57 protein-coding genes, 1 tRNA gene, 1 rRNA gene and 1 riboswitch (1 of these 60 running past the window's edge) are annotated in these 57209 nt (G+C 56.8%); of the genes, 24 read left to right on the top strand and 35 right to left on the bottom strand.

The annotated features are described in order from the left end of the window. The 7 genes from WG938_RS06865 to WG938_RS06835 form a co-directional block, all read right to left on the bottom strand. On the bottom strand, positions 1-1251 hold the 5' portion of the coding sequence (locus WG938_RS06865) for a phage portal protein (RefSeq protein WP_339979026.1). Its footprint begins 144 nt before the window's first position; only the first 1251 of its 1395 coding nucleotides appear in the window; it begins with the start codon at positions 1249-1251; its stop codon lies beyond the left edge, outside the window. Beyond that, entirely contained in the window at positions 1251-2819 is a 1569-nt protein-coding gene (locus WG938_RS06860; RefSeq protein WP_339979024.1) for a hypothetical protein, read from the bottom strand. The genes WG938_RS06865 and WG938_RS06860 overlap by 1 nt, the downstream gene beginning before the upstream one ends. Before the next feature lie 25 nt (positions 2820-2844). Next, positions 2845-3291 carry a phage terminase small subunit gene (locus WG938_RS06855; RefSeq protein ID WP_339979022.1) on the bottom strand — a complete coding sequence of 149 codons (447 nt, stop codon included), beginning with the start codon at positions 3289-3291 and terminating at the stop codon, positions 2845-2847. Positions 3292-3775: 484 nt separating this feature from the next. Further along, a complete protein-coding gene (locus WG938_RS06850) occupies positions 3776-3943 on the bottom strand; it encodes a hypothetical protein (RefSeq protein WP_339979020.1) in 168 nt (55 codons plus the stop codon). A gap of 213 nt (positions 3944-4156) precedes the next feature. Continuing rightward, complete coding sequence (locus tag WG938_RS06845) at positions 4157-4768, bottom strand: helix-turn-helix domain-containing protein (RefSeq protein WP_339979018.1); 612 nt, start codon at positions 4766-4768, stop codon at positions 4157-4159. Further along, positions 4755-6131, bottom strand: coding sequence for a DEAD/DEAH box helicase (locus tag WG938_RS06840; protein ID WP_339979016.1), 1377 nt, complete (start codon positions 6129-6131; stop codon positions 4755-4757). The genes WG938_RS06845 and WG938_RS06840 overlap by 14 nt, the downstream gene beginning before the upstream one ends. A gap of 600 nt (positions 6132-6731) precedes the next feature. Then, complete coding sequence (locus tag WG938_RS06835) at positions 6732-9158, bottom strand: virulence-associated E family protein (protein WP_339979014.1); 2427 nt, start codon at positions 9156-9158, stop codon at positions 6732-6734. 112 nt (positions 9159-9270) lie between these two features. Here WG938_RS06835 and WG938_RS06830 point away from each other — a divergent pair, with 112 nt between their 5' ends. Further along, the gene (locus WG938_RS06830) at positions 9271-9963 is read left to right on the top strand and encodes a DUF3800 domain-containing protein (RefSeq protein WP_339979011.1); all 693 of its coding nucleotides are present in this window, start codon (positions 9271-9273) and stop codon (positions 9961-9963) included. Between the two features lie 241 nt (positions 9964-10204). Here WG938_RS06830 and WG938_RS06825 read toward each other — a convergent pair whose 3' ends face one another. Together WG938_RS06825 and WG938_RS06820 are read right to left on the bottom strand one after the other, a co-directional pair. Continuing rightward, positions 10205-12172, bottom strand: a complete 1968-nt coding sequence (locus WG938_RS06825; protein ID WP_339979008.1) for a DNA polymerase — start codon at positions 12170-12172, stop codon at positions 10205-10207. A 107-nt stretch (positions 12173-12279) separates the two neighbouring features. Continuing rightward, entirely contained in the window at positions 12280-12819 is a 540-nt protein-coding gene (locus tag WG938_RS06820; protein WP_339979006.1) for a DUF2815 family protein, read from the bottom strand. 20 nt (positions 12820-12839) lie between these two features. Between WG938_RS06820 and WG938_RS06815 the strand changes: the two genes are divergently transcribed. Then, positions 12840-13139: a hypothetical protein gene (locus WG938_RS06815; protein ID WP_339979004.1), complete on the top strand. Its 300-nt coding sequence runs from the start codon at positions 12840-12842 to the stop codon at positions 13137-13139. Between the two features lie 135 nt (positions 13140-13274). Here the strand turns inward: WG938_RS06815 and WG938_RS06810 are convergent, their stop codons facing one another. From WG938_RS06810 to WG938_RS06775, 8 genes are all read right to left on the bottom strand, one after another. Continuing rightward, complete coding sequence (locus WG938_RS06810; protein ID WP_339979001.1) at positions 13275-13628, bottom strand: hypothetical protein; 354 nt, start codon at positions 13626-13628, stop codon at positions 13275-13277. A gap of 39 nt (positions 13629-13667) precedes the next feature. Further along, entirely contained in the window at positions 13668-15212 is a 1545-nt protein-coding gene (locus WG938_RS06805; protein WP_339978999.1) for a DUF2800 domain-containing protein, read from the bottom strand. Beyond that, complete coding sequence (locus tag WG938_RS06800) at positions 15209-15673, bottom strand: hypothetical protein (protein ID WP_339978997.1); 465 nt, start codon at positions 15671-15673, stop codon at positions 15209-15211. Before WG938_RS06800 ends, WG938_RS06805 begins: the two co-directional genes overlap by 4 nt. Positions 15674-15682: 9 nt before the next feature. Beyond that, on the bottom strand, positions 15683-15826 hold the full coding sequence (locus WG938_RS06795) for a hypothetical protein (protein WP_339978995.1): 144 nt from the start codon (positions 15824-15826) through the stop codon (positions 15683-15685). Continuing rightward, positions 15813-16004: a hypothetical protein gene (locus tag WG938_RS06790; protein ID WP_339978993.1), complete on the bottom strand. Its 192-nt coding sequence runs from the start codon at positions 16002-16004 to the stop codon at positions 15813-15815. The genes WG938_RS06795 and WG938_RS06790 overlap by 14 nt, the downstream gene beginning before the upstream one ends. Then, on the bottom strand, positions 16001-16210 hold the full coding sequence (locus WG938_RS06785) for a hypothetical protein (RefSeq protein ID WP_339978991.1): 210 nt from the start codon (positions 16208-16210) through the stop codon (positions 16001-16003). The genes WG938_RS06790 and WG938_RS06785 overlap by 4 nt, the downstream gene beginning before the upstream one ends. Positions 16211-16402: 192 nt before the next feature. Continuing rightward, positions 16403-16591 carry a hypothetical protein gene (locus WG938_RS06780; RefSeq protein ID WP_339978989.1) on the bottom strand — a complete coding sequence of 63 codons (189 nt, stop codon included), beginning with the start codon at positions 16589-16591 and terminating at the stop codon, positions 16403-16405. Positions 16592-16784: 193 nt separating this feature from the next. Continuing rightward, a complete protein-coding gene (locus WG938_RS06775) occupies positions 16785-16991 on the bottom strand; it encodes a helix-turn-helix domain-containing protein (protein ID WP_339978987.1) in 207 nt (68 codons plus the stop codon). Between the two features lie 101 nt (positions 16992-17092). Here WG938_RS06775 and WG938_RS06770 point away from each other — a divergent pair, with 101 nt between their 5' ends. Beyond that, entirely contained in the window at positions 17093-17743 is a 651-nt protein-coding gene (locus WG938_RS06770) for a hypothetical protein (protein ID WP_339978985.1), read from the top strand. Positions 17744-17987: 244 nt separating this feature from the next. On the opposite strand, the gene WG938_RS06765 is transcribed toward WG938_RS06770, so the two are convergent. Both WG938_RS06765 and WG938_RS06760 read right to left on the bottom strand, forming a co-directional pair. After that, positions 17988-18064 (bottom strand) — tRNA-Arg (locus WG938_RS06765). Between the two features lie 332 nt (positions 18065-18396). Then, the gene (locus WG938_RS06760) at positions 18397-18636 is read right to left on the bottom strand and encodes a hypothetical protein (RefSeq protein WP_339978982.1); all 240 of its coding nucleotides are present in this window, start codon (positions 18634-18636) and stop codon (positions 18397-18399) included. Between the two features lie 154 nt (positions 18637-18790). Between WG938_RS06760 and WG938_RS06755 the strand changes: the two genes are divergently transcribed. The 6 genes from WG938_RS06755 to WG938_RS06730 all read left to right on the top strand — a co-directional run bounded on the left by WG938_RS06755 (position 18791) and on the right by WG938_RS06730 (position 23819). Further along, complete coding sequence (locus tag WG938_RS06755) at positions 18791-19222, top strand: hypothetical protein (RefSeq protein ID WP_339978980.1); 432 nt, start codon at positions 18791-18793, stop codon at positions 19220-19222. After that, positions 19212-19598 carry an ImmA/IrrE family metallo-endopeptidase gene (locus WG938_RS06750; protein WP_339978978.1) on the top strand — a complete coding sequence of 129 codons (387 nt, stop codon included), beginning with the start codon at positions 19212-19214 and terminating at the stop codon, positions 19596-19598. The genes WG938_RS06755 and WG938_RS06750 overlap by 11 nt, the downstream gene beginning before the upstream one ends. A gap of 454 nt (positions 19599-20052) precedes the next feature. Continuing rightward, a complete protein-coding gene (locus tag WG938_RS06745) occupies positions 20053-21129 on the top strand; it encodes a tyrosine-type recombinase/integrase (protein WP_339978975.1) in 1077 nt (358 codons plus the stop codon). Between the two features lie 326 nt (positions 21130-21455). Beyond that, positions 21456-22319, top strand: a complete 864-nt coding sequence (ygiD, locus tag WG938_RS06740; protein WP_339978972.1) for a 4,5-DOPA dioxygenase extradiol — start codon at positions 21456-21458, stop codon at positions 22317-22319. A gap of 199 nt (positions 22320-22518) precedes the next feature. Beyond that, positions 22519-22854 (top strand): hypothetical protein, encoded by a 336-nt coding sequence (locus WG938_RS06735; protein WP_339978970.1) that lies wholly within the window; start codon positions 22519-22521, stop codon positions 22852-22854. 203 nt (positions 22855-23057) lie between these two features. Beyond that, a complete protein-coding gene (locus WG938_RS06730) occupies positions 23058-23819 on the top strand; it encodes a hypothetical protein (RefSeq protein WP_339978967.1) in 762 nt (253 codons plus the stop codon). A 74-nt stretch (positions 23820-23893) separates the two neighbouring features. Here WG938_RS06730 and gcvT read toward each other — a convergent pair whose 3' ends face one another. Continuing rightward, the gene (gene gcvT / locus WG938_RS06725) at positions 23894-25072 is read right to left on the bottom strand and encodes a glycine cleavage system aminomethyltransferase GcvT (RefSeq protein ID WP_339978965.1); all 1179 of its coding nucleotides are present in this window, start codon (positions 25070-25072) and stop codon (positions 23894-23896) included. A 57-nt stretch (positions 25073-25129) separates the two neighbouring features. Here gcvT and WG938_RS06720 point away from each other — a divergent pair, with 57 nt between their 5' ends. Continuing rightward, entirely contained in the window at positions 25130-25273 is a 144-nt protein-coding gene (locus tag WG938_RS06720; protein WP_339978963.1) for a hypothetical protein, read from the top strand. Positions 25274-25286: 13 nt separating this feature from the next. On the opposite strand, the gene WG938_RS06715 is transcribed toward WG938_RS06720, so the two are convergent. The 4 genes from WG938_RS06715 to WG938_RS06700 form a co-directional block, all read right to left on the bottom strand. After that, positions 25287-26939 (bottom strand): solute symporter family protein, encoded by a 1653-nt coding sequence (locus tag WG938_RS06715; RefSeq protein ID WP_339978961.1) that lies wholly within the window; start codon positions 26937-26939, stop codon positions 25287-25289. Between the two features lie 2 nt (positions 26940-26941). Beyond that, on the bottom strand, positions 26942-27319 hold the full coding sequence (locus tag WG938_RS06710) for a DUF485 domain-containing protein (RefSeq protein ID WP_339978959.1): 378 nt from the start codon (positions 27317-27319) through the stop codon (positions 26942-26944). Positions 27320-27629: 310 nt separating this feature from the next. Next, on the bottom strand, positions 27630-30122 hold the full coding sequence (locus WG938_RS06705) for an HAD-IC family P-type ATPase (RefSeq protein ID WP_339978957.1): 2493 nt from the start codon (positions 30120-30122) through the stop codon (positions 27630-27632). A gap of 17 nt (positions 30123-30139) precedes the next feature. After that, positions 30140-30913, bottom strand: a complete 774-nt coding sequence (locus tag WG938_RS06700) for an enoyl-CoA hydratase (RefSeq protein ID WP_339978954.1) — start codon at positions 30911-30913, stop codon at positions 30140-30142. Between the two features lie 166 nt (positions 30914-31079). Here WG938_RS06700 and WG938_RS06695 point away from each other — a divergent pair, with 166 nt between their 5' ends. From WG938_RS06695 to WG938_RS06680, 4 genes are read left to right on the top strand one after another with little or no spacing between them, the layout of a single operon-like run. Next, positions 31080-31361 (top strand): helix-turn-helix transcriptional regulator, encoded by a 282-nt coding sequence (locus WG938_RS06695; RefSeq protein ID WP_339978952.1) that lies wholly within the window; start codon positions 31080-31082, stop codon positions 31359-31361. 3 nt (positions 31362-31364) lie between these two features. Next, complete coding sequence (locus WG938_RS06690) at positions 31365-31934, top strand: hypothetical protein (RefSeq protein WP_339978950.1); 570 nt, start codon at positions 31365-31367, stop codon at positions 31932-31934. A gap of 34 nt (positions 31935-31968) precedes the next feature. After that, the gene (locus tag WG938_RS06685) at positions 31969-32892 is read left to right on the top strand and encodes an ABC transporter ATP-binding protein (RefSeq protein WP_339978947.1); all 924 of its coding nucleotides are present in this window, start codon (positions 31969-31971) and stop codon (positions 32890-32892) included. Further along, positions 32889-34220, top strand: coding sequence for an ABC transporter permease (locus WG938_RS06680; protein WP_339978944.1), 1332 nt, complete (start codon positions 32889-32891; stop codon positions 34218-34220). The genes WG938_RS06685 and WG938_RS06680 overlap by 4 nt, the downstream gene beginning before the upstream one ends. Positions 34221-34235: 15 nt before the next feature. On the opposite strand, the gene WG938_RS06675 is transcribed toward WG938_RS06680, so the two are convergent. Continuing rightward, positions 34236-35240 (bottom strand): ribokinase, encoded by a 1005-nt coding sequence (locus tag WG938_RS06675; RefSeq protein ID WP_339978943.1) that lies wholly within the window; start codon positions 35238-35240, stop codon positions 34236-34238. Next, positions 35241-36188 (bottom strand): nucleoside hydrolase, encoded by a 948-nt coding sequence (locus WG938_RS06670; RefSeq protein WP_339978942.1) that lies wholly within the window; start codon positions 36186-36188, stop codon positions 35241-35243. Between the two features lie 108 nt (positions 36189-36296). On the opposite strand from WG938_RS06670, the gene WG938_RS06665 reads away from it, so the two are divergent. After that, positions 36297-37787, top strand: a complete 1491-nt coding sequence (locus WG938_RS06665) for a carboxyl transferase domain-containing protein (RefSeq protein ID WP_339978940.1) — start codon at positions 36297-36299, stop codon at positions 37785-37787. 96 nt (positions 37788-37883) lie between these two features. On the opposite strand, the gene WG938_RS06660 is transcribed toward WG938_RS06665, so the two are convergent. Both WG938_RS06660 and WG938_RS06655 read right to left on the bottom strand, forming a co-directional pair. Further along, complete coding sequence (locus WG938_RS06660; RefSeq protein WP_339978937.1) at positions 37884-38243, bottom strand: FKBP-type peptidyl-prolyl cis-trans isomerase; 360 nt, start codon at positions 38241-38243, stop codon at positions 37884-37886. Positions 38244-38459: 216 nt separating this feature from the next. Further along, entirely contained in the window at positions 38460-39755 is a 1296-nt protein-coding gene (locus WG938_RS06655) for a citrate synthase (RefSeq protein WP_339978935.1), read from the bottom strand. Positions 39756-40424: 669 nt separating this feature from the next. On the opposite strand from WG938_RS06655, the gene serC reads away from it, so the two are divergent. From serC to WG938_RS06640, 3 genes are all read left to right on the top strand, one after another. After that, positions 40425-41561, top strand: a complete 1137-nt coding sequence (serC, locus tag WG938_RS06650) for a phosphoserine transaminase (RefSeq protein WP_339978932.1) — start codon at positions 40425-40427, stop codon at positions 41559-41561. Positions 41562-41699: 138 nt separating this feature from the next. Then, a complete protein-coding gene (gene sepH / locus WG938_RS06645) occupies positions 41700-42893 on the top strand; it encodes a septation protein SepH (protein ID WP_339978930.1) in 1194 nt (397 codons plus the stop codon). A 14-nt stretch (positions 42894-42907) separates the two neighbouring features. After that, positions 42908-43798: a DUF6928 family protein gene (locus WG938_RS06640; RefSeq protein ID WP_339978927.1), complete on the top strand. Its 891-nt coding sequence runs from the start codon at positions 42908-42910 to the stop codon at positions 43796-43798. A 3-nt stretch (positions 43799-43801) separates the two neighbouring features. Here the strand turns inward: WG938_RS06640 and WG938_RS06635 are convergent, their stop codons facing one another. From WG938_RS06635 to WG938_RS06625, 3 genes are all read right to left on the bottom strand, one after another. After that, the gene (locus WG938_RS06635) at positions 43802-44653 is read right to left on the bottom strand and encodes a TrmH family RNA methyltransferase (protein WP_339978925.1); all 852 of its coding nucleotides are present in this window, start codon (positions 44651-44653) and stop codon (positions 43802-43804) included. 9 nt (positions 44654-44662) lie between these two features. Further along, a complete protein-coding gene (locus tag WG938_RS06630) occupies positions 44663-46132 on the bottom strand; it encodes an NCS2 family permease (RefSeq protein ID WP_445292908.1) in 1470 nt (489 codons plus the stop codon). A gap of 211 nt (positions 46133-46343) precedes the next feature. Next, complete coding sequence (locus tag WG938_RS06625) at positions 46344-47072, bottom strand: DUF3027 domain-containing protein (protein WP_339978921.1); 729 nt, start codon at positions 47070-47072, stop codon at positions 46344-46346. A 23-nt stretch (positions 47073-47095) separates the two neighbouring features. Here WG938_RS06625 and WG938_RS06620 point away from each other — a divergent pair, with 23 nt between their 5' ends. After that, complete coding sequence (locus WG938_RS06620; RefSeq protein ID WP_339978919.1) at positions 47096-48004, top strand: glutaminyl-peptide cyclotransferase; 909 nt, start codon at positions 47096-47098, stop codon at positions 48002-48004. A gap of 68 nt (positions 48005-48072) precedes the next feature. Next, complete coding sequence (locus WG938_RS06615) at positions 48073-48603, top strand: DUF2771 family protein (RefSeq protein WP_339978917.1); 531 nt, start codon at positions 48073-48075, stop codon at positions 48601-48603. A 75-nt stretch (positions 48604-48678) separates the two neighbouring features. On the opposite strand, the gene WG938_RS06610 is transcribed toward WG938_RS06615, so the two are convergent. Next, the gene (locus WG938_RS06610; protein WP_339978914.1) at positions 48679-49113 is read right to left on the bottom strand and encodes a cold-shock protein; all 435 of its coding nucleotides are present in this window, start codon (positions 49111-49113) and stop codon (positions 48679-48681) included. 490 nt (positions 49114-49603) lie between these two features. Further along, a riboswitch (cyclic di-AMP (ydaO/yuaA leader) is annotated at positions 49604-49799 on the top strand. 18 nt (positions 49800-49817) lie between these two features. Between WG938_RS06610 and WG938_RS06605 the strand changes: the two genes are divergently transcribed. Beyond that, positions 49818-50522: a resuscitation-promoting factor Rpf1 domain-containing protein gene (locus WG938_RS06605; protein ID WP_339978911.1), complete on the top strand. Its 705-nt coding sequence runs from the start codon at positions 49818-49820 to the stop codon at positions 50520-50522. A 234-nt stretch (positions 50523-50756) separates the two neighbouring features. Here WG938_RS06605 and WG938_RS06600 read toward each other — a convergent pair whose 3' ends face one another. Further along, positions 50757-50948, bottom strand: coding sequence for a hypothetical protein (locus WG938_RS06600; protein ID WP_339978909.1), 192 nt, complete (start codon positions 50946-50948; stop codon positions 50757-50759). A 65-nt stretch (positions 50949-51013) separates the two neighbouring features. On the opposite strand from WG938_RS06600, the gene WG938_RS06595 reads away from it, so the two are divergent. The 3 genes from WG938_RS06595 to WG938_RS06585 are packed head-to-tail and all read left to right on the top strand — an operon-like array spanning position 51014 to position 55825. Further along, complete coding sequence (locus WG938_RS06595) at positions 51014-53410, top strand: helicase-associated domain-containing protein (protein ID WP_339978907.1); 2397 nt, start codon at positions 51014-51016, stop codon at positions 53408-53410. A 53-nt stretch (positions 53411-53463) separates the two neighbouring features. Beyond that, positions 53464-55143, top strand: coding sequence for a DNA repair helicase XPB (locus WG938_RS06590; RefSeq protein WP_339978905.1), 1680 nt, complete (start codon positions 53464-53466; stop codon positions 55141-55143). Between the two features lie 43 nt (positions 55144-55186). After that, positions 55187-55825 (top strand): DUF3239 domain-containing protein, encoded by a 639-nt coding sequence (locus WG938_RS06585; RefSeq protein WP_339978903.1) that lies wholly within the window; start codon positions 55187-55189, stop codon positions 55823-55825. A 12-nt stretch (positions 55826-55837) separates the two neighbouring features. On the opposite strand, the gene WG938_RS06580 is transcribed toward WG938_RS06585, so the two are convergent. Further along, on the bottom strand, positions 55838-56971 hold the full coding sequence (locus WG938_RS06580) for an alpha/beta hydrolase (RefSeq protein WP_339978900.1): 1134 nt from the start codon (positions 56969-56971) through the stop codon (positions 55838-55840). 158 nt (positions 56972-57129) lie between these two features. Continuing rightward, positions 57130-57209 (bottom strand): 5S ribosomal RNA (rrf, locus tag WG938_RS06575); the annotation flags it as partial.

Raw genomic sequence — 57209 nt, 5'->3', positions numbered from 1 at the left:
CGTCGGGGCCCCACCGGTCTGCTTCTGAATAGCGTCCGCCATCTCAGACATCGTAGGCGTCGCAGGATTGCGGAACTCAACCTGAATCGGCGACCCCTCCGGCCACACACCCGTACGAATACGCTCCGAAATCCCCAACACCCACGACCAAAACACGCCAGCAACAGAATTCACGCGCTCAACGGTCTTCACCAAGCGCGCCTCATCCGCTTTAATGCCACCCTCGGAAGCCGGGTTCACCGTCGAATGCCCCAACATCCGCAAAGGCAGTCCAGTCAACGCAGCAACCTGCTTTGTAATCAACTCCATCAAGTCGATAAAACCCGACAGCTCACCAGCTGGAAGCTGCTTAATATCCACCCCATCCCCAGATGAACGCGAAATAGCCCAAATCGCGCCGAGATACGTCTCCCAAGGATCCAGCTCCTCCCCAGTATCCGGGTCAATGAAATCCTTCTGCGACACACCAATCGCGACCTTCTGCGGGGTTGCAATAGTCTCCATCGCAAGCTGCATATTCAAAACCACACGAGCTGCCATCGCTACCCAAGGTTTCACATCATCCATCTGCGACTCGCCATCGAAACGACCAGATTCCCGGCGATTCCATTGACACACAATCGGAACCCGCCCCAAACCATGACGATCACGCTGAGAAACTCGATACACTCCAGTGTCCTGAGAAATATGCACCGTCTCATCCGGCAAATACAACGTCATGAACTGACGCAGCCCAGTGTCATCGGTATACACACGCAACGCACCGGTCATAGCCCGCGTCACCGGATTAACCTCCACAGAAATATCCTGCGGATTCTCCACCCGAATAACCGGCCGCGTCTGCCCCGTAGCTCGATCAGGCCACGACACTGACGCCACACACCGCCCGTACTTCAGCAGATCCGTCTGCGCCAAGTGATGCTCAAGCTCCAGACTGTTAGCTTCCCAATCCGCACGCAGTTCCTCATCTTCTTCAGCATCACCACTACGCAGCAACAATCGAACATCCATCCGCTGCTCAAGCGTTTCAACATACATTCGACACCAGTTCATCGGGAACGCAAAAGGCTCCATCTCCGGCGGTATCGCAATACCAAGCTGAGCAATATTCTGCAGCCCCTTGAAGTACTTCTTATTCTCCTCATCCTGCTTCCGCTGCTGCATCCACTTCACATGAAGTCTGGAAAGCAACGCTTGCTCATCCTTCGACAAACCAATACCAGTGTCGTGACCTGGAATCGCTACCGTCATCATCGCCTCCTTCGGCCAAACACCAGCACACGAGCCGCCGACCGCGGCTCCCAACCAGCAGCCATCGCATTCACCCACGCCTCATGCGCAAGCACCATCGCCATAGCAATATCGATCTTTTGATTCTCCGTCGCCTTACCGAGAATGTATTTCTGACCAGGCCGAGAGACCTTCCTGGCATTAGCAGCAGCAATACCCAGCGCCTTACCGCCGTCCTGCCCCGCACGACCCGTAGCAATATTCGTCTCGAAAGTCTTCAGCGCCTCATACATCTGATTGATGCGGTTCGTCGCCCACTCAAACACATGCTCATCGCCATGCCGGACAGCCCAGTCACCGATCTCAGAACGCCAATCCTGCGGATCGCAGTACATACGAACCACCTGGTAACGCTCAAACAACTCATCAACAGCAGCATCAACCTCATCACGAGGTATACGCCCACCATGCTCATCCGGATTCCAATACGTCGGCTCCTCATCAGGACCAAACGTCGGAACAAACACCGTGCCATCCATCGTGATAGCCGTAATTGCGGTCCAGTCATTGTTCTCAGAACCGTCGAAGCCGAGGCAAATAGCTGCCCCATCCTCCGGAACGTCCTCCCTGACGGCACCATCCCACGTCTCCGGAGGGATCCACGCGCCACGGCCATACACAATACGGTTACCGAAAAACCGCTCAGCCTCAGCCGGGTCAGTCTCCAACAACTCCGCAGCCTCAGACTCGATATTCTCCAAGTCAACCCACCACGAATCTCCGTACACATGACGGTGAATCCTCGCCCGCTCACGCTTATTCCGGTACGACAAGTTCGCCGGCGCCTGACGAAAATCGCGGTAAATATCCAGCGCCTTCGACTCAAACGTCTGCTGAGCCACACTGTTTTCGGCAGGGTCCCACGCATTCGTCGTCTCCACAGAACGACCACCCATACCGGCAAGACCGCGGCGCTGCGTCGTCGCCAACAACACACCGCCGTTAGACTGCGTCCACATCTGCGTCTCATCCTGCACAACGAACGTCACACGCTGCCCCAGTCGGGACCGTGCTTTAGACGTCACCGGGTCAATACGGCCACCACCAGGAAGATTGATACGAGTATCACCAGTATCCGGAATCAACTCCGACAACGGGCCCTCTTCAATCATCGGCTGCAACGCCGCATACACATTCGCCGTCTGATCTTCCGACGATGCCGTCACCTGAATCAACGGAGTCGGCCATGGTCTACCAACAGGCTCACCAGAAGCATCCCAACCAGCGAACACAACAGGCCCCACAGACTCCGCGCAAATCATCGCAGCAGTCAACGGGCCCTTGCCCCACTTCTGAGGACGCACCAGCTGCGAACGACGATAATTCCACGCCCGACGCGGCCTATCCTCCGTGGCCTCCGGCTTCAACCGGTAGTGATGCACTAAGAACTCAACCATCTCATCAGTCAGAATGTATGGCTCGCCCTTATGGTCACCATCAGGAATCACACAATTGGCTTCAATCCAATCCGCAACCGACCATCCAAGCGACGGGAATTCGCCTTCATACTCGGGGCCACGCCATGGCATCACCCATCACGCTCCCTTCGCACTGCTAAGCCTCGTCGGCTACTACCTTCAACCGAGCACGTCGATTCGCCGGGTTCGAAGCACGCTTGTGCTGCCGTTGTTCTTCTACCTCGTCCAACCTCACGCGCCAACGCAAAGTCTGCATTCCCTTCGGAGACAGCCCCAGCGCATCCTCGCTCTGGCGAATCTCTGAAAACACCGCGGACTTAACTTCCTTTTTCTCCGCCATCGCGTCTTCCATGTCGACGCGAAGCAACAAATACCGTGCCACTGCAAGTTCGGAGTGCATCTTCTCCCACATCACCGCCTGTGGCAGCCTCCATAGTGCAGCCCACCCTCGCGGCGCCCTACCAGCAAGTGGCCACGCAGGTGCTCGCCCTTTTCGCCCCTCCGATGGCAACTCGGCAAGGACATACGGCAAAGCGCCCTTCGTACGACGGGTTCCGTCATTCTTTGGCGGTGGTCCAGGCACGCCACATCACCCCGATTTCTGAAAGTTCGTAACCCCTAGACACCTTTTTTCACCTCACGCGCGGTGCAGGCGCGTTGGCGCGTCGGTCTATCCCCCTGGGGTCTATCTAAATTTATTTCTTGTTTCCGCTCCGTGGCGACTGTTGCACGACCTACACAGCACGCTCAATTCTCCCTGACCATCGAGATTGTCTGCCACTGGGTAGATGTGCTCTGCGGTCAGGTCCGTCGCCGGGTGTGGGGGTCGTTTATAGCCGGGGCAGATGTTGCCCTGTGATACTCGCCATTGGGCGACAGCTCGTCGCCTGCGGTTGTATTCCGTCCAGTCGCGTGTGCGCTTAGTTGGTGTGGTTCGCCGTTGGGTGGCGTCACGTTCCGCAGCGTGTTTCCTGCACAGCCCGCTGCCTAATGTTGCGGTGTGTCCGCATGATGGGTGGGAGCAGATGCGCTTGGCTCGCGCCATCGTCACCTGCTCCCTGCTTGGCCTACTTTTTATGTAGGTTCTTTGCTAAGTCTCGGATGCCTTTGCTGTTGGTCTCGAGTCCCGCCTTCTTGAAGTGCTTCTCAAGGTTGCGTTCCGTTTCGCGTTGCGTCTTACCAACTGGCACGTCGCCTCCGAGCTTCTTGATGAAGTTCTTATCTACCGTTGCCATGTCTCACCTCCTTCGTCTCGGCTTGGAGACTATCGGAGGTTGTGGATCACCCGGCCTGCGTCTAGCACAGTTGTTCTATGAACTAACGCTGGACGGGTTTTGAATCTGTTGGTGCGAGCGCATAACAAAACCCCCAGCACCAGATAGTGGTGTGGGGGTTTACTTATCGCCTGCGTCTAGCTTACTACATGACCAGGTTCACGTGTCAAGCGTTTACGCCTTGCCTTGTCGTGTCTTCTCTATGTCTGACCTGCGGTAGTACCAGCGGTTACCGATACGGAAACCCGGGATGTCACCGCGCTTACGCCAGGTCTTGATTGTCTCCACCGGAACCCCCGTCGCCACACTCATCTGTATCGCGCTGCCAGCTGGTGGGTGCTTGATCGGCGGGTCTAGCGCATCCTCCAGGTATCGGGCGTACTGCACTGTCTGCGAGAACAAAGTGTCCGTGCCCGTTGACTCTCGGTCACCGAGTTGAATTGCCCACCAGGTTGGTGAGTCCACCCACATGGTGGAGGATATGTGTTCAACCTGGTGGGATAGCCAACCAGCGTGCCCGGCTAGTCCCGGCACTGGTCTGCCATGCAACCCCATCGTGTCTGCCGTGACTTGGCGTGCTGTGCGCTGCAGTAGGTCGAGGGCGTCGATCTCTGCGCTGACCCACGCCAGGTTGCATGGTGGCTTGGGCCCTGGGTGCGCGGGTGGCCGGTAGGCATCACTGGGTGCTCCACCAACGGGGATCTTCAGGTTCTCTATCCGCGGGGCAAGCCTGCGCAGCGTGTCGTAGGCGCGGGCAAGCCGGGCGGTGTCATCAGGCGACAGCATGGGCGGTTTCCTTTCCAAGCTCTGTGGCTACTGCGTGGACGAGTGCATCCTGGGTTGTTGCTTTACGGCCGAGCGCTGCACCGATTTGGGTGTCGATGGTGCCGTCAGTCACCAGGTGAATGATCGATACAGGCTCGGTCTGGCCCTGGCGGTGGAGCCGGGCGTTGGTCTGCTCGTACAACTCGAGAGACCACGGGGTGGTGACCCACACGAGAATGTGGCCACCGGCCTGGAGGTTCAAGCCGTGCCCAGCACTAGCTGGGTGCAGTAGGCCGATCGGTACCCGTCCTTTGTTCCAGTCGGTGAAATCTCGGCTGGTGGTGAGCAATCTGGCTTGGGGAAAGCGGTGGAGGATGCGGGCTTCCTCGTGTTGGAACCAGTAGGCCAACAGCACTGGCTGCCCGTTGGCGGCGTCCACAATGTCGTCGAGCGCATCGAGCTTCCTGTCATGCACTACGGTGACGTCACGCTCCTCCCCGGTGTAGATCGCACCGGAGGCGAGCTGTTGGAGTTTGCCGGACAGTCCGGCTGCGTTGGCCGCGTCGATCGTCTCATCACCGAGGGTGATGACCATGTCTCTCTTGAACCGGTCGTAGAGCTTCTTCTCCGCTGGGTTCATGTGGACTGGGCGATTCGTGTAGGTCACGGGTGGTAGGTCGAGGTAGTCGGTGGTGCGCATGGACACGGTGATGCCGCTGATGGCGTTGTAGATTTGTTGCTCTGCCCCGTCCTTTGGTTTGTAGGAGAAGATCTGCATACCGTTGCGTTTGTCCGGGTCGAAGTAGGTGTTGCGGTAGTGAGTGATGAATCTGCCGAGGCGCTGCCCACCATCGAGTAAGGCGAACTGTGCCCATAGGTCGAGGAGGCTATTGGGCGCTGGGGTTCCCGTGAGCCCGATGATGCGGTTGATGCGGGGCCTACATTTGCGCAGTGCCTTGAACCTCTTGGCCTGGTGATTTTTGAAGCTGGATAGCTCGTCGATGATGACCATGTCGAAAGGCCAATTGGCGGGGCCAATGTGGTCGACAAGCCACGGTATGTTCTCCCGGTTAGTGATGTACACGTCGGCATCCGCAGCGAGTGCTGCTTCCCTGGTGGGTTTGTCGCCTACTACGACCGAGTAGCGGAGCCGCCTTAGGTGTTCCCACTTCTGGATTTCTTGTGGCCACGTGTCGCGGGCTACTCGCAAGGGGGCGATGATGAGCGCCCGGTGAACGGTGAAGTGGTCGTAGATCAGGTTGTTGATAGCCGTGAGGGTGATGATGGTCTTGCCAAGGCCCATTCCCAAAAGTATTGCTGCTTCAGGGTGCGTCTCAATGTAGTTGGTCGTGAATTCCTGGTACGGGTGTGGCGAGTATTTCACTGAGTGCTCCTGGTATTTGGTTGGGGTTGTCGATGACAAAGACGGGGAAGCCGAGTTGTCGGAGTTGGTTGATCCGGTGGGTTTGGATGGGGCGTGGTTTTTTGCCGGGTGCTTTTATTTCGGCGAAGGCGGCTCGTCCTCCGGGGGCGAGGATGAGTCGGTCTGGCACTCCGACGAGTCCTGGGCTGGTGAATTTGAGTGCGTAGCATCCCGCTTGTTGTGCGGCGTGTGTGAGCTTTTTTTCGATGGCGTTTTCTCGCATTGTTGGGTGGCTTTCGTCTCGGGTGTTTTTGGTCGTGGTGGAACAAGTGGAACAAGGAACAACAAACTTTGGATAGATCGTTGGATTTAAGGATTTATGGCGTATTTGGCGTATATGGGGCGTTTTTCCCCTTTAATCCCCTATTTCTCTTTTCTTCTCTATTTCTTGTTCCAGTTGTTCCAGTAGAGGGAAAGATAGAGGTAGGAGGGGGTTTTAGGGGTGGAACAACTTATGGAACAAGTGGAACAAGCGGAACAACTGATTTTGTGATCCAGCTCGCTACCGACCGCCCCGCGCTGGGGTGGAACAAGTTGTTCCGGGAGGTTGTTCCACCCTTTTTAGAACGGTGGCTGCTCAACTTTTCGGCGGTAAATTCGCTGCTTTCCGTAGGGGAAAACCCGCTTGGATCCGCCTCGTTTTTGGGGCTTTTCCCACCCGTCGAGTTTCTTCATAATCGCGCTAATCGCATACGAGTCCTTGGGCTGCATATCCCCCGGCTCGTTGCCGAAGCACTCCGACCAGATTTCGGCGTTCGACACTTCCATCCGGCGAGTCAACGGCTCCGGGGTGCCGCCGAACTCCGTTGTCGGGGCGTGCCCGGCGAGGAACCCGCGACGCTGCTGCACCGACATGGACTCCCACCCGGCGGGTAAATCCGTGTCCAAATACTCCTGAACGACGCCGACACGTTCGTCTGTTTCGATCGCGGCGTCCTGTGCCCTCGTAGCCTCCACAGCGAGCTCACCCGACAGGTGCAGCGGCTCGCCAGCCCGGTGCGCTGCCAGGGCTTCCGCCCATATCTGCGCAACGGTCTCGTGGGTGATGTTCCACGTCTTATGCTCGGACTCTCCCGTGATCGCCACCGGCCAGAACCTACGGTTACCCGTGACGTCACGGAGGAACCCGTTCTCCGCGTTGGTGGAGCCAACGATGATGCACTGCCGTGGGTGCGACTCCACAGTCCTCGCATAGGCAGCCCGGTACTTATCGTCAGTGCGGGAAATGAAACCCTTGACAACTTCGACCTCCATCTTCCGCATACCGGCGAGCTCACCGAGCTCGTGGATCCAGTAGCCCTGCAGCTTCTCCGACCCTGTCTTGTCCTTCATGTCGGTCAGCGACAGTGCGTCAGAGAACCAATCCCCCGCCAGGCGGGAGAACAGGGTGGATTTGCCGGTGCCCTGTGGGCCGGAGAGGATCAGCACGGTGTCGAACTTGGTGCCGGGCCGGTAGATACGACGCACAGCAGCGACCAGTGTTTTACGGGTTACTGCACGGGTGTATGCAGTGTCCGGGGCGCCCAGGTAGTCCACCAGCAGGGTGTCGATACGCTCCACACCGTCCCACGCTGGCAGCGAGTTCAGGTAGTCGCGGATCGGGTGATACGCCCTCGTGCCTGCAGCGATATCCAGGGCCTCCATCGTCTTGGTGCTGCTGTAGAGCTGGTAGCGGTTTTCGAGGTACAGCTTCAGCTGCGCGATGTCGGTTTCTCCCCACCCGGCGCGTGTCTGTTTCCACGGCAGTTTGCTGGGGTTGCGGACGTCGATGGTTTCCGAAAGTTGGTTGTATCGGATCTCCTGTAGGCCGGGGTCGTGGGTGAGGATCAGGGCAAGGTTGCCCAAGGATTCTTCGATCGCACCGTTGTTCTTCCTCGCGATCCTTTCCATCCACGTGGTGTCTGGTGCGTCGCCGTGTTCGGTGGTGAAGTCGGCGATGACTTGTTGTCGAAGCTCGTCGGCGAGTTGCTTGTTGGTTGCCGTGTCGTTTTTCGCCAGCTCCACCATCCGTTTGAACGATGGCAGCTTGGATGTTGGGGTGCCTGGTTTGGCGTCTGTGTCTTCGGTGCCGAATTTGTGGATGCGCACGAGGTCGAATGCGTTGGTGAGTTGACCGCCTGCTGGGTCGGTGCCGTGGTGTGAGAACGCGAACTTGTCGTCGTAGGTGACGACACCATTGGTGGATTCTCCTCGCGTGTATGTGTACCTGCCGCCCGTGGTGGGTTGGTACACGTCGGTGAGGAACGTGTCGATGGTGTGGTGTATGTCGTGGGCTCGGCAGAATGCGCCGACCAGGCCGGGTTTGGTGAGTGGGTCGGCTTGTGAGTCGGCTGCGTGTTGCAGTCGTTCTTTTTGTCGACTGGAGACGGGCCAGGTGGTGACGTCACGCCAGTTGTCGTATTCCGCCAGAACATCGTCGGGGTTGATCCACGTGGTGTCAAGATCTCGGTAGACAAATTCAGCGTCGATGGGTCGGCTTGGCCAGTACATGAGCCGGTGTGGCTCGTAGGTGGTGTCGTCGAAGATGTCGATGCCGATGTCGGCGGCGACTTTGCGGGCTACTGCTTCGTATTCTTCGGCGGTGACGTCTCGGGTGAGTGGGAGGACGAGGCGGTAGCGTTCATGCCCTGGGGCGTGAGAGTGCGTGGAGTACAGGCACCCGCCGATGCCCATGGTGTAGTCATCGAGGTTGGTGAGGAAGTCTTCTGGTGGGAAGTCGACGTCGAGGGTGATGATGGAGCGGGCGAGGATGTGGCCGTTTTTGCGTCTGCCGTCTGCGAGGTGTCCGCCGACGAATCCGCCGACGTCTTTGGCGTCGGCTTGTTTGCCTTTGGGGAGGGCTTGGTATTGCTCTACTGTGTTGGGGCTGATGACGGCGTCTTGTAGTCGTGCGGTGAGGGCTTGCCAGGTGGTTTTGTGGTTTGTCCAGGTTTTGGCGAGCCGAGTTGGTGCCTCGGCTATTTTCAGCTCTCGGCTCGTTGTGGTCATGGTGGGTGTTAGTCCTTTCAAACGAAAAAGCCCCTGCGCGGGCAGGGGATTCGAACTATTAGGTGGGTAATATCTAATGGACGGATTAATGAACTCTTAATGGCGGAAATAAATGCTGGTCGCGTATTTGGACGAAACCTATTTAAAAGGCGTTGAACACGCCCTAATTGCGCTGGTTTTACCGGCGAGCAAAATTAGTCAACTCGAGCGAGACTTAAACGCCGTCGTCGAGAAGGCCTGCGCTCAGCACTCAGGAATAGAGGAATCAGCGGAGCTTCATGGCTATGAACTCTCTAGCGGCGAGCAGAGCTGGGAGTCTCTTAAATCACCGAGGACGCGTGCGCGTATCTACAAGGAAGCGGTAACCGTAATATCGTCTGTAGAAGGAGCGGCTTTCTGCAGAGGTAGCGTAGATCTCGCTTCGAAAAAACCTGACGATCCGCACAAGTGGGCGCTGACTATCGCGCTTGAATGCGTCGATAACTATGCCAGCCGCACTGGTGATGCAGTCATCGGCATCTGCGATGATGTGGGAAACAAATCCATTTACCAAGCGATGTATGCTGACGCACGCAAGAACGGTACTGGCGGGCACTACCCAAAAAACCTAGATGCTTTTACGGATGGCCTGCACTTCACGCCTTCTTGCCATAGCCGACCAATTCAGGCAGTTGACATGCTGGCCTATGTCTATCGACGTACGCACATCAAAAAGTTCGGCGATGAGAGGGCGGCAAAAGTAATGAACGAATGTTGGGATATCATGCAGCCATTAAGGGATGCAGGTTTCTACAGAACCTGGTAGATGCACGTCAACCCCGCATTTCTGCGGGGCTGCGGCGGGGTTGGTTCACGTCTTAAACGTGAGATCCTACATCCAATTGTATTCTTCAAAAGCCTTTAGACAAGTGGCGTGCCAGCGACGGGGGTAAAGTGTTCAGCTTCTGCTCGTATATCAATGAAGGTCACGCTAGTGCTCGTTTTGTCTAGCTACATTGTGCGACCTCCGGCCGTCATGTCTAGAACGCACAAGGTGGTTCCTTTCATCAGTCTTTTCGGTAGCTGGCGCATTCGTACCCATCCGCGGTCAATGGGATATCGAGTGCCCAGGTGGGGTTGTTCGACATGAGGTCGCAAATCGTGTCAACACTCGTGGCCGCTGGGGAATCAACAACGACTTCGTCGTGGACGTGCATCACAATCTCGTGGCCTGCTTGCTCGAGTAGGCCGATGGCGTGGGCTAGTAGATCGCGGGCAACAGCTTGGGTGATGTTCTCGACCAACTTCCCGCCGTAGGTTTCCTGCTGGGCAAACTTGCCGCCAAGCCCGGGGCCGTAGAAGGTGATGGATTCTCCGCCGAAGCGGTTGGCTCCGATCGCAGCCCCTGGGTATGCGAGACGTCTGCCTGACGGCAGGGTGATGAAGAGGATGCCGGCATCCACCTGCAGGTGAATACTGCGCACGCGTTGGGGCTGCCCAGTGGTGATAGCCTGCTTGGCTGCCTGATCAACCGCCCACCAGTAGTCAACGACGTGAGGGTTGGCGTCACGCCACTTGGTGACCGTGTCCTGCATTTCCTGCTCGGACATGCCCATGCGCTGCCCACCCATCGTTTTGATGGCCCCTACCCCGCCTTGGTATCCACACGCCAAAACAGCGACTTTGCCGAGTTGGCGCATCTCTGCGTTGGGGCCGTGCTTCTCCACTGGTACGCCGAACATTTTTGATGCGGTGACACAGTAAAGGTCTTTGCCCTGCTCGAACGCGTCCAGGGTGTCTGTCTGCCCAGCGAGCCAGGCCAGCACGCGGGCTTCGATAGCTGAGTAGTCAGCGACGATGAAGCGGCGTCCGGGTGTGGGAACAAACGCCGTGCGGATCAACTGCGACAACGTGTCTGGAATGCTGCCGTACAGCATTTGTAGAAGCTCGTCATCGGCGTTTTTCACCAGTGCCCTGGCAGTGTCCAAATCCTCGAGGTAATTGCGCGGAAGGTTCTGGACCTGCACTAGTCGGCCTGCCCATCGTCCTGTGCGACCGGCGCCGTAGAACTGGAGGAGTCCGTGAGCCCGCCCGTCATCGCATAGGGCGTTGAGCATCGCTTCATACTTCTTGACGCTGGAACGCGATAGTTCTTGTCGGAGTTCGAGGACACGCTTGACGTCACCATCTGCCGTGGCGAGCGCTTCGGTGACGTTCGCCTTGGCCATGGATGTGATTGGGCAGCCATTGTCGTTGAGCCACCCCAGTAGCTGGGTGGGACTATTCGGATTATCCAGGCCGGTGATGCGCTGTGCTTCTGCCATGCAGTCACTGCGGTGACGATTGTCGATTCCGATAGCCTCTGCTGCTAGTTCCGCGTCGATACGGATTCCACGGTCATTGATGCGCTGGTCATCCCAGTACTGCTCCCACAACCAGGTGTCGAGTGGGAATGGTGCGAGTCGGTGGCGGATCTGCGTTTCGACGTCGACGTCTCGGCGGCAATATTCGATGAACGCGCCCCACTTGTTCGGCTGGTCGGTTGGCAGCGTGCGCCCCGAGTTGCCGAACAGCCCCTCAGCCTTAGTCTGCTTCTTTGGTGTGCAGAACAGGCGGATAAGGTTCTGGCCTTCGCGCATTTTCTGCTGCTCAAGGTTCAGCGCTGTGCCGACGTCTTTCAGGCTGCGTGGCAGCCCGAGGTAGGACGCCCACACCATGGTGCACTGCCACCCTGCCGGGTCGAGGAAGCCACCGGGAGGGAGTAGCCTGTGTCTTCGCAAGTAGGCGCTGATGCAGACCCGTTCGAAGTTCGCGTTATAGGCGTACTTAATAACATTCGGGTCGGCTAAGGCATCGAGAACCGCGGTTGGTAACTGCTCCCCTTGCGCCAAGTCAACGACCTGCACAGGGCCATCATCAACGCTGTAGGCAAACAGCAGAACCATAAAGTCTTCGTGCTCGGCGTACTTGTACACCCCACTGCTGGCGAGCGGGACGTGGGAAAACGTCTCAATGTCGATTGCTAAATGGCGCATGTATAAAAGTCTTTTCGCTGGATAACTGGGTATAAAAAGGGACGGGTCTCCCCTGGCGTACGTAAAAGGCACACCGGGGAGAACCCCGAACTAACTAGCGGTGGTGGTTACAGGAAGTCGTATCCTGCAGACTGCGGTGCACCGAAGTCCACCTCAGCGGATACGCCGCCACCGAGGGCTTCACCGTCGCGGAGCTTCTGAATGTTGCCCAGACCGCACGCCACGCCACGGTTGCCGTTGGTGTTGAACGCGTAGAAGTTCACGCTCACCCGCCCGTAGCAGCCGGAGTACACCTCGGACTGGTCGATGATGGGCTGTACCTGCTCGTCAACGATCTGTGGCTGGGTTTTGGAGTTGGCGTTGATGAAGTAGTGGCCTGCGTAGACTTCATCGTCCTTTTCGGTGTCACCATCGCGCAGTGGCAGCTTCAGGCTGCCCTTTGGTGGCATCTTGCCGCCGAACTTGCCGATGCCTTCCTGCAACGCGGCGTCGATGGCCTTTTCGATGCGGGCAATAGTGGCGGTGTCGCTCTTTGGGATGAGGATGCTGCAGGAGAACTTGGGGTCAGATCCGTTGATGGATCGTGGTTCCCATACGTTGGCGTAGGAGAGTCGAACTTCGCCGGTTACTACTCGAGTAGTGGACATAATGATGTTTCCTTTCAGGAATGAGTGTTGGGTACTTCCCAGTGGTCGCTGACGTGGCGAGCGATGAGTGTTGTTCGCCTCAGCGGGGATTCGTATTGGCGTTGCCATTCTTCGGCGCGGTCCAGGCTGGATTTCCCGTCTTGTGGTGGGAACCAGTGGGTGTAGCCGTCGCCTTCGTAGAGGACTTCGCCTTTAGTGCTGTCGCCTTGGATGATGAGTCCGTATTCGACGTGCAGTGTTGGTGGGTGGATCACCGTTTTCCTTTCACGAGTGTGTGGAGGATCCCAGCTGCTATGGCGATGGTGTTGGTGATCGCGTAGATGAGGGTTCGCACTGTGTCACCTCCCTGTTTCCATGTGGTGTGGTTGGTGACCAGCCGGGTGTGAGTCTTGGGTCATCGGCAGGGTCAGGCGGGTTGGTTCGTGTCTCGTGCGGTGCGAGCGTGAAACGCTTGGTCACGTGGCCTCCTTGTGTGGTTGGGGCTTTGTGACATACCGGACGATGACGCGCTCTTTGTCTCGGAGGGCGCGCCCCGGGTGTGTCATTTTAGGGTTCGGGTACCAATCGGTTACCCTTTCCCATTCCCCGCAGTTGTAGGGGTCTACCTCAATTGCGTATTCGGGGGCCATGCCCGCGACAGTCGCAGCCAACTCAGGGGCATGGGCGATAAGCGGAGCTTCATCTTCGTTTATCTCTACAGCTATGGTTTCCCCGTTGGATTCAAGGACCAGCACATAGTCGTATCTTTCTAACGACCATCCCCCCGGCTCAGTGCCGTTGAGTAGTTTTTGTGCTTCTTCCGGTGTCATTTGGTGGCCTCCCTGTTTCCATGTGGTGTGGTTGGTGGGTCATGCAGCATCTCCGAAGTCATCCGACGCACTCGTCTTCACCTCAATGGCCGGGCGCCTATCAGACACCGGAACCAGAGTCGGCTTACCCTCAGGCTTCACGATCAACTCCCCCAACACCTCGTTGAAGGTCGGCTTACCCATCAGCTTCTCCATCGCGGTGATACCAATGAGCTTCCGGTCGTAAATATCCACATACCCAGCCGACTGGGCAGCCACAGCCACCGCATCCACATCCGAGTACTTACGCACCGAACGGCCAGCAACAACCTTGAAACCAGGCAACTCCTTACCGTGGTCAATCACCATCGACGAGGCGTGCTTCTCAACATCACCCGCCCACTTCTTCAACTCCGGCAGCTGGTTCAACACCTCAGCGATCTCCGACTCAGACAACTCAGCAGGCTTAGCGAACTCCATCTTCGCCAGCTCCAAGTTCTTTTCCGCCCGTGCCCGGCAGGTCGCGCGTATCGGGCAGAATCCGCACCACTCGCCTGCCGAAAACTCGCCTTTACCCTCGGCTGCAAGAGCTGCGGTGGGTTGCACCACCTCAGCAGCCCACTGCTGTAGTTCCTCCACCGTGATGGTGGCTGTGGAGATGTTCGCCCGGCGCGGCTGGTAGATCGTCATCGCGACCTCGGATACGTCGTAGAGGTAGCCGAACAGGTTCATCGCGCCGAGTGCGTAGAGCTTCATCTGCGGGTTGTCTTCCGCATCCACTAAAACTCCGAGACCATATTTCAGGTCGATGACATGCATGACACCATCGGAGATGATGATGCAGTCACCGGTACCGAAACCGTCCGGAACAATGTCCGAGAAGTCCAAGCGCTGTTCGACCATGATTTGTGCATCCGCCGACCGCTGCCTGGCTTCTTCGTACTGTTCCATCACGTAGGTGACGTAGTCGTCGGTGAGCTCCTGCATTTCCTCATCGATGAGGTCACTCGCCGGGTAGGTGGATCGGAGTTTCAGGTGCTTGCGGAGCTTATGCTCTGCCAGCTCGTGGGCTGCTGTTCCCTGTGCTGCTGCCGGGCTGTCCGCTGGTGCCGGCTGCTGGTCTGCCAGTACTGCTGATGGTGGGCAATTCAACCAGCGGTGTGCACTGGACGCGGATAGTAGGGCGTGTGCTCGCTCGGCGTGATGGGGTTTCTCCCCTTCTTCGGTGAGTACCCCAGACCGTTTTGCGGCTTCCTCCACAGCAGTAGCGACGCCGTGATCCGACCCAGCTACAGGACTCTTGCTGACGCTAATGCTTATTCCAGAAACCTTGGTCTTCAGCGACTCAATCGCTTCATCCACTTCGTTACCACCTTCGAGGACACCGAGTGAGTCGATGCGAGGGAACTCGACGCGCGTGTAGTGCGCGCTGGGGCTGTCAATCGCAACGGACTTCTTGTTGACGCCACGGATTTTCACGACGTCTCCGCTGGTGGTTTGGAGGTGTGTGAGTCCGTGGGCTTTGATGATGTCGGCCAGGGCGGTGTGTATTTCTGGGTCGCGCTGGTCGAGTTGGAACATTTGGTATTTGCGTTGGTAGGTCATTGGGCTGTCTCCGCTGCTGCGAGTACGTCTCCGAGTTTTGCTGCGGGGACGTCGGTGAGTTTGGTGTAGCCGAGGTCACTGAGGATGGTTTTTGCGGCTTGTGTGCTGTGGGTGCGGGCGAGTTTTACCATTGCTGCTCTCACCTGCTCTAGCGTGACTGTCTGCTCAGGCTCCGGCTGTGGCTCTGGCTCTGGTTCTGGTTCTGGTTGTGGGTCGGGTTCTGGCAACTGTTCAGGATTACTTACAGGTTCAACCGCAGGTGACGGCGCTGGTTCGGGGTTTCCGACATATTCCGGATAAGCCTGCACTACATACGGCTCATCCAGGTTCCCCGCCTCGTCCGCCCAATCCAGGGCAAATCCCTCGATCTCGCGGAACACCTGCTGCATCTCTGCCATGCCGGTAATAACCTGGGTTGCTGCATCCCGCAGCTTTTTCAAATGGGTGACTGGAACAGTCATGATGGTCTCCTATGCGAAGTAAATGAGAGTGATGAAGAAAATGGTGAGGGCGAGGCCGCTTCCGCAGCCCATCGGCACGACCCAGCTGGTGGGCTCGTTCCAGTAGTCCCGATGCTGTGGGCCACGCTCGTTGGGGTACTCAGGCGTAGTCATCGTGGCCTCCTGGCACTCGTGGCCACGGGTCATCTGGCCTGGCAGTGTCACCGAGCATGTCCTCGATGGTGTCGGGGCGATAGCCGAAGACCCGTAGTCGCTCGACGGAGCCTTTGTGGGTCAGGCGTGCTCGAAGCTGCCGGTACTCCAGGCGGAGCCTGGCGACGCTGACGGTCATGGGCGCACCCCACAATCGAACCTGTCCAAAACAATGTCGGTAAGTTCAACGGCTGCCTCCGGTGTGACGCCCTTCTTCACGAAGGTTTGGTACACGCGGTAGGTCTGAACCTTCAGCTCTTCCAGTCGGGCTTCTTCGAGCTGGAATGGGTCGGGTGGTGCGGGCGTTGCTGCCAGGGCTCCAGGCATATCAACTGGTGTTGCCATGTCTATCCCACCACCAGAATCAGGGCGAGGATCAGCCCAACAACGGCGAGGTAGGTCCATGTGCCGGGTTCTTGTGCACTTCCTGGGTGGAAGTCTGGGTCCATGCGCGAATCATCGTTCATGGGGTGTCTCCTTTATGCAAAAAGCGCAGTAGCCGTAGCTCTGCGCGCAAGATAAGAATTTGTAGCTTGGTCAGTCCCGATGCTCGAGTTCCCACTGGTTGAGTACCTGCATGCCGGTGGTGGTGATCCGCCAGCCTGTGCCGTCCCAGTGGACGAGGCGTCGGGATTCGAGGAGGCCCATGTGGACGCCTGCCACCAGTGGGCCGTAGCCAGAGCGGATGTTCTGTAGGGCTTTTGCTTGGTGCCGTGTGAGGGTCATGGTTACATCACGGCCAATCGGCTGGCGTGGTAGACGAACGATCCAGCGATGCCAGCCCAGAGGATGATCGTGAAAATAAGTATGAGAAGCACCGTGATTAGCTTGTTCATTCGTTGTTCGTAGCGATCCTGGCGTAGGCGTTCACGCCTGGTTGGTCGCTGGCAGAGGCGGTTATCACCCCACAGTTGAGACGTCATGCTGCGTCGCCTCCGTAGATTTCGTTTCCTGCGAGCCACGCTGGGACTGCGGATGCTGGGATGTTCCAACGTCCGTACTTGCCTCGCTGGAAGGCTCGGAGTTCTCCGCGTCGGCAGGCTTGTTGTATGGTCCACTCGCTGAAGCAGGTTTGCTCAGCGACTTCTTTCGGGGAGAGGTAGGTCTCCCCTGCTAGTGTTTTCATTGACTACCTCCTTTTGGGTAGTTGTTGTGAAGCCCCCGTGTTCTGGTTGGTGCTGGACACGGGGGCGGGTTAATCGACAACTGAATGGGCAAGTAGAATCTGTGGAACTCCAGACCATTACGAATGTCGCAGCTATTGCAGGTGCAGCAACCTCGCCATTTGCTGTATGGCTTGCGGCAAAGCAAACTTCATTGGCCCATCGGCAGCTCAACCGAGGTGGCGGTATCTACGTCAAAGTGGCGGATTCCGGCAGTGTGTTTTCCATCAACGGCGGCCCCAATTACTCTCCCTGGGAAGTCACCGTATGGCTAGAAGGACCTGGCGAACGTCACAACTTGGAGCTTTGGCTTCGGTACGCTGATGAGTTCCGAAAGCTTGAAAAGGCACCCTCGCCTTTCAATTCGTCGAGCCCTTCGTTGACAGCGAGTTTTGATTTAACTCACGAACAGCAGAAAAAAGCGTATTTGTTCGTAACGTGGTCGACGGAAGGCCGACATGGGGTGATCCCTCAAGCAGTTCGTTTTCGTCTTTCGAAGACTGGAAGTTCTGAGTATTGGAAGTGGGCTCCTCTGCGTCATGCTTGGTTCAGGCTGTTTCACCATCGGTTTCCCAAGCTTTGTCGCTTTAGTCTTGGGAAATGGTGTAAGACGCAGAACCGCCCGTACAGTCCCCAAAATCTGCCAACTTGGCCACTAGGTAAACCGTCCAAGAAACTAGGTGAACTACAGCCGATCCCACCAGAATTTCGGTAGTTGTCATCGGTTTATCTCCTTTCGTTTGTGTGTTTGTCGGGGTGTGCAGCGTCAGCCTCGGCACTAAGGTGTGTGCGTCGTGGGCTGGGCTTTGCGTCGCGGCTCGTACGTGACGACGCGTGACACGCCCCTGGTGCTCGGGCCGGGACTCGAACCCGGATAGTGGCCTTTGCCGAGCTGGTGCCGCCGTGGGGCATACGAGGTATATGACCTCGACACTGGGGGAAGTTCGCCCCATGGTGGCTGGTGCCCTCACCAGGATTTGAACCTGGGGCCTGCAGATTAGGGTTCTGCTGCTCTGTCCGTCTGAGCTATGAGGGCTTGGCGCGCAGGGATGCGTGGGTGTTGGTAGAAGTCTGTCCCCAGTACTCCTGCGCGGTTTTTTGTGCGCGACTGGCCGGTTGACCTGCGGGGTGGCGCTACCCTGTGCCCCGCGTACTGTTCGTCCTTACGTGCCGGTCAGGTCGTGGCGGACTCCCCACTGTCACTGGGTGTCGCTCGCTGTGGCGCGATGGTAAATCTCGGCTGCCGCTTATGGAGTTTTTCAAATAACACAGAATCAAACATTTGTTCGATTCTTGGCGCCCACTAGTTGCGTCGAACAACCACGGAGGCCTATCACCTACATGGGCTAATTACGTCACGGTGACGGATTACGCCACGGACTCCTGCAAGCCGGGAAGCTCCGCAGTGTAAAAAAGCGCATCGAATGGGACTCGGAACCCAAGTGACGCCCCGGCGACGAATGCGGCAGATACGTTCTCGCCATCCATCGCTCGCCGGTAGGTGCCGCGACTGACGCCGATCACCGTTGCCATCTCGGACTCGTTCTTGCGGGTGAGCTTCTGCAGGTTTCGCATCTCGTCGCGCTTCACCTTGATCGCGTAGTGCATTGAATCACCTCCATGTAATTCCTTCGCTGTGCTGACTTAAATTTAAGCCATCGTGGTTCATTGTTCAACCACTACCCCCGCTTTCGGTTGGCTTATTTATAATCCACGCAGGTCACAGTTGTTTAAGGTGGCTTAAATATGTACCATCGGTGATATGCAAACACTTAACGATTGGGTAAAAACCATCACCAATGGCGCGTCCTGGCGAGCAATTGCCGAATCACTAGACACGACACACTCCACCATCCAACGTCGACTTAAAAGCGACACCGCGAGCACCATCATCGAGCTCGCGGAACGCTACAACGCCAACCCAATCCACGGTCTACTCGCCGCAAAGTGCATCACCAATGCAGACCTCCGAGAATTCCACACCCGCACCGCGCTAGCAGAGTTCAACGACCTCGAACTAGCAGAAGAAATCGTCCACCGCCTGCGACAGCAACGGCCGACGGAAAACACTGAACTAGAAGCAAACGTGTTCGAACTCCCCGTTAGCCAATCCAAAACGGGTGATAGACCTCTAGACGCAGTCGCCGACGGAAGCGACTATCACGAGGAGGAGAACACGGAGTTTGACGACTGACGAGCTACATGAGCTCGCAGAACAAATCGGGGTCACCGTCACCACCCACGACGAAGGACCCAAAGGCTGGTACAGCCACCACCTACGCACCATCAGCCTGCACACATCCTTGCGAGCCGCTAACTACCGCTGCACCCTCGCCCACGAAATCGCGCACGCAATCGCCGGAGACACCCACACCGGACTCGCACACTTCGACGCCAGGGCAGAACGAGCAGCAAACATGACAGCAGCACAAATGCTGATCACACAACACGACTACGAGCAAGCAGAACGCATCCACGGACCACACCTCGGCGCGATCGCCCGCGAACTCGGAGTGACAAAAGAATTATTGGACGTCTGGAAACAGACCTACGAAAGACAAAAACAATGAAAAGAGTTACTGCGCTTACGCTCGTGGCATCTATCGCACTCGCCGGATGTTCGTCAGCTACAGATTCAGCAAATGAAAGCCTCTTAGGGTGGAGCAGCACTGAAGCGAGAAGCCTATGTCATGACCAGGTTCGCGAACGTCTATCGTCCCCAGCCACTGCAGAGTTCGAGGGCTTGACGGAGTTCGAAGCTGAAGAAACCGCTGATTCCTGGAAGATCACAGGATTCGTAGACTCTCAGAACGGATTTGGTGCGGTTCTACGGTCTGACTACACGTGCAACGTTCGCCCCACTTCGGAAACGGACGCCATGGTCAAGGTAGACATTCAAACCCGCTAGTTGAATTTTCCGCGTGGGGCGCTCCCCCGAAGCAGCCAACAAAAGGAAGCGCCCCACGCCCTACCACTGAGATCGCGCACGAATCGGGGGAACGTGCGCACACAAAGGATAACAACATGGCGTCGATTAAGCGCTATAAGAAAGCCAAGGGCTACGGGTGGCGTGTGCAGTACCGCGCACCCGACGGCACAAGCCGCACAAAACAAGGATTCCGCACCAAAGACGAAGCACAGGCGTGGGCGGATAAAAACGCCACCACGATCCGAGACGGCCAGTGGATTTCACCAACCGTAGAATCCGCGGCCGTGTCCTCGCTATGGCCAGGATGGGAGGCCTCCCAGCACCATCTAGCAGCCTCATCCATGAAAGCGCTGGACGCATCATGGCGGGTGCACGTGAAGCCACGCTGGGGCCACATCCCTGTATCAAAGGTGCATCCGGCTGATGTGCAGGAGTGGGTCGACGGTTTGGCCGACAAACGGTCACCGACGATTGTGCATCGCGCCTACGGCGTCCTGCGGTCACTCATGGGTGACGCGGTGCGATACCGCATGGTCTCAGCCAACCCCTGCGACGGTGTACGGCTCCCACCTCGAAAAGGCAAAAAGATGTACGTGCTGTCCGAAGCGCAGCTGCGATCGCTTGTCGATGCCTCACGTCGGTATCAGTCACTACTGCTATTCCTCGGGTGGACGGGCGCTCGCTGGGGTGAAGCAGCCGCACTCACTGTTGGTGACCTAGACCTGAAAAAGGGTCGGGCAACGATCAGCAAATCTGCATCGACCGTGGGTGGTGCCGTTACCGTCGGATCGACGAAAACAGGTAGGACTCGCGTCATCGGCATCCCCCGCCACGTCTGCTCGGCGATGCGGGAGGACGTTCGCGGGAAGCTGCCCGGCGCGCTGGTGTGGGCCAATACCAAGGGTGGGTATCTGACCACGCCGTCTCGCCGGTCGTGGTTCCACTCTGCAGTGGATCGGTGCCGTGCTGCAGATCCTGACTTCCCTGATATTTCGCCTCATGATTTGAGGCATACGGCAGCGTCGATGTTGGTGGCGTCAGGCGCTCCAGTGACGTTGGTGGCTCGGCAGCTGGGACACCAGTCGGTGAAGTTGACGTTGGATACGTATGCGCATCTTTTTGATGATCAGCTATCAGATGTCGTGGAAATGTCGTGGAATTCGGCCAAATAGTGGTGTTTTCGCTGGCAGTAGACTTAGCCCGATAGAGTCGATTCCTCTCTGGGGCACAACTAATAAGGTTCGGATTCCTTCGACGCTTTTGTCGCCACGTTCCAAATCGAGTTTTTCAGCCGGTACTCGCATTCAGCCGGTACTCGTGGGTCCAACAATGCTCCTACAGGTCGACACCGGTTGTTCTCGCTTGCGCTGACTATTGCTTGCTCGCCTTCCCCTCTTTGGGGATCTCCAACCCTGATAATCAGCCCCTCAGACGTGAATCTGCCCAACCCCCGCCACCCCACTAGCTTTTACCAGCACTACCAACTATCATTGTTGACATGTCAACCAATGAAGCAATCGGTAACTCTTCCAACCCAGTCCAGAGCTCCGCATACCCCTCAGACTCCACCATCATTAACCCACGTCAGCCAAGCCTCTTTATCGGCCACGGCTCCCCAATGAACGCGCTGCAGGTCAACGAATTCACTACGACCTGGCGAAAGCTCGGTGAACGCATTCGTCGGGAGCACGGAACCCCCAAGGCAATCCTCGCAGTTTCTGCACACTGGTACACAAAGGGCACCGCTGTCACCGCGATGCACACCCCCAAGACAATCCATGACTTCTGGGGTTTCCCACCCGAACTTTCAGCCATTAACTACCCGGCCCCCGGCGCCCCCGCGTTCGCCGAAGCTGTTACCGAGATTGCAAAACCCACAGCAGTACTTCCCGACGAAGCCAGCTGGGGTCTCGACCACGGCACCTGGTCCGTGCTGGTCCACCTATTCCCTGAGGCCAATGTGCCCGTCATCCAGCTATCCGTAGACGCGACGGCTTCCATGGACGAACACCTAGCACTCGCCACCCGCCTGAACGCACTTCGCGACCAAGGCATCCTCATCCTCGGCTCCGGCAACGTCGTCCACAACCTCTCCGCCGTCAATTGGAAGCAACCTGCAGGCGAGAAGTGGGCCGACGCATTCGACGAATCATTCCACGATCTACTTCACGACGACCCGTCGTCAATCCCCTCCCTCACCGAACATGCCTACTTCCAGCGGGCAGTCCCGACCCCCGACCACTTCTTGCCAGCGCTGCATATCGCAGGAGCCACAACGATGAGCGACAAGAAGCCAGAAGTGTTCAACTACGCGCGCACGATGGGATCGCTATCGATGACAAGCTACGGCCTTTTCGACTAAAAACGACCCCAGATGAAAGGTGCCCAAACATCGAAAATGCCCGGTCATGCAGCATTTGCACTGATAACACCGCCAATATCCCCCAATGAGGGGTTACAGTGTTCGGCTACAAAACCTGCTTGACCAAATGCGACTAACCTCGAAGTAACGGCGATTCTGTTTTCGCCCACTGTCGCAACCTGCAATGAAAGGACACCTTATGTCCCTGAAGCCAACTTTCACCGATCTTGAAGGACGAAAGGTTTTCGCACGCCTCGTTGATATCGACGGTTCGCTGCGCCTTTCCCTCCAGGATGAGAATAACGAAACCATCCTGCTGCTGAACTTCTACGACGCTAAGCAGCTCGTTGCAGCGTGCAACCTGTTCCTTAACCAGCGTTTCGCTGCCAACTTGGGCGAGATCGACGGCAACATGTCGCTGAAGGACCGCGACGATGTTTTCGACGTAGAGCTCGAGAAGATTGCAGACAAGCTGAAGGAAGAAGCCGCTGCCGAGCGGGAGCGCAGCAATCGTCGCATGGACGGCATCGTCTAAGACTGCATTAGCTGAATAAGTCCCAGAAAACGACGCTTCAAAAGAAAAGTGAACTACTGGGACTGAATAACCCAGAAGTATCCTCGTGTGAAGGCTTTCGCACGAGGATTTTTGCATATGTGACGCACTCGCTGGATAAGTAACGCTCAAGCCTGTTATTATTCGCCCTGCTGATTAGTTTCAGGCAGGAAGGAAGCTCGCTCATGGCGCTCACACACCGTGGCACTGCATCACGCATTGCCATCGTCACCATGTGCGCTGGCATGCTTCTTACAGGTTGTGGCAGCTTCGGTAACGGCAGCATTACCGAGAATTCCACTAAGACCTCAACGTCAGATTCTGTTAGCACTTCTACTCGCTCCGAAAGCTCACAGCCATCATCGGAAAAGCTTTCCGACGACTCTGCAAGCTCCACCGCAGCTGAGGAACACGAAGACGAGAAGCCCTCGCCGGCACCGTCGCAAAGCGGTGCGGGCATTCCACGAATTGGACAGTCCTGCCCGGGGCAAGAAGGCGAACGTAGCCGCGCAGTCAGCGGCCAGTACTTGCAGTGTCGACTCGTAGCGGGAGCGCCAGTGTGGTCGGTGGCAGAAGACGCATCGACATTGGTGCCACAGGCGCCGGGCTCATCGCCAGAAGATGCGGACGCGCCGTACTCCCCGATTCCGCCAGAGACACCATCTACCAGCGCGCCAACGGATACGAATGACTCCGATGATCGCCCAGGAAATGGCAACGGGCGTGATAACGGCAATGGAAACAACGGGGACAACAACGGCGTGAAACCTGACACCGGCAACAGCGATGACAATAGGGACTCTGCAGAAATTGAGTCTCCAGTAAGCGCTCCGTTGTTCGCTCCGGAAACCAACCAGCCGATGAGCCCTATGGCACCAGGCCAGGCGAAGAAGCAGGCTGGCCAGCAGTCAGCGGTAGAATTCGCCCCGTCGCGAAAAACTTCATAGAACGCCATAAGGCCCAGTAGTTTCACCTACTGGGCCTTTCTGCTGCGTTCTTCAGTACGAACTGTCAGTAAGAACTACTTGCGCAACTTCCGGTTGTAGAACGGGGTTGGCACAACGGTAGCGGTTTCTTCCTTGTCATTGATGGTGACCTTGAGCTCGGTACCTGCCGACGACTCCCATCGAGACACATACGCAAAACCAATTGGGTATTCCAAAGTTGGCGATACCTTCGACGAGGTAATTGCGCCCACCTTCTCACCATCAGCGTTGCGCAGCTCAGCACCGGATGCAGCATCAACATCGCCGGAGATCTTCACTCCGACGAGAGTCTCCTGCGGATCAGGCTTGTTGAACAGAGCGTTACGACCAATGAAGTGCCCCTTCGTTGGGCCCATCACAGACTTCAAGCCTGCTTCCAGCGGGGTGCGATCACGAGTCAGTTCGTAACCGTAGAGTGGCATGCCGGCCTCGAGACGAAGCGTGTCACGGCAGGCAAGACCGCATGGCAAGACTCCAAGTGGCTTGCCGTTATCAGCTGCATCCTCTGGGCTGTCGAAGTCTCCGCCAGCAGCGAGAAGTGCACGCCATACGCTGACGGCCTGATCAACTGGAGGGAAAACTTCAAAGCCATCCTCGCCCGTGTAGCCGGTGCGAGCAACGATCATTTCGACGCCTGCCACTTCGAGGTGAGTACAGGAGTAGTACCGCAGTGCATCCAGGGTTGCGTGCGAATCCTGTGGCACCACGCGACGCATCAACTTCGCAGCCTTCGGCCCCTGAATTGCAATCACGGAGTTAGTTCGCGAGCCATCTTCGATGGAAACGTCGTAGCCACCGACGCGCTCACGCAAGGTCGCCAGAACATCATCGAAGTTGCCAGCATTCTGGACAAGCATGAACTCTTCGACACCCAGACGGTAAATGATCAGGTCATCGATGATGCCACCGTCTTCCTGAACGATCATTGTGTACTTGGCTTTACCCAGGGCAAGTGGCTTAATCGCAGAGATCAGCGTGTGCGCCAAGAATGACGGAGCATCTGGGCCTGTGACCTTAATAACGCCCATCAATGACAGGTCGAAGACACCGACCGCCTCGCGAACTGCACAGTGTTCTTGCAGTTCGGACGAGTACTTCATAGGAACCAAGTAACCACCAATGTTGCGCATCTCGGCACCAAGAGCCACGTGCTCGTCGTGCAGAACGCTACGGCGAGGCTCCTCAGATGCGGACACCTTTTGTGCGTCAGTCATGGGTATCTGAACTTCCTCCTCTAGTGAATGCCTTTCGGCATCCCACTCTATCCCGCCATGAACGATAACGCCCCGCTTGCTGACATGATTCCTTTCGATATGGAAAGAATCATGCCGGCCAAGCGGGGCGTCAATACAGACCCACTCGCAGCCGACTCGTGCGGCGGCGAGTGCGATCTACAGCATGTGGGTGTTTATTAAATTTTCGCCAGTCTTAGTGGTCGACTGCTGCTTCGGTACCAACACCGGTGAGGGAACGAACTTCCATCTCTGCAGCGAGGTCTTCCATGTGGTCTGGCTTGCCGACGAACGAGCCGATGATGCCTGCGAGGAATGCAAGTGGGATCGACACGATGCCTGGGTTAGACAGCGGGAATAGCGAGAAGTCCGCGCCTGGAATCATGGACGATTCGGAACCAGACACTGCCGGGGACAGAACGATCAGAACCAGGGCCACGATGACACCGGTGTACATCGATGCAACTGCACCCGTCGTGTTGAAGCGACGCCAGAACAGCGACAGCAGAATCGTTGGCAGGTTTGCGGAAGCAGCAACTGCGAATGCAAGTGCAACCAGGAAGGCGACGTTCTGGCTCATCGCCAGGATGCCAAGCACGATCGCTGCAATACCTAGTACCACAACAGTGATACGGGAAACGCGAACCTGCTCTTCTTCAGTTGCCTCACCGTTACGGATAACAGCCTGGTAGAGGTCCTGGCCAACGGAAGCAGATGCAGTGATTGCAAGACCAGCAACAACAGCCAGAACGGTTGCGAATGCAACTGCGGAGATCACTGCCATTGCGATGGAGCCACCGAGTTCGAATGCCAGCAGCGGAGCAGCAGCGTTAGCGCCACCTGGAGCTGCAAGGATGCGGTCCGGACCAACCAGCGCAGCAGCACCGTAGCCGAGGATCAGGGTCAGCAGGTAGAAGCCACCGATCAAGATGATTGCCCAGGTAACAGACTTTCGTGCTTCTTTAGCCGTTGGCACGGTGTAGAAGCGCATGAGAACGTGTGGCAGACCAGCAGTACCAAGAACCAGAGCAAGACCCAGCGACAGGAAGTCAATCTTCGAGGTCAGAGTTGCACCGTACTTCAAGCCCGGAGCCAGGATGTCCTTTGCCTGGTAGCCGGACTCCGCCATTGCGGCAGAACCCTGGTGGGTAGCAACTGCTGCGTCGAACAGCGTAGACATGCCACCCTTGACCTTGAAGAACACGACGATTGCCATGAGGATGACTGCGCCCACGAGGAGCACTGCCTTAATCATCTGAACATAGGTGGTGCCCTTCATGCCACCAACCAGAACGTAAGCAACCATGATGATGCCCACTACAGCAACAACAATCGCCTGCTGAGTGCTGTCCGTGATGTTCAGAAGAACAGCAACAAGCGAGCCAGCGCCCGCCATCTGAGCAATCAGGTAGAACAGGGTCACTGCCAGCGTGGAGATAGCAGCAGCGGTACGGACTGGCTTCTGCTTCAAACGGAAGGACAGCACGTCAGCCATCGTGAACTTACCGACGTTACGCAATGGTTCCGCAACGAGCAGAAGTGCAACCAACCACGCAACGAAGAAGCCGATGGAGTAAAGGAATCCGTCGTAACCGGTCAGCGCAATTGCGCCGACGATACCGAGGAAGGAAGCTGCCGACAGGTAGTCACCAGCAATTGCCAGGCCATTCTGAGTACCGGAGAACTGTGCACCACCGGTGTAGAAATCAGATGCACCCTTATTGCCACCCTTACCAACGCGGGTCACGATAACCATCGTGACAACGATAAAGGCTACGAAAATGGCAATGTTCAGAACCGGGTTGCCAACACCCTCGCCCTCTTGGGCCAACAAAGCGATGTCACGCATTTTTACTTACCGCCCTTCGAGAGCTTCTCCGCGATTGCGCCAGTTTCCATGGCATCGCGAATTTCGGACTGAAGTGGCTCAAGCTTGTTGTTAGCGAAGCTGATGTACCACCAGGTAATAGCGAACGTGGTGATGAACTGTGCGATTCCCAGGAGGATACCCAGGTTCACAGAACCAAACACAGAAGTCGCCATGAGATCAGGCATGAACGTTGCGACGAGTACGAAGCCGACGTACCACACCAGACCCGCAATAGTCAGAGGGATGGTGAAGTTACGAAAGGTCTTGCGCAGTTCAACGAACTGAGCGCTGTCTTCGACGTAACGGTACTCAGCCGCGGTGGGCTTGTGCCGGCTGGCCGGCGCAGGAGTTGCGGACACAGGGTGCCCCTTTCCGGAGTAGCAGTTATGGACAATTGTTAACCGCTCGATATCTCGGGCAGTTAATGAAACACCTCACATGTTCAAGGCGGTGTGCTGCACACCACATTGATTGATGTTCGGGCATAAAGTTACATGCAACACACCAGGGTTGTTAACTACTTCGCTACAGGTGACATTAAGGAAGTTCACAGAACACACATAAGTCCTGCTCACCCGGAAAATCACAAACTAACACGGTTACCCCCATAGGGGTAGATAAACAGTTAATTGCGGTTAACCGAATGTGTTGCCTGTGTGGCAAAAGCTGTTACGACGGGTCGCGCAGCGCACGAATTCGACCCCATTGCCAAATCATTTCAATGACCGATGCGCCAGTAATGCCAGTGAGTAGCGCTGGCACCAGCAATGACATTGGCAGTGGATACAACTGCAGTGCAGTCGCAATCGGTGGCACCAAGAAGATGATGCAATAAGCGCTGATAGCCGTTGCTAGCAACGCGATCTTCCACCACTGATATGGCCGAGAGACCACGGCCAAGACCCAAAACGCCGTCATAATCAAGACGACCAACGTCGCTGTCGCTGCCGGGCCCACGACAGAATCAGCACCGCCTGCTCCCGGGTAAACCCAGAGCCAAAAACCGAACGTAAACAGCCCTACGACGAGGCCCGCAGGCAGTGCAAGCCTGAACACCCTCGTTGCAAAACCAGGGCGAGCACGTTCGTGATTCGGCGCTAACGAAAGAATAAACGCAGGAATTCCGATGGTGAACCAGCCCGTCACAGTCACGTGAATCGGCTGAAACGGATACTCATAGCCAATAAGACCGACTGCGAGCGCCAACACCACCGAGTAGATCGTCTTAGTAAGAAATAAGTTTGCGACGCGTTCAATATTGCCGATCACACGACGCCCCTCGGCGACAACATGAGGCAGGACAGCAAACTCATTGTCCAGCAGCACCAGTTGCGCTACCGATCGCGTTGCAGGCGCACCGGCTCCCATGGCGACACCAATGTTTGCGTCTTTCAGTGCGAGAACATCATTAACACCATCGCCAGTCATCGCAACCACGTGACCGCGATCTTTCAGTGCCGACACCATTGTCCGCTTCTGTTCCGCCGTGACGCGACCAAAAACAGCACCTGCATTGATCGCGTCGGCGAACTCTGGGTTGAGTCCGCCCTGCGATGTTTCAGTCGCCCCGCCAGTTTCGCTAACCTCGCCCAGGTGCGCCGGTGGCAAAGCACGCGCATCCGTGGGGTGGTCAGCACCAGGAATGCCTAGTTCACGGCCGACAGCGCCAACACTGGCCGCGTTGTCTCCAGAAATGACTTTGACCTCGACATCTTCTTCCCAGAAGTATCGAATCGTCTCTTCAGCATCTGGACGAATAGTCTGCTTCAACACCACCAACGCAACTGGGCGAATATGAGCAGTATCGACCGAAACATCAATCTCACTAACTGCGCGATCCGATTGCGCAAGCAACAGCACTCGCAGCCCCTGCTGCATCAGGCGATCGGCCTCATCCGCACCCTGTGCTCCTGGACTGACCAATACATCAGGCGCACCCAGCACCCAGGTCCCACAATCGAAACTGGCTCCAGCCCACTTCCTTTCCGAAGTGAAGAACACTTGATCCACCAGCACCCAATCCGGGCGCTCAATTCCTCGTTCTGCTAGCCCCTCAGCAATGGCAACACCAGTCAGGTTCGGCCTCTCATCCGCACCATTGACCGCCGCGAGCGCCTCCAACGCTTCTTCCATATCTATGTGTGGCATGCGTGACGACGAATCGTCGAGAAGCAATACCTCCCCCAAGTGCATGGAATTTTCGGTGAGAGTTCCGGTCTTGTCAGCGCAAACGATGTCAACACGAGCTAGACCTTCGATGGCGGGAAGCTCATTGACGAGAACGCGACGTTTTCCCAGCCGAACCACGCCGATAGCGAAGGCGATGGTGGTCATGAGTACGAGACCTTCAGGAATCATGGGGACCAACGACGCCACCATGCCGAGAAGAGCATCGTTCAGATCATTGCCCGCACGGAACAACTGCGTATATATAGTGAGCGCGCCAACTGGAATGAGAATCCAGGTAATGACTTTCAGAATCTTGTTGATGCCACGAAAGAGCTCAGAGTCAGTCAGCGTGAATTTGCTAGCTTCGGCAGCGAGTTTCGCGGCGTAGGCGTTCGAACCGACTTTCGTCGCCTGATACGTTCCTGCTCCCGACGTGACGTGCGTGCCGGAATAGACCGGATCGCCGACAGATTTGTGAACCGGGACAGATTCGCCGGTCAGTGGGGACTCATCAACATCCAAGCCACGCGCGCTGCGCACGATACCGTCGACGACTACCTGATCGCCCGGCCCCAGTTGGATGAGGTCATCGACAACGACGTCTTCCCTATCGACTTCTGCTGCGGACTTGCCATCCCGAATCACCAGTGGCCGAGCTCGGCCAACGATGGACAATTTATCCAAGGTCCTTTTGGCGCGAAGCTCCTGGATGATGCCGATGATGGAGTTCGCAATAATGAGCAGGCCGAACGCACCGTTGATCCACGAGCCTGTGAACAATACGATTGACAACAACACCGCCAAGATCGCATTGATCCTCGTAAACACATTGGCACGAATGATCTGGCCGACGGTTCGCCCGGACGTCGGCGGCAGTTCGTTAACGTGTCCGTCCTTAATCCTTTGCTGAACCTCTGCTGAAGTCAGCCCGCAGGACGGGGTTGTATAAGCGGTGTCGTCGTCAGGTGTGTCGACGAAAGTGCGGGAGCTCACGTGGGGAAACCGCCGAACTACTTTCCTCGGAACACCGGGTCACGCTTTTCTGCGCGTGCCTTAGTAGCTTCAGCTGCATCTTCTGATGCCCAGACCTGCTCATAGAGCGCTTGCTGCTCCGGCTTCGGATCCAAGTTGGTTTCGTCATCGTTCAGAACCAGCTTGTGATACGCCAGGCTCAGTGGTGCGTACGACGCGATATTGCGGGCAACTTCTAAGGTTTTCTGCGAGTCGCCAACGAAGGAAGCGAGACCACAAGAGACAGCTTCCTTCAGGTCAACGCGCTCAGCAGCCAAGAGAATGGTGCGCGCACGCGCACCACCGACAAGCACACGGGTACGACGAATCGTCCACGCGTCAACAGCGATACCGAGCTTGACCGGTGGAATCATGAACCAGCCACGCTCACCGACCACACGCAGGTCAGCGGCCATCGACAGCTGCATACCTGCGCCCACGGCAGCACCCTGCACATCAGCGATGACGACCAGTGGACAATCCTGGATCGCATTCAGCATGCGCTTAAGCTGCACATGGAAATCGCCATTGCTGTGTGAACCCGACAGATCAGCGCCAGCACAGAATGCACGCCCTTCACCGCGAATCACGATGACGCGATTCTCTTCCCGCTCCGGAGCCTTTTCGACGGCATCCGCGATCGACGCACAAACATCGGCTGTCAGGGAGTTTCGCTTGTGGTCGCGATCGATGGTGATAGTCAGAATCGGACCATCCGCTTCAATCCGGGTTTCTGCGACGGTCTGGTTTTCGCTGATCTCGTTTTCGCTCATGTTCCATACGCTACCGGGCGGATCTTGACGACGAACTGACGTTCCCTCACCCACTACCCACTTTTAGGCAATGTCGCGTGCAGTCATTCCACAGGTGAACACAAGTAATCAAAACGTTATATCGGAAATATTGTCACTCTGTTGGGTTTATGCAACACTTGATAGTGTGAGCCCACCGAAGAATTCTCCAGAACGTCCGATTTACAACCGAATCGCCGTGTTGCGGGCTGAGCACGCTATGAGTCGAGTTCAGCTCGCGGAACTGGTGAAGGTAAACCGACAAACCATCGGTGCGCTCGAACGCGGAGATCACTACCCGAGCCTCGATCTCGCTTTCCGAATATGCGAAGTGTTCGAATTGCCTGTCGAAGCAGTGTTCTCTCGTGAAGAGTTCACGCCCATGTCATCAACCTTGTACCGCAGCCCTATTGGAAGCGAAGGCGAATAGACCATGAGCACCCCTAACCGCACCATCGAAACCGTATTCACACGAATGGAACAGCGCCGTGAGCGCAACTTTTTAAAGCGCCGCGCACAGACGGCGTCCTGGCTGCCCAGTTTTCGCAATCAGCCTCGCCGGCGTCTGCTCGTCAAATTGTGGACAACTGGTGTCATCTTCATGTTTTTTGCGGCAGTACTCATTGCAGTCGGAGTTCTCTCTGACTCCGCCCAGCCTTGGCTTGGGCTGCCGTGGATGCTTGGCACCTTCGCCATCATGGTCGTGTGGATCATGCTCAATATCACCGTCGACATGATCGATAGCGCGCCTGTTGCATGCCTCGATGAATATGAGCGCAAGCAGGTAGAGGGACTGCGGAGCTTTACTTATCGCGTTAGCCTTTTTCTCGGGCTTACAGGATTGCTCCTGCTCATCTTTTTCGGAGTCTGGCTCATGGATGTCCGTCCGGACTGGGCTGCGGAAGTCCCTTACCTCGTAGGCATTTTCGCTACTCCTGTTTTTCTCACCATCACGTCACTCCCCACGGCAGTTATCGCGTGGAATCTCACAGACATCGACTGAAAACCTCATGTCGAAACTCGAAAGGAGGCCCACCATGCCCTTCTCGGAACGCTCTGCCCCGCTCATCATCAACGGGTTAAAGAAGTCGTATGGAGAACTCAAAGTTCTCGACGGCATGTCATTCACGGTCCAACCAGGCGAAATCTACGGTTTCGTCGGAGGTAACGGTTCCGGTAAAACCACAACTATGCGCATCGCCCTCGGAGTACTCTCCAGCGATGGCGGAGAAGTACGCATCGGCGACGAGCCAATGAACGATACTCTTCGGCGCACCATTGGGTACATGCCAGAAGAGCGAGGCTTGTACCCAAAGGAAAAGGTTGCAGACCAGCTCATCTATTTTGCCCGACTTCATGGCATGGATCAGGAAACTGCATCCTCACGCGTCGATGAGCTACTCGCCACCTTCAATCTCACAGATCGTCGAGACGACAAGGTTGACACCCTATCGCTCGGCAACCAACAGCGCGTGCAGCTTGCGGCAGCACTGGTGCACGACCCAAAGATCCTGGTTCTCGACGAGCCGTTCTCCGGCCTAGACCCCATCGCTGTGAACGTCATGTCTAAGGTGCTCAAGCAATTTGCAGATCGCGGTGTTCCAGTCGTGTTCTCATCTCACCAGCTCGATTTGGTAGAGCGCTTGTGCGACCGCGTCGGCATCATTCGTGACGGAAAGATGCTGGCAGAAGGGACCGTTGATGAGCTCCGCGCAATTGGTCCACGCATGTTCAGCATCACCGTGGACGCTGCCCCTGCCGGCTGGGCTGAATCACTGCCTGGCATCACGCATTCGGAGATTAACAAGCATGGCGCGACCGTCGTCACGCTTGCTGATGACGCCCCAACTGATACCGATCAAGTTTTGCTCGACACGGCTCGCTCCTTTGGTCGTGTTCATTCATTTGGCCCAGTCAATGTCCCATTGACCGAGCTGTACCAGGAGGTAGTTCAGTCATGACACGCCACGAATCTGCCGACGGATACACCGCAATGGGCGCAATCTCGCTGGTAACCAAGCGAGAACTCCGCGGAAACCTGATGAAGAAGGGCACCATCATCACGATGCTGCTAACCCTGCTGCTCGTTGTCGGCGGTGTCTTAGTCGCTGCCTACCTCACGCGTGACGACGGCCCTGCCGAGGAAAAGGTTGTCGCCGTTGTTGGGGAGGCTCCTTTTGCACAGTCTGTCGAGGAGATTACTAAGCAGGCAGCGCAAGCGGAACAAGCAGCGAAATCGAAGGAGTCAACGAAGGATGAATCCGAAATGGATGCTGCAGCTGGTCCAGCAGCCCAGTTCGGTGCTGCTTTCGGCATGACTATGTCACCAATCAAGCTCACACCAGTTGCCGACGAAGCAGCCGCTCGTGACTTGTTGGAAAAAGAAGAAGCAATCGCTGCTCTCGTGCCCGGCGCGACTCCTCAATCGTGGACGCTGATCAACGCTGATGCCCCAGTATGGCTGCCGGGCATGCTGCAGGAATCTCTAGCGAACCAACTGCAGTTTGAAGAGATTACGAAGCAGGGCGGCGATCCTGTAGCGGTATTGAACGCAACTACCAGTGGCCAGATTGATGTGAAGGTATTCGACGAATCGAAGGAGATCGATTACACCGCGATTCTTGTTGTCGGCATTGGCATCGGATTGATTTACATGGGCATCATGATGTTCGGCGGAGCAGTTGCGCAATCGGTCGTCGAGGAAAAGTCCTCGCGCGTCGTTGAAATCATGCTGGCTACTATCCGTCCACTGCATCTGCTCACCGGCAAACTCCTCGGCGCTGGTATCGCCGGCATGATCATGCTGATCGTGATCCTCTTCGGCGGTGTCGTAGCAATCCTTGCGACGGGAATTGCGAAGGACTTCGAAATCCCATGGGGAGCCGTCGGGCTTCTCATTCCGTTCTATATCTTCGGATACTTCTTCTTTGCCGCGTTGTATGCCATGGCTGGATCATTGGTTAGCCGTATGGAGGACTTCCAAGGTGCGCAGACCCCGGTGTTGCTGCTGTCCCTCCTCACCATCTACATCCCGGCGTTTGGCTGGCAATTCCTGGATTCGACAGTCATGCGAGTTCTCGCTTGGATCCCACCGGTTTCAATTACCACTGCGCCATTGCAATACGCTGTCGGAAATATGAGTGCCCTCGAAGTTCTGGGTGCTGCAGGCATCCTCATTATTGCCTGCATCATTGTTCTCTTCATGGCAGCACGCATCTACCCTCAGAACGTTCTACATACCGGAGCACGCGTCACCTGGACCAAGGCTCTCGTGCGACAAAAGAGCTAGCGCAAATCCACCCTGCTAGTTCTCCTTGCCGAGGCTTTCAATAAATTGTTGAATGTCCTCGGCATTTCCGTAGGAACGCTGCGCACCTGTCCCCGTGGCAGCATAGGCCGACACCACTGCCGCCAACTGCGCAGCATCGGTGACCTGCATATCCGCCGCTAGACATGCCAATAGCGTGCCCATATAGGAGTCACCGCAACCAGTTGTGTCCTTCACCGTGATGGGCACAGGCGGCACGATCGTCTCACCGTCATCAGACAACACCACCGAACCCTGGCTACCGACAGTCACCACTGCATTGGCAATTCCGTGGTCACCACGAAGCGCCTGCGCGGCCTGTGACCACTCACCGTGATCCACTGCCGCAGTCGCCACATCCTCGCCTACCACCGCGGCAAGTTCATGTTCATTGACAATGAGTACATCGACATGACTCAGGAATTCGTCCGATACATCCCGAATCGGCGACAAGTTGAACACAACCGGAATGCCGTTGTCCTGCGCGATCCGGGCGGCTTCCAACACCGCTGCATCGTCGACTTCCAAACACAGTCCCAAAACGCCAGCGCCGTCAAATGCCGCTGCGTTACGACGCACCATGTCGGCATCAACGTCACCATTCGCCCCTGGCGACAGCACAATGAAATTCTCTGCAGCCGAATCCACAACAATCATCGCCGTACCTGTCGGTGTCTCCACCCTCGTGACGAAGTCGGTATCAACCCCTCCGTCGCCAAGCGATTCCAACAGCATGTCACCGTTAGTGTCCTGCCCTACGGCACCGACGAATTCGACGGTAGCTCCTAACAAGCCCGCGGTAACCGCCTGATTCGCCGATTTCCCACCTGGGAGCTCCGACAAGGGGCCACCGGAAATTGTCTGACCGGGCTGTGGCAGCTGATCCACGATGACCGTGAGATCGGCATTTGCCGACCCGACGACGCATACCTTCTTGTCAGCGGAAGAAATTCGCTTCAGTGCACGCGCAATTGAGGCGGAATCAGGCTTCGCGACGTCCACTTAATTCACCACTTTCCCAATACGGTTCATGAACTCAATGAGGAAACGATGAGCGTCAACTCGAACCGCGACTTTCACGTTCTTTATCGGATCGTTCAGGCGCTCTTCATTACCGATAGTGCGCCCCCGGGTAGGCCCCGCCAGATCGACTTTGATGTTGTGCGGGAGGACGTCGATAAGTGTGGGGTCAACAGCAACTGCCACCGCAAGTGGATCGTGCAAACCACAACCACCCAGGTGCGGAGCCGTCGTTTCGTAAGCGCGAATGTAATAGTCGGCAATATCTGCCAGCGCAGTGCCAGCGGTCGAACCTGCGTGGCGCCACTGCGCTGTCTCTTTGTAGGTCAAGAGTGTTTGCAGAGAAACATCCAAACCAACCATCGTGACGTCAGCGCAGTTCCGCAACACCACATCTGCTGCTTCCGGATCCTGGTTAATATTCGCTTCCGTCCACTGATTCACATTGCCAGGAACCGTCAATGCACCGCCCATCATTACTAGGTGTGCATTCTCTGCGAAGTACGGATCCTTTGCGACGGCTGCCGCTATGTTCGTCAGCGCACCTGTGGGGACAATCACCAGGTCGTCGCCATACGTGCGAACAGATTCGATGAGGAAATCTACCGCCATCGTCGGTTCTGGTCGACGCGTGGGAGCTGGCAGCTCAACTTCACCGAGTCCGTTCTCGCCGTGAATAAACGACGAGATTTCTAGGACTTCGAAAGAGTCGGTTGTGCTGGAGTGTGGGATACCTGGGAAGACAGGAACATCCGTGCGACCAAACAAATCGAGCAGCGCTAGATTGTTGATGATGCCCGTCGACAAAAGGACATTGCCATACGTGCCGGTGACACCAATGAGTTCCACCTCTGGCGAGCCCACGGCATACGCCAACGCCAGCGAGTCATCAATTCCGGTATCGAGGTCAAGGATTACCTTCTTCGACATGTGCCCAGGGTCTCACAGCGCTCCCCAGGTTCGCCACCTCTTTACGGTAGTTGCGCTCCCGAAACCCCCGATAACGCGCATTAACTGATTCTCTTCTAACCTGGAGGCATGTCACGCACAAGCGCCAAGGAACTCATCCATTCGGTCCTCGATCACGACTCCTACATCAGTTGGGATACGCCACCAGAGCATGGCGATATCAGCGCCGAATACCGTACGGCGCTTGACCGCGCAATGCAGAAGACTGGTGTTGACGAAGCCGTCTTGACTGGTGAAGGCACTGTCAAAGGCAAGCGCGTTGCGTTCATTTGTTCGGAGTTTAGTTTCCTCGGCGGCTCTATCGGCGCAGCGACCGCGCGTCGGATTATTCACGGTATTGAACGCGCGACGAGGGAACGCCTACCGCTTCTCATTTCCCCTACATCCGGTGGCACTCGAATGCAGGAAGGCACACCAGCTTTCGCAATGATGGTGTCCATTACGACGGCAGTTGCGCGTCACAAGGACGAGCACTTGCCGTTCCTCGTGTACCTGCGAAACCCCACCACGGGTGGCGTGATGGCGTCATGGGGTTCCTCGGGACACTTCACCTTCGCAGAACCAGAAGCACTGCTAGGTTTTCTCGGCCCCCGTGTCGTTGAATTGACCACTGGCGTGCCAATGCCCGACGGTGTCCAGACCTCCGAGAACTTGTTTGAGCACGGAATTATCGACGGCGTGATCTCACCAGAAGAGCTCCGTGGCTCAGTTCGCAGAACCATCGATATTCTGACCACTAACAAGGAACCATCCGAACCAAAGCCAGTTGCAGTGGTGGAACTCGAAGGTCGAGATACCTGGGAAGCAATCCTCCGCACCCGGGATGTGGCCCGCCCAGGTGGCGGCGCCATTATTGAGGCACTCATCGATCGTTCTGTGCCACTGTCCGGGACGGGCGATGGCCACCGTGGCCTAGCCATTCAAGCTCGTCTTGCGCGCATCGGTGAGCGCCCCGTTATCCTCATTGCGCAAGATCGACATAACCAGCCACCTCTCGGGCAGGATCCGATGGGTCCATCGTCGCTTCGTTTCGCTCAGCGAGCAATTCGCTTAGCGGAAAGTTTGGCGATTCCCGTCGTCACCGTCATTGATACTGCAGGCGCCGAATTGACTCAGTACGCAGAGGAGAACGCAATGGCGGGTGAGATCGCTCGTACCCTGACCACGCTTCTCGACGTTAGGGTACCTACCGTGTCCCTCATCCTTGGCCAAGGCTGCGGCGGAGGTGCACTAGCACTGCTTCCTGCCGACCGCGCAATGGCTATGCATGATGCCTGGTTGTCTCCGCTTCCTCCGGAGGGCGCGTCTGCCATTATCTATCGCGATACCGACCATGCTCCAGAGATGATGGAAGAGCAGGGCGTTTCTGCCGAAGCGCTGCTCACCACCGGTGTCATTGACCAGATCATCGAAGAACCGAGCGATCTCCAAGCGCTACCAAACCGCGCTCTCCAAGCCATCGAGCATGCTCTTTGGACACTCGAAACTGCACCTGAGCGGGTCGGTCGCGACCAGCGTTTTGCTCATTACCGTAGTTTCGCGCTCGGCGACGACGCCTAATCAATACTCCTCCAACAACAAAGGCACCTTCTCCGATGGCGGAGAAGGTGCCTTTCCTATCGATTGATCGCTCGATAGCGAAACGCTGCGTAGCTGTTACTTGACATCCAGCAGGTCGATAACGAATACCAGGGTCTTGCCGGACAGGAAGTGGCCAGCCCCAGCTGGGCCGTATGCCTTCTCTGGTGGGCAAATCAGCTCGCGACGACCGCCAACCTTCATACCTGGAATTCCTTCCTGCCAGCCAGCAATAAGGCCATTCAGTGGGAATTCGATGGACTGACCGCGGTTCCAGGAAGAGTCAAACTCTGCGCCGGTTTCGAAATCAACACCGACGTAGTGGACCTCAACTCGTGCACCTGGGGTAGCTTCTGCTCCATCACCCACGGTGATGTCGTTGATAACCAATTCTGTTGGGGCGGGACCGGACTTTGGGCCAAGTTCAGGCTTCGACATTATTGTCTCTCCTTGAAGTGAGGTTGGTCTATCTCTTCGATATTAGGCAAACAACAGTAGCGTGTGCAGCTTTGACCTAGGTTTTGTGGTGACAAGAACAAGGCTCGCGCCTTCACCGTGGATGTCGGCAAAAAGCAAAAGCGTCTGCGCTACCACACCGTTGTGGCAGTTCAGACGCTTATGGCCTCAATTCACTAGCAAGCTGCTAGCCACGGATTAGCGCTCCTCGCGAGGAACGAAATCGCGCTCGGTCTCACCGGTGTAAATCTGGCGAGGACGGTTGATCTTCGATGCTGGGTCGGTGACCTGCTCGTTGAAGTGAGCGATCCAGCCGGGGAGACGACCCAGTGCGAACAGGACGGTGAAGAAGTCCGTTGGGAAGCCCATCGCGCGGTAGATCAGGCCGGTGTAGAAGTCAACGTTCGGGTAGAGCTTACGGGACACGAAGTAGTCGTCTGCAAGGGCGATCTCTTCGAGCTTCATAGCCAGATCCAGCAGGTCGTCGCCACCGAGGTGTGCGAGAACCTCGTGAGCCGTCTTCTTTGCGATAGCTGCACGTGGGTCGTAGGACTTGTACACGCGGTGACCGAAGCCCATGAGGCGAACGCCTGGCTCCTTGTTCTTCACGCGGTTCATGAACTCGGTTGCATCGCCATTGTGGTTCTCGTAGATGTCTTCCAACATCTCCAGAACAGCCTGGTTAGCACCACCGTGCAGTGGGCCGGACAGGGCGTTGATGCCAGCAGCAATGGAGACGAACATCGAAGCACCGGAAGATGCAACCATGCGAACGGTCGAGGTGGAGCAGTTCTGCTCGTGATCAGCGTGCAGAATGAGCAGCTTGTCCAGTGCGTCAACGATCACTGGATCAACCTCGTACTCTTCGGTTGGGTAACCGAACATCATACGAAGGAAGTTCTGACGAGCATTCAGCTTGTTATCTGGGTACATGTAAGGCTCACCCTTGGATGCACGGTAAGCGTATGCAGCCAGCATTGGGACCTTTGCCATCAGACGCGAAGCAGCAAGTGCGCGCTTCTCTGGATCCAATGGGTCGAGGTCATCCTGGTAGTAGGAAGCCAGAATGTTCACCGAGGATGCCAAGGTCTGCATTGGGTGAGCGTTACGAGGGAAAATGTGGAACGCGCTACGGAAGTCTTCGTCCAGCAAGGTGTGGTGACGAATGTCGTAGTTGAACTCTTCGAGCTCAGCCTTGGTTGGCAGGTGACCGTTGATAAGAAGGTAGGAAACCTCATTGAAGGTTGCCTTTTCTGCCAGCTGCTCAATTGGGTAACCGCGGTAGCGCAGAATGCCATTGGCACCGTCGATGTAGCAGATCTTCGATTCGGTAGAACCGGTAGCTACGTAACCAGGGTCGAAGGTGGTAAGACCGGTTTCCTGGAGGAGCTTGCCCAGTGCAATACCGTCGTTGCCCTCAGTTGCCTTGACGATGTCCATTTCGAACTCGCCGCCAGGGTAATGGAGTACGGCCTTGTCGTTTTCAGTAGCCACAACTTCCCTTTCGATGTCAATTAATTCGTGTCGATGAGACCATCCGGATTTGATACCGGCCACGGCCCAGGCTGCCCCCGCAAACTCTTTTGCAGTAACAGCACCCCAGTGAAATCTTGCCCGATGCGAATAATCTTCGCCCGCTTCACACTAGAGCCCGGCCGAGAACATCTCAACCGACAGCAGTGGATTAGGGCACACTCTAGCAAAGAGTGTGAGGGGCGCAACACCCCCACCCCCAAATCGCACCGAAAATGCGACGCGTCACACTAAGGAAAACCAGGTCCAACCCCCACCCTATCCACGCCTCAACCGCCGGTCAACATTGTTATTTTCCCCGGATATCGCAACTTTTTGGACGTGCCCCAGATTGCCAACTGTTCAGAAACAAACATATTTGAAAAATTGTGATTAATTCACCCATTTTCGGTCTCCTCCCCCAGTCGACCCACAGGATCCCCCTTCAAATCCGCTACTTTCCCCTGGACATTTTAAGAAACGGCCAAGATTTGCAAACTTCACAAAATGAGCTAACTCACAACAAAACGTTGCAAACATGAAAAAACGGGGGAGAAGCGGGGGGAATCGTTAAAGGAACCCTGCTGACCAACCTGAAACGAGGGGGGTTAAAGTCGGAGTCAACTGCTTTCCACCGAAAGGTTGCACCTCATGAGCGATCAGTTCCCTGCTCTCCCCGAAGAATTCATCCCTTCTGATGGACGCTTTGGTTGCGGTCCTTCTAAGGTTCGCGCTCCTCAGATCCAGGCCGTCGTCGACGGCGGCATTTCCGTCATGGGTACGTCCCACCGTCAGCTAGCTGTAAAGAACGTTGTGGGCGAAGTACGCGAGGGTCTTTCCGAGCTATTTCAGCTCCCAGAGGGATACGAGATCGTGCTCTCCCTCGGTGGCGCTACGGCATTCTGGGATGCAGCAACCTTTGGCCTGATCGAAAAGAAGTCCGCACACCTTTCTTATGGCGAGTTCTCCTCGAAGTTCGCTAAGGCCGCCAGCCAGGCTCCTTGGCTTGATGCACCACAGGTTATTTCAGGCGAGCCAGGCGACGCTCCAGCAGTAGTCGCTGGCGAAGAGGGCGTAGACCTCATTGGCTGGGCTCACAACGAGACGTCGACTGGCGCAATGGTTCCAGTTACTCGCCCAGAGGGTTCGGACGGTCAGCTCGTAGCTATCGACGCAACCTCCGGCGCAGGTGGCCTTCCAGTCGATATGTCGCAGGCTGACGTTTACTACTTCTCGCCGCAGAAGTGCTTTGCCTCCGACGGTGGCATCTGGTTGGCAGCGATGTCTCCAGCAGCTATCGAGCGCATTGAGAAGATCAATTCGTCTGACCGCTTCATCCCTGCATTCCTGAACTTGCAGACCGCAGTCGACAATTCTCGCAAGAACCAGACTTACAACACTCCAGCCGTCGGCACGATGCTGATGCTGGCTAACCAGGTCAAGTGGATGAACGAGAATGGTGGCCTCGATGGCATGGTGGCACGCACCACGGAGTCTTCGTCGACTCTGTACACGTGGGCTGAACAGCGCGCTGAGGCTACTCCATTCGTCGCAGATGCTGCCAAGCGTTCCCTCGTCGTCGGCACCATCGACTTCAACGATGACATCGACGCTGCAGTTATCGCGAAGATCTTGCGCGCTAACGGCATCCTCGACACCGAGCCGTACCGCAAGCTGGGTCGCAACCAGCTGCGTATCGGCATGTTCCCAGCAATCGAGCCATCTGACATCCAGAAGCTGACCGGCGCGATCGACTGGATTCTGGACAACGGCCACGCAGCTAAGTAGAAACAGTTAGGTCTTTTCCACGACTTTTCCGTCTCCACACCCCCACACACGCCACATTGTCAAGATGTACGCGTGCTGGGGGTGTTGTCGTTTAGCATGAAGGTATTAATGTCCGCCATTCCTGTAGGAGGTTTTCGCATGCGGGAGCTCAAGCTCGTCAAGGACGGCGGTGAGTCCGGGGAGTTGATTCTCACCCCTGTTGACGGTGACGGAACTGAACAGTTCCGGCTTCCACTTACCGACGACCTCCGTGCCACCCTCGCCAACACCGTTGCTGAAAATGCAGACTCGGCCAACTCGGTAACTCCTGAGGTCAAGTCCGCCGAAGATAGCGCTCAAGCATTCCTCGATGCTGACGCAACCGACGCAACAGATGCAAGCGATGCAACTGCCGGCCACGATGCCGTCGCAGAGGCAGAACCTGAAGCAGACAGCCCTGTGGGAGACGTGGCGACAGATACCAATACCGCAGCTGACGATGACTCGGATAATGAAGCCACAGTTGAGGCTGCTGCACCGAAGGCTCCCGTCGCAAAGCCATTGCCGCCTCGAGCGCCAGAACCACGCGTAATTTTGCGTCCACGTGAGATTCAGGAACGTATTCGTGGCGGCGCAACCGTTGAGGAACTCGTCGAGTTCAGTGGCATGGCTGCAAAGAAGATCGAGCCTTTTGCGCACCCTGTGCTGGCGGAGCGTGCCCGTATCGCGGAACTAGGCAAGCAGTCTCGTCCTCGTCGTTCGGATGGACCGGCGAAACTCACGCTGTGGGAGATCTTGGCGACGGCTTTTGCTGCTCGAGGACAAGAATTGTCCGATGCGAAGTGGGATGCACGTCGCGATCCGACCGGACAGTGGATCGTCTCGGTCGCCTGGAATGTCGGGCACACGGAGAATCTCGCAGAGTGGAGCTACCAGGCGGATGGTTCACACGCACTGACGGTTTCTCGCAACGAGCTAGCTGCTGAGCTGGTGGATCCTGACTTCACACGTCGTCAGAATAGTGCGGTTGGACAGGACAATCTGTCATCTCCGCAGCGTCTGCCAAGCACGTGGATTCGTCCGGTCGCCAATGACACCGACCCAGCCGGCGACAAGAGCGCTGACCGTGATGGCGAACCAACCCACATCCCGTCTAGCAATACCGCCCAGACTCGATTCGGCGATGCTGCTCAGTCTGCACAGGGCCACGCCGATTCGAACGATGACGACGATCTCGATAGCTTCCTCCAGCATCCAGATGAAGGAGAGCACCCGAAGCGTCGTCGTAAGACGGTCATGCCGTCCTGGGAAGATGTTCTTCTGGGCGTTCGACCTAAAGAACCTAAGAAGTAGGAGCTTCCACGAAAATGCGCCCTCTCGTGGTGACTCTGTGGTTTGTCAGCTCCGCTGACCCTCTAGCGGTGTTGAACGCTGAGCCTGGTCACGACCGTGGTTTCGGTCGCAAATACCTAGCTCTGCTCGATCCTCGCATCACGCTGACCCCGATCGGCGATTTCCCGCTGAACCGGTCCGCACATGCCGGCCCGCATGAGTTTTATATCGGGGGTTTCGACGGGCTTGCAGTAGTTCAAACCGTACTTGACGACGTCGCGAAGATCTCCGACCTCCCACAGCGCTACCTGCGTGGCATAGCTGCGACAGACGTGTTTGTCACCGCAGAAGACCCGGTTTCTGGTTTCGGCGCGTTCGCACATTGGCGAGCAGGCGTGCTGAAGCGTGCTTTCTCCGCGACACCGTACAAAATTGTCGAAGACGAAGGCTTGCCCGATCCAGTCGAGGGTGACTTTTGGGCAGGCCGACGAACCCCGCAAGACGAGGCGTATCTGCAATCGCCGGAGTTCGACATTGATCGAGGCGTGCGCTTGCCATTCGCACCAATCGACATGGCACAAGCTGTCATTTCATCATGGCTGGGCTTCGACCCCACCGCCCAGGCACCGGATATCCCGGTCAGTGCATTCGCAGTCGATGGCCGCAAGGTGAAGGACATCCCGCCTCCCCCACCCCGGCGAGCACGCGTGAACGCTAGGACCCCGCAGCAGCCAGACGATGTCACGGATTACGACGACTACGAAGTCCACGACCTCGTCGATGATCGAAATGCGCCGGAAATTGTCACTCGCGGATTCTCCCGGTTAGGTCGTGACACGGCGCGTTTAGGTGTCAATGCTATTCACGGAGTCAAGACACTCTCGGCCAAGGCCTGGGGACTGCTGCAGCGACGTAACCGTCGCTAAGCGTTAGCTACTTTCGACGACCCGAAGGCGCTCGTAAAAGGCGATAGCAGCGGCTGTAGCGACGTTGAGGCTATCTGTACCTGGCTGCATGGGGATACGGGCGCGGACATCAGTGGCACGCATGGCGTGCTCCGTGAGCCCAGGTCCTTCAGCGCCAACCAAAATGGCAACTTTTTCTGCCTCCATGGCCTGCCACAGCGGCACTGCACCATCGCCCGGAGTCATGGACACTACGCGAAAACCTTCGTCCTTCAAGCCGTCGAGGCTGTGCTGCCATGTTGTCGTACGACCAGGAAGCGTGGCAAACGGAGTGCGCAAGACGTGCCCCATGGATACCCGTACGCTTCGCCGATACAGCGGATCCGCACAGGCTGCACCAAACAACACACCATCGACGCCCATGCCTGCGGCATTGCGGAACAGAGACCCGATGTTTTCGTGGTCACCGACGCCTTCCAGTACCAACAGTGTTCGGGCGTCATTAACCACCTCCGCGACCGTCATTTCTGGTGCGCGGTCAGCGGTAGCCAGCAGTCCGCGATGCATGTCGAAGCCCGCTGCCTCCGCCATCGTCTGCCTGGTGATCTCGTACCACGGCACCGTCGTAGCAATGGTGAGTTGTTGCGAACTGAGTTCGTCGTAAAGCTTCTGAAGCTTTGGCGCGGTGCCAAAAATCGCGCGGAGAGGGAATCGGGATTCGATGAGGCGTGGCACAACAAGAAAACCTTCCGCAATCACCAACCCCTTCCCGCCGGGAAGGTCCGGGCGGGAGTCAGAGTGATTCAGATTTCGAATGTCATCCAAACGAGGATCGGAAGCTTCGGGAATCTGGGTGAAGCGGAAGGTTTCGGTCATACCGAAATACTATGCGCCAAGCAGATTCATAATCGGATCGGCAACGAAGTACACAACAAACAGCAATGCAACGACCCACATCAGTGGGTGTACTTGCTTCGCACGGCCAGAGAACATAGCCATCACTGCGTAGGTAATGAAGCCAACGCCGATACCATTAGCGATGGAGTACGTGAATGGCATGACGACGATCGTCAGGAATGCTGGCAGCGCGATGTCAAAGCGATTGAGGTCGATGTCCTTAATCTGAGCCATCATCATCGCGCCAACGATAACGAGAACTGGCGCAGCAGCTTCGATAGGAACGATCTCGTACAGCGGTGTGAAGAACATAGCCAGCAGGAACAGCACGCCAGTGACAATGTTGGCGAGGCCGGTACGGGCACCGTCAGCAATACCCGCTGCGGAGTCAACGTAAACCGTGTTTGACGAACCGGACACAGCACCACCGACTACCGCACCAAAGCCTTCGACAACAAGAGCGCGCTTCATATCCGGCAAAACGCCGTTCTCGTCCGCCAAACCAGCTTGCTTGCCCAGGCCGGTCATCGTGCCCATAGCATCGAAGAAGTTCGCCAGGACGAGGGTGAATAGCAGCATCGTCGCACCGATGACGCCGACGTTGATGAAAGCGCCAAAGAGATCAAACTTGCCAATGAGCGAGAGATCCGGGAGCCCGCCTACTCCGTCCGGGGTAGTCGGCACAGCCAAGTTCCAGCCAGTTGGCGATGGCTTACCGTCCACCATTGACGGGCCAGCCTTCACAATGGCTTCCACAATCAGCGCAATGATCGTGTTCACGACAATGCCGATGAACAAGCCACCAGGAACACGAAGGACGACCAGAGCGCCACAGATCAAAATGCCGAGCACGAAGACGGCCGTTGGCCAGGAGGCAATCTGCCCGTCAATGCCGAGCTGTACTGGAACAGTAGTCTGCGCTGCATCGGGGATGCGGCGTACCAGTCCGCCGTCGACAAGTCCGATCATGGCAATGAACATGCCAATGCCGACAGTAAGAGCTGCCTTCATTGAAGGTGGAATGGCGTTGAACACTGCAGTTCGGAAACCGGAAACGGCCAACGCAACAATGATGATGCCGTCGAGCACCACGAGGCCCATGGCTTCAGGCCACGACAATCCTTCGTTGGCAACAAAGGTCACGGCAACCAAGGTATTGATGCCAAGACCAGCAGCAATACCGAACGGGTAACGAGCAAAAACACCAAAGGCAATGGTGAGAACACCGGCGGCGAACGCAGTGACCGCTGCAACGCGGGACATCCCCAGGGTCGCGCCCGTATGGTCTGCGATATTGCCAAGAATGATCGGGTTCAGCAGGATGATGTACGCCATTGCGAAGAACGTGACGACGCCGCCACGGACCTCGGTGACTACAGACGATCCACGCTCTGTGATCTTGAAAAATCGATCGACCGCACTGACGGAAGATTGATCTTTCTGTGCAGTGTCAGCCACCGCAGTGGCTGGTGCTTGTTGTGATTCTGGAACAGAATCTCGGCTCATATTTTTCTCCCTACAGGCGAGCAAATCGGGCTTCCGCGATGCACTCGACAAAAGTGAATCGAGTGACGGGAAAGCCGTGCATTACCAATTTTGCAGCCCATACCCGGGGTAGAGCAAAACTTAGCCGGTGGCGGAGGCGTGCCGAGTCGATATATTCAGCCTTTTAATTGAGTTCCGTCCGTTCGACAATCTCTTGATCATCGAATGCCTGCTTATCTGGCACGCCGTGGCCAACGACTTCAGGTGTGGCGGAATGCGCACCACAGCCGTGACCATGATGGACAACAGAACCGTCGAAAGCCCACTCGTTCACGCATACGCCCCAATCCCGGCCTAGTGTTCCGGACAACGGAATATGGAATGCACAGGAGCCACAATTTAGGAGCGAATTGACTGCGAATTCGCTATGAGGTCCAGTTTCCCCGGACTTCCAGCGAGCATCGGCAGCTCTCTTGCCCTGCTCGGTAAGCTCGCGAACATTTGGTTCGCCTGGGGTCAACCGCTCGTCGTCAGGTGCTGGTGGCATGAGATCACGGGGTCCTAAGTCTCCCGGCCGAATGCGATCCTCATACGGAATCCACTCCGGTGCCTGCAGCGCAGTGTCACCGGGAACCAACGCAACTTCACTGACGGTGATGTACTTCGACCCCTCAGCCACGGCCACCACGACGTGCCATTCCCAACCCCGGTACCCAGGAAGATTCGGTTGGAAACGGTGCACCGCGACGCCAGGAGACGTCATAGCCACGCCTACGTGCTCGCCTGCGGGGCCTTCGCCGAGGTCTTCAATAGCCTCGCGAGCTACTTCCATGGCCTTGCCGGCTACTACTCGCCCGCCTGCAGCACCATCGCGGCGTTGCCGATTCTGTGAACGTCGTCGATTGTCAGTCACACTGCCATCCTAGAGTGATAGGGATGAACCTCCAGACGTTGGTCGCTCCTGCAGGCATGTCAAGCCATTTTCGCGTCAACAAGCGCACCCTGTTCGCTTGTCTGGCTCTTGCCACAAGTACGACAGCGATGACAAGTTGCGGTGATGCTGACGACTCCTCAGCTGCCGACGACCCGTTGCCTGGTCAACCAACTCAATTTGATGTCCGAATCGTCGCAAAGCATCCTTCGGACCCGCGTGCTTTTACGCAGGGGCTGGAGCTGGACAAGGATTTCAACCTCGTCGTTGGTACGGGCATGTATAACGAATCCGAGATCTACCGCGTTAAGAATTGGCCGAGCAATGGCGCAACGCCCGGCACGAAGTCGGAGCAACACAAGCTCGAACCAGGGTTATTTGGCGAGGGCATCACGATTGCCGATGACACTGTCTGGCAATTGACCTGGCGCGAGAATGTCGCTATTGCACGGGATGTCGCAACGTTGCAAGAACAGCGTCGCGTGCGTTACGACGGCGAAGGCTGGGGCATCTGTGCATTCCAAGACAAATTGGTGATGTCTGATGGGAGTGGCCATCTACAATTCCGCGATCCTGACACGTTCGGTGTCACCGGTGGAGTTGATGTCACCAATGGAGAAACTCCGGCCACTGCATTGAACGAGTTGGAATGTGTCCAGGGTTCTCGTGGGCCAGAGGTATGGGCGAATGTCTGGCAGACGAACACGATTCTGCGGATTGACCCTGCAACCGGGCACGTCACCGGTGAAGCTGATGCGACGGAACTGGTTAACCAGCTACCTACCGAAGCACGCGCACGAGCCGACGTGCTGAACGGCATCGCCGCCTACCGGGGCACCGGAACTTTTCTTGTAACCGGCAAGTATTGGCCAACGTTGTACCAGGTGGAATTCGTTCCCCGGCAGAAGCGCTAAGCTCACCTAGAGACCTGCCCCGGGTAGGGTACAGCGAACACGCAAGCAATCTTCAAGGAGCATCCACGATGGCACGTAAGAACAGGAAGAAAGCCCTCCAGCTGATTGGGCTTATCCTTGGTGTCGGATTGATCATTACTGTCATCGTCATCGCTGTCGACAAATTCAGTGATCGCGCTATTGAAGACCCGAACGCTCTCACCATCGAATGGAAGAAGGGCGACGAGGACGTCGTCGTCAAACCATACCGTGTGTGCGACCTATTCGAACAGGATGCGTGTACCGTCACCGAAGCAAATGCCGCGCACATCAAGTTGGGCTTGGAAGAAACAGGCGAACTGAATGTGGGCAAAGAGGTCGGTTCAGGTAAGTGGACTGTACAGCGATTTTTCTCGGATGAGTCTGTGAACTCCGAGTCCGTGAAGGAACCTGGCGAGGCCATGAACGAGACTATCGCTGGCTCTACCTCTGTCAATGGCGAACGCACGCCACTTGGTGTTGTTGAAGTTTCTACTGCTGTCGTTGGCAAAAATGCCGCCGGCGAAGAGACGACCTACGGAATTACGTGGTCAATCGTCAACGACTCGGCGGCAATGTAGCGGCAAAGCAATTGCGTGCCAATAACTGCTAGCTCGGACTAAACAGATCTCAAGGACCTCAGGGTCCTTCAGAGTTTATGCATCAAGCTCCCGCGCCACTGCGCGCAGGACTTCTGCAACCTGATGGCCGTGCTTACGATCCGGGTAGCGCCCTGACTTCAAATCATGCTGGACTGTGTTTTCCAGCATCGAAATCATGTCCGAAATCATTCCATTGAGCTCGCTCGGGCTGTGTCGCTTCACTGGCTTGCGGGCACCTTGACCTCGGCCGCCCTGACCTCCTCGCCCACGTCCACCGCGACGCTGTGGCTCGGAGAGAACGCTGATGCGCAATGCCTGCGGGCCTGGCCGACCATCTGCGTAGTCGTACTCGATACGCTGGCCTTGGTGGAGCTCTTCTACACCCTCCGGCAAGACCGCATGGCCGACGTACACGTCTTCGCCATCTGGATTTGAAACAAAGCCGAAGCCACGGTCTTTGTCGTACCACTTCATTTTGCCGATCGGCACGTGACATCACCTTTCTTCATCACTCGATTGTCGCGCACTTTCAATGGAGCCATCGGCACTAGCAATAGTTTCTAGTACTAGCCGACTGTTCGCGCCTGGTCACGAGCGACAATTGATAATTGTTAAAGAATACAAGTGTACAGCATCCGTTTAGATAAACACTTTTCGACGGCCTCGCCACTGACCAGACACTGAAGAACCATTGGGAATTCGGGAACTCACGGACTGATAACGACTTTATAACGTGAACTTCACCACTTTAGGGGTAATTCACATGTGCCACTCTGCTTTCATCTGCGGATTCACCCTGGGATTATAGGAAGTTCGGCCAATGTTATCACTTTTAATAATAAATCTTCTCTCGGCGATTTAGCGTGACTATTCCGTTACAAACCGCTACCGTGCTGTTACGAAGCGCATGGCAGCGTGGTCGCATTTCGCCAAACCCCGTTCTGGGCGACACTAAACACACTGCTACGCCACACAATTTCACAGGGACATCCTGATCGAAGAACGGGGTCGGGGAAACCACAAAGCAACAGCTCGCCTGTGGCTTTTGTTGGACAAGCACATCGTTGAACTCATATTGCGCTTGCATCCTTGGGGTGAGGCCGGACATCCGTCCGCCGGGCAATCCTTCCGCCCGAATCCGACAGCTAACCCCGACGGCGACACCAAAAGTACAACGAGAGGGACATTCCATCATGGCTCGCAACACCAAGAACACCGCAGCAAAGGTCGCCATCGCAGGCCTCGCAGTTGGCTTCGGCGCCGCTGCATTCGCACCAGCAGCATCCGCTGCTCCTTACTCCGACTGGGAGCGCCTGGCCGAGTGCGAGTCCGGTGGCAACTGGCACATCAACAACGGCAACGGCTACTACGGTGGCCTGCAGTTCAGCCCAAGCACCTGGACCGGCTTCGGCGGTGGCGAGTTCGCTCCAACCGCTGACCGTGCAACCAAGGATCAGCAGATCTGGGTTGCTGAAAAGGTTCTAGCGTCCCAGGGTTGGAACGCATGGCCTGCTTGCTCCCAGCGTCTCGGCCTCTCTTCCGGCCCAACCGAGCGTCCAAAGCCAGTCAACGGCGTTACCCCATCTACTGGTCCCAATAACGCAGCTGCTGGCATCAACCTGACCGACCCGGCTTCGATCCAGCGTGTCATTGATCGTATGTCCCGCGCAGCTACCGCTGGCGACCTGCAGGCGATCATGAACGAGGTCCAGGGCGTTGCAAACGCAGCTGGTATGCCAGTTCCAGCCGAGATCACCAACTTCTTCAACATCGCAATCAACGGCTACGGTGGCACCCCACAGGTTCCAGCAATGCCAGCAATGCCTCAGCTGCCTGCAATGGGCTTCGACACCCCACAGGTTCCAGCAATGCCAGCTATCCCAGGCTTGCCTTTCTAAGTTTGGAAGGTCGCCAGTGTTGCACTGACGAATACCTACAAAGAAGCCGCCCTACTCCAACAATGGAGTGCAGGGCGGTTTCTTGTTTGCGCCAACCAGCTAGCGCAGTCCAGCTGGCGCCATTCAGGCCGATGCGATCAATTATAGATCGGTTTTGGAAAGGCGAAAGCCGCGCACGCCCACCAGGACATGCGCGGTCATCAGCACACTAAAGCGCTAACGTGACGTCAGCGACTACTTGTTAATAATCGTGGTTGGGTGCACGTAATGCAGATCCTCTGCAGGAACTGGGAACTCAATGGAGCCAAATGGAGAGTCCGCACCAGCGTGCTTTGCAATGAGCTCTGTAACCGCATGCTGTCCAGGCTCGAGATCCTGTGGCCAGCCTGCATCGACGTACTGGTTTTTCTTCTGAACGTTAGCCATAGATTTGATTCTCTCAGAAAGTCGACGCACAGTCACGTTTTCTACTCACTAAGGTGGGGGTTGTCATGACCGAAATCACCCCCTTCCCTCAATTCCGCCAATGGTTGGAAGATCGCCCCGATCGATTCCTCATTGAGTTGCTGCATAAGCGACCGGATGCGGTCTCCCCGCCTCCGCGTTCCACGGATGTCCTTGCTGCTCGGCTACAGCTTCGTGCGTCCATCATGCGCATGTTGCCCGAACTTACGGCACTGCAGCTCGCGGTCATTGAAGCAGCAGCAAGCGCCGGCGCTGAACTCGACCCCGTCGCGATGTCTACAATCATCGAGAACATCGGCGACTCCTTAGAAAAGGCCAAGATCGATCGTAACCAGCGACCTACCGCGACCCATATCAGGGCTGCTGCAGACGAGCTTCGTCAGCTCGGTGTTGTCTACGGCAATGGACCAGGTGGTGGTGGCACGTTTGTCGGAAAGTCCTCGCGAAAGAAGCCACTCCCCTTCGAAGACCAGTTGATGCTGGTCGACGAGATTTCCAGTTCGCTACCACCAGGGTGGTCGATTCTACCCACTCCAGGTGCGCCTTCGGTCGCCACTATTCGGGCTCTACTTGACGACGTCGACACCAAGCAATCTCGACTCCTCACCACGCTGGCCGAAGCTGGCGGACTCGGTACCACCAAAGATGCCGACCCCGATGCGGATCCGTCGTTGCCGGTACCTCGACTCATTGCGAACGGATTGTTAGAACGCGTCGACTCGTCAACTGTTCGGCTGCCTTCTCGTGTGCGAGCAGTCATGCGTGGTGCTGCGATCCCCGATGTGCCCGTCATTCTGCGCCCGAGTACGCCCGACACAACTCCGATTCGCGATATCGATGGCCGAGCTGCCGGTAACGTTCTCGAGTTGTTGCGCATAACAGCAGACCTATTGACTCGGCTCAGCCATGATCCGTCGCCAACGCTGAAAGACGGAGTGATCGGGGTTCGCGAGCATCGCAGCCTCCTATCCGATATTGGTTGTTCGGAAGCAGAGCTCTCCCGCGCCATGTCCTACGCGGAGGCTGCTTTATTGGCCACCGTCGGCACGCCTCATCCGCTGCCACCCAATGACACTGGTGGCGACTACTTCACTCCTATGGCAGCTACCGATGAGTTCTTCGAAGCGACAGCTGCGCAGCGGTGGGCACTGCTCATTCAGGCGTGGTTGCGCCACGATTTCGCCCCATGGCTCGTTGGTACCCCGGGTCCCGATGGTAAGAAAATTGCGCTGTTGTCAGCCCACGCACGCTTATCAACGCTGCCACCACTGCGCCACGCAATCCTCGATGTGCTCGTTCAGGCATGCCCAGCCATTGACGGCACAGCACCGAGTTCAGCCGTCGCTGACTTCCGAACGGTCTTTGCCACCCAACGTCCGATTCTGGCAGCACGCACAGCGACCGAGCTTCTCGACGCTGCCCTCGACGACCTAGCAGCCCTTGGCCTCGTTGTCGTGCAAGGAGATGCCGTTGCGGTGACTTCGGCAGGTCGGGTCGCTGTAGGTAGTTCAGCTGATGATGTTGCGGACACACTAGCCCCATTGTTACCGGCGCCGACCGAGAGCATCATGGCGCAGGCAGATCTCACCATTTTGGTACCAGGACCCGCAGCACCCGCTCTTGCCACCATGCTTGAGTCCTTCGCTGATTTGGAATCTCCGGGACTTGCCAGCGTCTACAGAGTGACCGAAACCTCCGTTCGCAGAGCGCTAGATTCCGGAGTGGCAGCCCGCGATATCCAGGATTTCCTGGCGCAACGCTCGCTCAGCGATGTGCCCCAATCCATCACCTATTTGATCGATGACGTTGCGCGCCGACACGGCCTCGTTCGCGGTGGCCCTGCAGCCAGTTATATACGGTGTGATGACCCAGCTGTGCTCGCCAACATCATGTCGACACCCGTCGCCACGCAATTTGGTCTACGACTCATTGCAGATACTGTTGCAGTCTCGCAAGCGCCGCTCGTTCAAGTCATGAATGCACTTCGCGATGCGGGGCATTCCGCCACCGCCGAAGACGCTCTTGGCGCAGCACTAGACTTGTCGCCGGAACCTTTCCGCACGTCAGATGCCCCTCGACGTCCCGCAGCACGACCAGAAACAGTTACCGACGCCGGTCGTATCAGCCAAGCTCTCGAATCAATGCGAGCGGGCGACCGAGCGAAAGATAGTGATCCATCCACTCGGATCGACATGGACGACGATCCTGCAAGCGGCGCCGCTGCCCTTTCGCTTCTGCAGCGAGCATGCCGAGCTGGCCGTGATGTCACTATCGGTTACGTGGATCGAAATGGGCACAAGGGACGTCGTAAAGTGCGCCCCGCTACCGTATCCGGTGGGCAAGTCGACGCGATCGATCCGGCAACCGGCCAAGTTTTACGCTTCCTGCTGCACCGAGTAACAGAAGTCGTGTTAGACGATTAGCCCGAAGCAGGCCATAATGGAGTTTTGGCTCTATTAGAGAGGTTTGGTGGCTTATGGCTTTCGGCACTGGTCCACTCATTGTGCAATCGGACAAGACTGTCCTGCTGGAAATCGATCACGCTGAAGCCGAGGCTGCCCGTGCCGCGCTTGCGCCGTTCGCTGAACTGGAGCGCGCTCCCGAGCACATCCACACTTACCGAATCACACCGCTGGCGCTGTGGAACGCCCGCGCTGCTGGTCACGATGCGGAGCAAGTCGTCGATGTGCTCGAAACCTACTCCAGGTTCCCGGTTCCGCAGCCTCTACTTGTCGACGTCGCAGAAACCATGGACCGCTACGGACGCTTGACCTTGCTCAAGCATCCGGCTCACGGCCTTGTGCTGGAGTCGACGGATCCTGCCGTGCTGACTGAAGTGACTCGTCACAAGAAAATTCGCCCGATGCTCGGCGAGCAGATCGACGACGATACGTGGACCGTCCACCCTTCCGAACGAGGACGCATCAAGCAGGAACTGCTGAAGGTTGGCTGGCCAGCCCGCGACACCGCCGGATACGTCGACGGCGAGGCACACTCCATCTCGTGGGACGGCAACGGTGACGTGTGGGAGCTCCGCGACTACCAGCGTCACGCAGCGGATTCCTTCCGGGAAGGTGGCTCTGGTGTCGTTGTCTTGCCCTGTGGTGCGGGCAAAACCATCGTCGGCGCTGCTGCCATGGTCGATGCACAGCGCACGACGCTGATCCTGGTCACTAATACTGTCGCTGGACGTCAGTGGCGCGATGAGCTGCTCAAGCGTACGTCGCTAAGCGAAGACGAAATCGGCGAGTACTCGGGCGAACGCAAGGAAATCCGTCCGGTCACCATCGCGACCTACCAAGTGGTCACGCGCAAAACCAAGGGCGAGTTCCGTGCCCTCGAACTTTTCGATTCCCGCGACTGGGGCCTCATCATCTACGACGAAGTCCACCTTCTCCCTGCCCCAGTTTTCCGCATGAGCGCAGATCTGCAGTCGCGTCGACGCCTCGGTCTGACCGCCACCTTGGTTCGCGAGGACGGCCGCGAAGGCGACGTCTTCAGCCTAATCGGGCCAAAGCGTTACGACGCTCCGTGGAAAGACATCGAAGCCCAAGGCTGGATCGCTCCCGCCGATTGCATCGAAGTCCGCGTCACTGCAACAGAGGCCGAGCGCATGGTCTACGCCGTCGCCGAAGCAAATGACAAGTACCGCCTGGCTGCCACCACACCGACGAAGATCCCCGTGGTCACGAAGATCTTGGAGCGCCACAAGGGCGAACCCACACTTGTCATTGGCGCGTACCTTGACCAACTTGAAGAACTCGGCGAAGCACTAAACGCACCGGTCATCGATGGCAAGACTCCCAACGCCACGCGCGAGAAGCTTTTCAATCAGTTCCGCAGTGGAGAATTAACAACTCTCGTCGTCAGTAAGGTCGCAAATTTCTCCATCGACCTTCCTGAAGCATCCGTCGCAGTCCAGGTGTCTGGAACCTTCGGCTCTCGCCAGGAGGAAGCACAGCGCCTCGGACGGTTGCTCCGGCCGAAGGCCGACGGCGGTGGCGCAATCTTCTATTCAGTGGTGACGCGGGATACCCTGGATACTGAATATGCGGCACACAGGCAGCGTTTCCTCGCAGAGCAGGGCTACGCATATCGCATCGTCGATGCCGACGAGCTGCTTGGCCCCACGCTTCCCGGCGACGAACTCTCTTAGACGTCGAACTATCAGCACTGACCTACCAAGGACACTCAGCACAATGAGCTTTACTTTTCCCGTTGATGAAAACCACAACAAGGAAAACAACGAGTACTACCGCGACGGCCGTCGACTCAAAACTTCGGGCATCGTCTTTTCGGTACTACTCCTCATTGCAGCCGGAGTGCTGTTGTGGCTCGGCAGTGCCGGATGGACCCTGTACCTCGCCATCTTCCTGATCGTCGTCGGTGTCTTCTACCTCTTCGTATCAGTCAAGCTCGGCTCCGCAGTCACCGCACCTCAACAGCTTTACGACGAGTCGCCACTATGCCCTGCTGTGATCGCAGAAGTTGAGCCACGGACGATGACGCTCATGGCGCTCGTCGATACGCGCAAGGATCAGAATTGGGGAACTCCGCAGCGAGCACTGACCCTAAGGACTGTCACGAAAGTTTCAGGCGTTCCGCGTCGTCGTGGGGCTCGAGTGCCAGCGGTGGCTGTAGGCGGCAATCACCAGGAGAATTCGGCTTCATTTGACCAGGTCACGCCCGTGCCAATCGCTTGGGGCACACGCGACACCAAGGTTGTGCGGGAAGCTGAACGAACTATCGCACACGCCGACTGGATGCTGCTGCAGAACAATCTCGACCGCGTTCCAGATATCCGCGCGACGAAGCACGATCTACTAATTATTGACTAGCAGTCTCCCGGATTAGTTGGAGTAGCGACCAGCCTGCTGGGACCAGTCCCACGAATCTTCATTGGCCTTGTCGATCGCTTCTTTGTCGTAATCGCCTACCGCGACGTCGGGAAGCTCCCGCTCTGTCTGCGTAACCTTCACAATGAAGCGCGCAAGATCTGTGATGCGATCACGCTGGACCGCCGGTACAGCGACTAGATGAGTTGCCAGGTATGTCTTGACCATCGCACTACCGCCATGTGCATTGACCAACTCAGCGAACTCGGCACCACCACGGACAGTATCGTCCTTGCTGCCGAGCTGTACCAATACCTGAAGTCCCTGCGGGATAGTGCGTCGTACGGGCGACACAGTTGGATCGATAGCGTCGGTAGTGCCAAAAACAGCAGTCAACAGCTCCTCTGAGTAGCCAGTGAGATCCAACGCTGGCGCTGTGAGCGCAAGGACCGGCAACTCGCCCGTAATGAAATCAAGTGCTCGGACACACGTATGCCCGCCAGAAGACACACCCCAAAGGACGATGTCGTCCAAGTTGGTCCGAACCCGAACTTCCTCAGGGAAGACAGCTGGGAACTCTGCTGAGCCAGAGGCAGCATTGCGCAGTTCATTTACTACCGCACTGACGTCTTCTGCGGCCGCTGGCATCGGATGTTCAGGAGCCAAACGGTAGTCAACATCGACGACCACCGCACCGGAACGTTCTGCGAGTGCAGCGCAGTCAGGGCCAAAAGAATTCTCCCTGAGCACGCCATTACCCATCCACCAAGCACCACCATGTGCAGCAACCACGACCGCCCCAGTAGCAGCTGTGGGGACATACACCGTCACCGGAACTCCTGCGATCGTCGTCTCGTCGAAAACGAGGCTCGCGGGGTCTGCGAATGCGACGAAGGGCAGCGTGTGGTTCACTCCAGCACCAAGAACCAGCATTGACGCGTGAACAATAGCGTCCGGCAAACGAGCGGCTCGAGTATTCGCTTCCGCTCGCGCTACACGAACTTCGTCTTCACTGCCCTGCCACGGCACTGGAGTCGACATAAAACGATAAGCGGGCACATGCTCTTCAAGATACTCAATGAGCTGCTGAAGCTTGCCTTCATCCGTGGTCACCGGAGTGAAGCCAGTAGTGCTAGTCGGCTGATTCATACGGTACATACTGCCATACCACTTATCACGGCTAACCCACCAGGCAGCAATCACCAACAAGGCAGGCCACTACTACAGCCTTCGCTTGTGTGTTCGAGTGCGGGCACACAAAAAAAAAGGGGGCCCAGCCCACAAGGACCAGACCCCCACAAAAACAATGCCGGCAGCGACCTACTCTCCCACACCCTCCCGAGTGCAGTACCATCGGCGCAGGCAGACTTAGCTTCCGGGTTCGGAA

It is taken from the genome of Corynebacterium sp. H113 (assembly GCF_037572315.1).
Lineage (GTDB): Bacteria > Actinomycetota > Actinomycetes > Mycobacteriales > Mycobacteriaceae > Corynebacterium.
Note: the sequence above shows the minus strand (reverse complement) of the source record. Positions and strands in the feature narration are given on the sequence as shown.

Excerpts from the sequence above, each read along its gene's own strand:
- WG938_RS06860 (WP_339979024.1), bottom strand. The coding sequence starts at position 2,819 with ATGCCATGGCGTGGCCCCGAGTATGAAGGCGAATTCCCGTCGCTTGGA.
- WG938_RS06850 (WP_339979020.1), bottom strand. The coding sequence starts at position 3,943 with ATGGCAACGGTAGATAAGAACTTCATCAAGAAGCTCGGAGGCGACGTG.
- WG938_RS06845 (WP_339979018.1), bottom strand. The coding sequence starts at position 4,768 with ATGCTGTCGCCTGATGACACCGCCCGGCTTGCCCGCGCCTACGACACG.
- WG938_RS06835 (WP_339979014.1), bottom strand. The coding sequence starts at position 9,158 with ATGACCACAACGAGCCGAGAGCTGAAAATAGCCGAGGCACCAACTCGG.
- WG938_RS06830 (WP_339979011.1), top strand. The coding sequence starts at position 9,271 with ATGCTGGTCGCGTATTTGGACGAAACCTATTTAAAAGGCGTTGAACAC.
- WG938_RS06825 (WP_339979008.1), bottom strand. The coding sequence starts at position 12,172 with ATGCGCCATTTAGCAATCGACATTGAGACGTTTTCCCACGTCCCGCTC.
- WG938_RS06820 (WP_339979006.1), bottom strand. The coding sequence starts at position 12,819 with ATGTCCACTACTCGAGTAGTAACCGGCGAAGTTCGACTCTCCTACGCC.
- WG938_RS06815 (WP_339979004.1), top strand. The coding sequence starts at position 12,840 with ATGAGTGTTGGGTACTTCCCAGTGGTCGCTGACGTGGCGAGCGATGAG.
- WG938_RS06810 (WP_339979001.1), bottom strand. The coding sequence starts at position 13,628 with ATGACACCGGAAGAAGCACAAAAACTACTCAACGGCACTGAGCCGGGG.
- WG938_RS06805 (WP_339978999.1), bottom strand. The coding sequence starts at position 15,212 with ATGACCTACCAACGCAAATACCAAATGTTCCAACTCGACCAGCGCGAC.
- WG938_RS06800 (WP_339978997.1), bottom strand. The coding sequence starts at position 15,673 with ATGACTGTTCCAGTCACCCATTTGAAAAAGCTGCGGGATGCAGCAACC.
- WG938_RS06795 (WP_339978995.1), bottom strand. The coding sequence starts at position 15,826 with ATGACTACGCCTGAGTACCCCAACGAGCGTGGCCCACAGCATCGGGAC.
- WG938_RS06790 (WP_339978993.1), bottom strand. The coding sequence starts at position 16,004 with ATGACCGTCAGCGTCGCCAGGCTCCGCCTGGAGTACCGGCAGCTTCGA.
- WG938_RS06785 (WP_339978991.1), bottom strand. The coding sequence starts at position 16,210 with ATGGCAACACCAGTTGATATGCCTGGAGCCCTGGCAGCAACGCCCGCA.
- WG938_RS06780 (WP_339978989.1), bottom strand. The coding sequence starts at position 16,591 with ATGACCCTCACACGGCACCAAGCAAAAGCCCTACAGAACATCCGCTCT.
- WG938_RS06775 (WP_339978987.1), bottom strand. The coding sequence starts at position 16,991 with ATGAAAACACTAGCAGGGGAGACCTACCTCTCCCCGAAAGAAGTCGCT.
- WG938_RS06760 (WP_339978982.1), bottom strand. The coding sequence starts at position 18,636 with ATGCACTACGCGATCAAGGTGAAGCGCGACGAGATGCGAAACCTGCAG.
- WG938_RS06755 (WP_339978980.1), top strand. The coding sequence starts at position 18,791 with ATGCAAACACTTAACGATTGGGTAAAAACCATCACCAATGGCGCGTCC.
- WG938_RS06745 (WP_339978975.1), top strand. The coding sequence starts at position 20,053 with ATGGCGTCGATTAAGCGCTATAAGAAAGCCAAGGGCTACGGGTGGCGT.
- ygiD (WP_339978972.1), top strand. The coding sequence starts at position 21,456 with ATGTCAACCAATGAAGCAATCGGTAACTCTTCCAACCCAGTCCAGAGC.
- WG938_RS06735 (WP_339978970.1), top strand. The coding sequence starts at position 22,519 with ATGTCCCTGAAGCCAACTTTCACCGATCTTGAAGGACGAAAGGTTTTC.
- WG938_RS06730 (WP_339978967.1), top strand. The coding sequence starts at position 23,058 with ATGGCGCTCACACACCGTGGCACTGCATCACGCATTGCCATCGTCACC.
- gcvT (WP_339978965.1), bottom strand. The coding sequence starts at position 25,072 with ATGACTGACGCACAAAAGGTGTCCGCATCTGAGGAGCCTCGCCGTAGC.
- WG938_RS06720 (WP_339978963.1), top strand. The coding sequence starts at position 25,130 with ATGAACGATAACGCCCCGCTTGCTGACATGATTCCTTTCGATATGGAA.
- WG938_RS06715 (WP_339978961.1), bottom strand. The coding sequence starts at position 26,939 with ATGCGTGACATCGCTTTGTTGGCCCAAGAGGGCGAGGGTGTTGGCAAC.
- WG938_RS06700 (WP_339978954.1), bottom strand. The coding sequence starts at position 30,913 with ATGAGCGAAAACGAGATCAGCGAAAACCAGACCGTCGCAGAAACCCGG.
- WG938_RS06690 (WP_339978950.1), top strand. The coding sequence starts at position 31,365 with ATGAGCACCCCTAACCGCACCATCGAAACCGTATTCACACGAATGGAA.
- WG938_RS06685 (WP_339978947.1), top strand. The coding sequence starts at position 31,969 with ATGCCCTTCTCGGAACGCTCTGCCCCGCTCATCATCAACGGGTTAAAG.
- WG938_RS06680 (WP_339978944.1), top strand. The coding sequence starts at position 32,889 with ATGACACGCCACGAATCTGCCGACGGATACACCGCAATGGGCGCAATC.
- WG938_RS06670 (WP_339978942.1), bottom strand. The coding sequence starts at position 36,188 with ATGTCGAAGAAGGTAATCCTTGACCTCGATACCGGAATTGATGACTCG.
- WG938_RS06665 (WP_339978940.1), top strand. The coding sequence starts at position 36,297 with ATGTCACGCACAAGCGCCAAGGAACTCATCCATTCGGTCCTCGATCAC.
- WG938_RS06660 (WP_339978937.1), bottom strand. The coding sequence starts at position 38,243 with ATGTCGAAGCCTGAACTTGGCCCAAAGTCCGGTCCCGCCCCAACAGAA.
- serC (WP_339978932.1), top strand. The coding sequence starts at position 40,425 with ATGAGCGATCAGTTCCCTGCTCTCCCCGAAGAATTCATCCCTTCTGAT.
- sepH (WP_339978930.1), top strand. The coding sequence starts at position 41,700 with ATGCGGGAGCTCAAGCTCGTCAAGGACGGCGGTGAGTCCGGGGAGTTG.
- WG938_RS06640 (WP_339978927.1), top strand. The coding sequence starts at position 42,908 with ATGCGCCCTCTCGTGGTGACTCTGTGGTTTGTCAGCTCCGCTGACCCT.
- WG938_RS06635 (WP_339978925.1), bottom strand. The coding sequence starts at position 44,653 with ATGACCGAAACCTTCCGCTTCACCCAGATTCCCGAAGCTTCCGATCCT.
- WG938_RS06620 (WP_339978919.1), top strand. The coding sequence starts at position 47,096 with ATGAACCTCCAGACGTTGGTCGCTCCTGCAGGCATGTCAAGCCATTTT.
- WG938_RS06615 (WP_339978917.1), top strand. The coding sequence starts at position 48,073 with ATGGCACGTAAGAACAGGAAGAAAGCCCTCCAGCTGATTGGGCTTATC.
- WG938_RS06605 (WP_339978911.1), top strand. The coding sequence starts at position 49,818 with ATGGCTCGCAACACCAAGAACACCGCAGCAAAGGTCGCCATCGCAGGC.
- WG938_RS06600 (WP_339978909.1), bottom strand. The coding sequence starts at position 50,948 with ATGGCTAACGTTCAGAAGAAAAACCAGTACGTCGATGCAGGCTGGCCA.
- WG938_RS06595 (WP_339978907.1), top strand. The coding sequence starts at position 51,014 with ATGACCGAAATCACCCCCTTCCCTCAATTCCGCCAATGGTTGGAAGAT.
- WG938_RS06590 (WP_339978905.1), top strand. The coding sequence starts at position 53,464 with ATGGCTTTCGGCACTGGTCCACTCATTGTGCAATCGGACAAGACTGTC.
- WG938_RS06585 (WP_339978903.1), top strand. The coding sequence starts at position 55,187 with ATGAGCTTTACTTTTCCCGTTGATGAAAACCACAACAAGGAAAACAAC.
- WG938_RS06580 (WP_339978900.1), bottom strand. The coding sequence starts at position 56,971 with ATGAATCAGCCGACTAGCACTACTGGCTTCACTCCGGTGACCACGGAT.